Consider the following 57671-nt stretch of genomic DNA (forward strand, 5'->3'; position numbering starts at 1 on the left):
CACGCAGACCGTGCGTTTCGTGGATACCACCTGGTCGCAGGAACTGCGCCTGACTTCCGATGGTACGGGCCCGCTCAAGTGGAATGTGGGCTTCTATTATCAGGACGAGACCCGCGATTATCAAAGCCAGTATGGCAACGCCGGCAATCCGCCCGACTTCTTCTCGAAGACCGACACCACCCGCAAGTACGAAACCTTCGCCGGTTTCGGCCAGGTTTCCTATGCGCTTACCGATCGCCTCGAAGTGACGGGCGGCTTCCGGTACGACTGGGAGAACCAGAAGCTCATCGATCACGTCAACACGCTGCTTTACAAGCAGAAGTTCAGCGAGCCGCAGGGCAAGGCATCGGTTTCCTACAAGTGGAGCCCGGATCTGTTCACGTATGCCACGTATTCGCGAGGCTATCGCAAGGGCGGGTTCAACCCCGGCAGCGCCGATTCGCTGCTGACCTACAACCCGGAAACGGCGGACAACTACGAAGTCGGGTTCAAGAGCAACTTTGCCGGCAACATGGTGACGCTCAACGGCGCCTTGTTCTACACCAACTTCAAGGGCCAGCAGTTCTCCACCTCGCGCGTGATCGCGGGTGACGGCATCTACACGGCCATTTCCAACATCGGCAAGACGCAGGTGATGGGCGCCGAGGGTGAACTGTCGATCCGGCCGATGCGCGGGCTCAGCATCAATGCGTCGGTCGGGTACTCGGATGTCAAGATCAAGTCGTTCGTGCCTGAAGACCAGGACGCCTATCATGACAACGTGATCCCGCAGATCTATCGCTTCACCGCGCAACTGGGCGTCGATTACGAAGCGGACCTGTCGGATAGCGTGAAGCTGGTGGCGCATGGCGACGCGTCGCATCGCGGCAACGTCTACTGGGATGTCCAGAACACCCTGGAAACGGGGCCGAAGACTTTCTTCAACGCCAAAGTCGGCATAGAGTTCGGGCAGTTCTCGCTGGCGGCGATCGGCCGCAACCTCAGCAACGAGCGGACCCCGATGGCCGTGGGCCCCCACGCGCTTGGTAACGCCACGCTGGCCAGCTACAATGCGCCGCGCCAGTATGGCGTGGAATTCGGCGTGAAGTTCTGATTCGCCCAAAGGCCGGCGAGGTAACCGCCGCCGGCCTTTGCTTTTTCAAGCGAGTATGACGATTGCATCGCAGGGACACGTTGAAGTGGATAGCGGCCGCAGCTTTCGGCAGCCCGGCGATGGCGCAGGCCATGGCGGGCCACGCGGGTCACATGGCGATGGCGGCCCCTGCCGATGCATCCAACGCGGTTCCGCCGCCGCCGTCCTACACGCCGTTTCCCGCCCCGCGCCACGCTGCCCTCGATCAGCTGGTGGACATCATCATTCCCGCTGACGAGACGCCGGGGGCAAAGCAGGCCGGTGTCACAGGGTTCATTGAGATGATGTACCAGCACTGGATGGACGATGCGGAGAGGCAGCGCTGCGACGCGGAGCTGGACCTGGTCATGGCGGCGTTCAAAACCGGTGATCCGGCGGCCAACCTGCGGGATGGCGGCCGGTTCAGGGCGCCCACGCTGCGCAAGCTTACGATTTATGGCTACTACACCAGTGAGGTGGGGGCGAGCGAGGAGCTGGACTTGAACCTGGTGCCCGGTGCCTACGATGCCTGCGCAGTGATCGGCAGGAACGATCGCGCACCCTCGCTCAACACTTGGGGAATTTCCCTCAGTCTGACGCCTTCGGGAGCGGCGTGATGGACGCCGATGTCATCGTCGTCGGCTCCGGCATTTCGGGCGGCTGGGCAGCCAAGGAACTGACGGAGCGGGGTTTTTCCGTGCTGTTGCTGGAACGCGGGCGCAACGTGGTGGCTGGAACCGACTATACCACCGAACATCTGGCGCCGTTCCAGTTGCCGTATCGCGGGTTCGGCGATCGCCAGCGCTACGCGCGCGATTACAAGGTGCAATCCAAGGTTGCCGGCCTGTCCGACGCGATCGACCACTGGTTCGTGAACGACACCCAAAACCCGTATCAAACCAGCCCTGAAGCCGAATTTGCCTGGATTCGCGGGTATCACCTGGGTGGCCGCTCGATCACTTGGGGCCGCGCCTCGTTCCGCCTGGCCCCCCTCAACTTTGCCGAGGCCGGACAGGACGGGCACGGCATTCCCTGGCCGATCGGCTACGATGACCTGGCGCCGTGGTACGCCCACGTGGAGCGCTTCATCGGCGTGAACGGCGACAGGGACGGCATCCCTTCGCTGCCGGACGGAGAGTTCATGCCGCCGCATGGGATGAACTGCGTGGAGGAGCATATGCGCGATGCCGTGGCCCAGAAGATGAACGGGCGGCGCATCATCAACGAGCGCAGCGCCGTGTTGACCCGGCAATTGGGTGACCGCCTGCCGTGCCATTACTGCGGCCCGTGCATTCGCGGCTGTTCGACGGGATCCTATTTCAGCAGCGAAAGCTCCACGTTGCCGGCAGCGCAAGCCACCGGACGGCTGAAGGTGATGACTGATGTCGTGGTCGATTCGCTCGTGTACGATCCTTCCGGGCGGCGCGTTACCGCAGTTCGGGTCATCGATGCCAAGACCCGCAAGCGTTCCACGCTGGGCGCGAAAGTGGTGTTCCTGAACGCCTCCACGCTGGGCTCCACCCAGATCCTGCTCAATTCGATCGATGCGGGTAGCGGGCGCAGCTTCGCTAACCGGTCTGACGCGCTGGGCCGCTATTTGATGGACCATGTGATGGGGCCGTTCGGCATCGGCACGATTCCCGGCTTCGGCGATCGGCAGCCCTTGGGCAACCGCCCCAGCGGCATCTACATCCCGCGCTTCCAGAACGTGGCCACGCGCGACCGGCCTTTCGCGCGCGGTTATGGCTATCAGGGTAGCGCGTCTCGGCAGATGTGGACGCGCGGAGCCGATGGCGAGGATATCGGCGCCGGGCTGAAGCATCGCCTGCGCCAGCCCGGCCCGTGGCAGATCTTCATCGGCGGGATGGGCGAGTGCATGCCGTATGCCGACAACCGTGTGACCCTGGCGAAGGACACCGATCCGTGGGGCCGCCCGCAGTTGGACGTGGCGTTCACCTGGCATGCCAACGAGCTGGCGATGGCCAAGGACATGGCCGCCGAAGCGCAAGCGATGCTGCACGCGGCGGGCGCGACCGATTTCGCGGTGGGCGACACTCTGGGGCCGGGCGGCCTTGCGATCCACGAAATGGGCACCGCGCGGATGGGCGCGGATCCTGCCAAGGCCGTGCTCAACGCACACAACCAGTGCCATGATGCCGCCAACGTGTTTGTGACGGATGGTGCGTGCATGACCGCGTCGGCCGCGCAGAACCCGTCGTTGACGTACATGGCGCTGACCGCGCGCGCTGCGTCGTTCGCGGCGGACCAGATGAAGCAAGGGGTGCTGTAATGAACGATGTCGCGTCCGCACTTTCGCGCCGGACCCTGCTGGGCGGCGGCGCCCTGCTGACGGCAGGCGCGATGCTGGGCGGCGCCTCGGCGCTAGCCCGCCCGCCCCGCCGCCGGCTGGGGATTCAGCTATACACCCTGATGGCGCTGCTGGACGCGGACTTCGAAGGCACGATCGCGAAAGTTGCGGCGATGGGCTACAAGGAGGTGGAAACGCTGGGCAGTTTCGGCCGCGATCCGGCGTACGTGCGCACGGTGTTCGATCGCCACGGACTGGTGTCACCCTCGCAGCACATCATGCCGCCGGGCCTGTACGAGGTTTTCGACGCTGGCGTTGCGGGACGCATCGATCGCGCGACGTTCGAGCGCAAGTTTATCGAGGCATTCGATTTCGACCATGTCGAGGGTTTGATCGACAAGTGCGCGAAGCAGGCCAGAGCGCTGGGCCAGACCTACATTGTGTGGCAGATCAGCTGGCCATCGCAGCTTCAGTCAATCGCGCAGATCAAGCAGCTGATCGTCGCACTGAACCGGGCGGCGGATGCCGCGCACGCGCGCGGCTTCCAGCTGGCGTATCACAATCACGATCAGGAATTCAAAAAGGTGGGCACGGACGTGCCGTACGATCTGATCGTCGACGGCACCGATCCGGCCAAGCTCAAGCTGGAACTTGACCTTGCCTGGGCTACCAAGGCCGGGGTCGACCCGGTCAGCTATTTCAAGCGCTACCCCGGTCGTTTCAAGATGCTGCACATGAAGGATGTGGCCGCCGATGGCAGCGTGCGCGATCCGGGCACCGGGCTGGTCGATTTCCGCCGCATCATTCCTGCTGCCGAAAAGGCCGGCGTGGCGCACTTCTTCGTCGAATACGATGTTCCCACCGATCCGCTGCGCACCGCGGCCGATGCCCAGAAGTATCTTGCCCCCCTGATGTAGGCCAACTGTCAGGCCGCCTCGATGCGGCCGATCACCTCGAAGCGCGCGATCCGGCCGTTTTCGAAGCGGGCATGCGCCATGCACACTTCCGAGCCGCTCTTTCCGTCTGCGGTGTAGGTGCAGCGATAGTGCACGAAGCCCTGCGCGTCGTCACACAGGGAAGCCAGGGGGGGCACCACCAGCTCCACCGCCGTGCATGCGGCGCGAATGCCGGCGAAATGCGTGGCGATCTGCGCCGGCCCGGTGCCGCGCACGCCGCCATCGACGATGAACGGCGCGGTGTCGGTGAAATGTTGGGCAAAACCCTGCGCAGTGAAATCGTCAGCGCGGAACGCGGCATTCCACCACGTGAACATGCGGATGATCGGGTTATCGGTCATGAAAGCTCCGGCAATCAGGAATAGGCAGGGTGCTGGCGCGTTCGGCCTACGCGATCCGCCAGAAACAGGAACAGCATCGCGGCCAGCAGCGCGTCTACGGTGGGTGCGCGGGTAAGTTCGAACAGGCCCAGTCCGAAGTTGGCGCGCGGCAGCGTGGCAATGCCCACGAGAATGCCGAAAACCCAAGCGCCGAGCGGCGCCATGCGCACCGCCGCCAACGGCGCGTCGGCATCGGTATAGCGGGTGCGGTTGAGCAGGAAGTCGGCAACGTAAGCGCCGGACATCGGCGCGATCAGCAGCCCCATGAAGGTCAGCCAGACGATGAAATGGCCCAGGATGTCAGCCGCGGCAAGGCACGTGCCCAGCACGCCCGCCACCGCCGCCAGCAGCCATCGCTCCACCTTGGGGAACAGCGCCGAGAGGGCAAGGGCGGAGGCATAGAGGTTCTTGTCGTTGCTGGTCCAGGTGGCCAGGATGATGATGAGAGTGCCCGGCAGGGCAATGCCGGCGGCCAGCATCGTCGCCACCAGGTCCGCGCTGGCGTACAGCGTGCCCAGCGCCGCCGCCAGGATCAGCAGCAGCGGGAAAGCGATCGCATAGTTTATCGTCATCGCGGTGGCGTTGTCGCGCGCGGTGCGCAGGAAACGGCTGAGGTCGGGATTGATCGAACAGCCGAACACTTCCGCGCCCACGACTACGGAAACGATCATGCCAAGCCCCATCGGCTCGGCAAAGGTGCGCGCGGCGAAGAGGCTGTCCGGCCCATGTTGATAGAGCCCGATACCCAGCGGCACCAGGGTCGCCAGCAGCAGCAGCGGCACGCTGACGAGCGCCACCTTACCCATCGCTTTCACGCCGATAACAGCGGTCGAGGCGATCAGCGCGCCGACTAGGACGATGCCGATCCGTTCGTCCAGCCGGTAATTCAGCTGGGTCAGCAGGATCGCGGCAAGGCTTTTCACCAGGATCTGCGTCTGCAGGCCGAACCAGCAGAACGAGGTCAGCACCATCATCGCCACGATCGCCAGCGACCCGCGCCGCCCGAACGTGCGCTGGATGATCATCGCGGTGGGCAGCCGCGCCACCAGGCCGATATAGCCGGTCATCACCCCCCACAGGCCCAGCAGCACGCTGCCAAGGACCACGCCCAGCGCCACGGTGGTGAAATTCGCGTGCTGGCCCAGTTCGCCCCCGAACGCGAAGAACGGCACCGAGATCGACACACCCACCAGCACCATCGTCAGGAACGGCCAGCCGCGCATGTCGTCAGCGCCGGGCGGACGATCGGGATTGCGCTCGACCAGTTCTGCAATCTTGCGCAACAGCTTCATCAGATACGATCTCCGGGCGGGCGTGGCCCGATGCCAATTGCCGGCGATCGTGTCAGATATGGCCGGTGCGGCAAGGGTGCAGTGCCGGTGTTGCGCCCGGTGCAATGAATTCGGCGCGTCTTGAACCGTTTGCGCAATACTATCGCATCGCATCACCGGGGCACAAGTTGCGGGAATGCACTGAATGAAGAGATTTCGCGTCGCCGTCGATATCGGCGGGACATTCGTGGATTCGATCCTGTTCGATTCCGAAACAGGCACCACGCGCCTGGCAAAGGCATCCACCACGCCCGACGAGCCGGTGCGCGGCGTGCTGGCTGCGCTCGACCGGCTGGGGGTGTCCCTATCCGATACCGAATTGTTCGTTCACGGCACCACACTAGGGCTGAATGCCGTGATCGAGCGGCGGGGCGCGCAAACCGGGATCATCACCAACGCGGGCTTTCGCGACATTTTCGAGATCGGCCGGGCCGACGTGCCTGCCGCATCGATGTACGACTATCGCTACCAGCGCCAGCCCAGCATCGTGAAGCGGCGCCACCGCTTCGGGGTGGGCGGGCGCATCGATGCGCAGGGCAACGAAGTGGACCCGCTGGACGAGGCCGCCGTGCTTGACGCTGCCGGCCAGCTGGTCGCCGCCGGGATACGTTCGGTCGCGATCTGCTTCCTGCACAGCTATCGCAATCCGGTGCACGAGATGCGCGCCGCGCAGATCATCGCCGAGGCCTATCCGCAACTGGCAGTCTCCGCATCCAGCGCGATCACCCGCGAATACCGGGAATATGAACGCACCGCCACCGCCGTCGTCGATGCGTATATCAACCCCATCTTCAACGACTATATCGGCCGGCTGGAGAGCGGGCTCATCGAGGCAGGCTTTGACGGCAAGCTGCTGATCATGCGGTCCGCAGGCGGTGCAATGACAGCGCAGACCGCCCGCAAGGCGCCGATCTACACCGTGCTGTCGGGGCCGGCAGGGGGGCTGATCGGCGCGGGGCAACTGGCCAGGGCGATCGGGCGAGACCGGGTGCTGACCCTCGACTATGGCGGCACCAGCCTTGACGCCGCCGTGATCGAGGGCGGTGAGCCGCTGGTGATGCACGAGGCGCCGCTGGCGGACCTGCCGGCGCTGATCCCGATCTTCGACATCCGGTGCATCGGGGCCGGCGGTGGCTCGATCGCCTGGGTGCAGGAAGGCCTGCTTCAGGTCGGTCCGCAAAGCGCCGGCTCGCAGCCCGGTCCGATCGCCTATGGCCGGGGCGGATCGGAGCCGACCACGACGGACGCGGCACTGATTCTTGGCTTCCTGGACCCTTCCACGTTTCTGGGCGGCACGGTCGATCTGGACGTGCCCGCTGCCCGGCAAGGCATGCAGGAGTGCGTTGCCAGCCCGCTTGGCATCGATATAGACCGCGCCGCTGCGGGCATATTCGACGTGCTGGTGGCCCGCACCGCCGGTGCCATCCGCGAAATCACGGTGGAGCGCGGCCGTGACCCGCGCGATTTCTCGATGCTGGCATTCGGCGGTGCGGGCCCGCTGATCGCGCCGCTGATCGCGCGCGAAGTGATGAACGCGGAACTGATCGTGCCGCAATCGCCGGCGGTGTTCTCGGCATGGGGCATGCTGATGTCCGATATCGTGACCGACGTTGCGCAGACGCAGTTGCGCCTGCTGGAGCCGGGTGCGCAGGCCCCCGTCGACGTCGCGTTCGCCCAGCTGGTCGAGGATGCGCGCGCGCAGCTTGAGGGGCAAAGCGGCAAGGACGCGCAGCACACGTTCGTACGCCTGGTGGAATGCCGGTACGCCGGGCAGGAACATGCCCTGGAAATCGAACTGGCCGATGGGGAAGACCTGGCGATGCTGCGCGCGCGCTTCGATGACCTGCACCGCGAACGCTACGGCCACGCGATCGCAGCGCCGGTGCAGATCGTGACTTTGCGCGTGCGGGCCAGCGCGGTCATGCCAAAGCCCGCGCTGCCGATCGTCCCGCCCGCGCACGGCCCGGCTTCCCAGGCGCAAGTCGGCACGCGTGAGGCGTTCTGCTTTGCGCGCCGCAGCCGCACGCCGTTCGCCGTCTATGACCGGGCGCTACTGGGGGCGGGCCACGCCTTCGACGGTCCCGCGATCATCGAGGAAGGCACCACCACCACCGTGATCCATTCCGACCAGACCGTGCACGTTGACGATCACGGCCACCTCATCGTCCGCAGGAAACCAGCATGAGCACCCCAGCCACGCTTGACGGCGCGACCGTCGAAGTCATCCGCAGCTATCTGGTGTCGGCAGCGGAGGAGATGCGCCGCACGCTGATCCGCACCGCGTTCAACCCCGTGATCTACGAGGTGCTGGATTTCGGTATTTCGATCTACGACAGCGAACTGGAACTGATCGCAGACGCGCCGGGCCTGGCCTTCTTCCTGGGCGCGAACGACTATGCGATCCGCAAGGGGGTGGAATTTGCCGGCGCGGACACGATGCGTCCGGGCGATATCTTCATCATGAACTATCCGTACTGGAATTCGGCCCATGCGCTGGATGCCACGCTGTTCGCGCCCGTTTTCGCCGATGGGGAGGCCCAGCCTTTCGCGTACACCTGCATCCGGGCGCACTGGATGGACCTGGGCGCGAAGGATCCGGGCTATGTGCTCGATTCCACCGACATGCATCAGGAAGGCCTGATCTTTCCCGGCACGCGCATCTACAAGGACGGCGCGCCGGTGAAGGACATCATCGACATCATCAAGTTCAATTCACGCATGCCCGGTCCGGTCATGGGCGATCTGGATGCGCAGGTGGCCGCCACCCGCACCGGGGTCGAACGCCTCAACGCCATCCTGGGCAAGTTCGGGCGCGGCCCGTTTGACGAAGCGGTGGCACGCATCAAGCTGGCCAGCGATGCATTGGTTCGCCGTGCCCTGGCAGACCTGCCGCGCGGCACGTGGGAAGCGGGCGATGTGGTGGACGACGATGGCATCACCGACGATCCGGTGCCGATCCACGTCAAGGTCACGATCGACGAGGATGGGCTGACCTGCGATTTTTCCGGTTCCTCGCCAGCGGTGCGCGGTCCGATCAATATCCCGATCGGGCTGACCGAAACGATCTGCAAGTTCGTGCTGAAATCGCTCACCTCGCCGGCGCAGCGTAACAATGCGGGCTCGTTCCGCGCGCTCAAGGTGATTGCGCCCGAAGGCAACCTTTTCCACGCCGTTTATCCGGTCGCGACGTTCACCCAGTGGCCCGCACACCTGGCGCTGGAACTGGTCTACAAGGCGCTGGCGCAAGGTATGCCCGATCGGATCGCGGCGTGTTCGGGCGGTGATACGCTGGGCTTCATGATGATCGGCAACGACCCGGTGACCAAGGCCATATATGCGGTCTCGAACAACGAGCCGGTGGGTTGGGGCGGCAGTGCCGGCTTCGACGGCATCAACGCGACCAACCACATTTCGGGCAGTCTGGTGCGCAACACGCCCACCGAAGTCATCGAGATGAAAACCGGCATGATGATGGAACGCTTCGAGGTGAAGACCGACAGCGGCGGGGCGGGCAGGCGCCGTGGCGGCGCCGGGACCGAACGGGTGATCCGCTTCACGCAGGACGGCGAATTCCTGTCGATCACCAAGCGCTCCGAGGAAAAGCCTTGGTCGCTGGGCGGCGGCGCACAGCCGGATGCCAACGAGATGATCGTGCGCCTTGGTACGCCGGAGGAAAAGCGGGTGGGCACGTATCGCATGCCGGTCGCCGTGGGTGACCGCGCCGTTGCGCGCGGCGCAGGCGGTGCGGGCTATGGCCCTGCGCACGAGCGCGATCCTGCAGCGGTTCTGGACGATGTTCTGGACGGCTACGTGTCGCCCGCCGCCGCGCGCGACCTGTACAAGGTCGCCATCGTCGGCGACCGGGTCGATGAAGCGGCAACGCAGGCCCTGCGCGCAGGCTGACGGCGCGCGTTGCGATGACACGAAAAATGGCGCCCGGGCCGGAAAGGCTCAGGCGCCATTTTTTCAGCCGCGCGCCTCACAGACGGGTGCGGATTATTTGCCCAGCGACGTCAGGTACGTGACCAGAGCAGCGCGCTGGGCGGGATCCTTCACGCCGGCAAAGCCCATCCGGTTGCCCGGAACTACACTTGACGGGGCGGCCAGGAAGCCGTCCAGCGTCTTGGCATTCCAGGTGATGCCCGATTTCGCCATCGCCGGCGAATAGCGAAATCCGGCCACGCTGCCTGCTTTGCGCCCGGCAACGCCGGCAAGGTTCGGCCCCAGCTTGTTCGGGCCGCCCGCATTGACCGTGTGGCACATCGCGCAGCTGCGGGCGAACACCTGCGCGCCCGCCGCGGGCGGCGGGGCGGCCTGCGCGGTGGTGGCCGCAAGCATCCCAAAAGCGACGAGCGCGGCGTTCGAAAGAGAAAGGGTTTTCACAGTATCGTCCTCGTGTTTGATCGCAACCGTGGCCGGATCGCCGGCAGTCACGCGGCGCAGCGCGCCACGGGGTACAGCATGTGACGTTCGTCCCGGTAAGGTGAACGCAGGTAGAACCACTTCAACCGGGCAGCAGGATCGGCGGCGAACGCATTGTCGGCAGCAAGCTTGGCGTGAAACTCGGCGCGCAAGGCGGGGTCGCTCGCCAGCATGTCATCGGCCATCGGGGCGATGACGTAGGCCTCAAGATATTCCACCGGGTCCAGCATGCCCGAGACGTACCCTTGCGCGAACAGCGAATCCGCGCAGACCGGCTCCAGAAGCTGGATGGCCAGGTCGCCAAGGCGCTGGTCCGTAGTGACGAACGCGGATCCGGGCGGAAAACGCTCGTGGCGATGCTCCACGGCAACCACGTCGGCCTTGAGGACGATGCGCCGTTCGGACACGCCGCCGGCAACGTCCAGGTTACCCAGCCGCAGCATATCGACAGGGGCGTCGGTCCACTCGCGCGTGGTGGTCATGGCAACGCCGTGCGCCCGCAGCCGGTCTAATACCTCGAACTCGCTGGCCGGGATCCAGTACCCGCTGGGCCGTGGGATCACGGCGCCGGCAACCGAGCCCAGGACCGGCGTTTCAACCGTGGGGGCAGGGGTGCCCAGCCAGCGCACCTCACGCGTGCCGCTTGCGGGCGAATCGTAGAACTCGCTCTCGATGGGGTGGAACGCGATGGTGCGCGCGGGCATGTCGGCCATGGCCCAGGTCAACGTGGCGGTATCGGGCCTGCGGCTTCGGTCAGCCTGTGACGCGCTGCGCAGCGCATCGGCAAAGCGCGCGGCGGCCTGCAACGAGGCTTCCAGCAACGCATACGTACCCAGCACCCGCTGGCGCACTGGCTTCAGGGAATGGTTTTCCACCAGCACCGTGGCGATGTGGCGAATGTCCCCATAGCCATGCGAAAAACGCGGCGGAAAGGCGGGCAGCATCAGGCCCAGTCCGGGCTGGCGGTCGTCCACGGCCAGGATCAGCGGGCCGGGGCTATGGCCCAGCGCGGTCATGTGCGCGTCCACGAACGGGCGATAGGTGTGTTCAAGCCAGGCGCTCAGGTCCGGCGAGGCGGAATAGCGGCCCTCCTGGAATCCATACGTAATGTCGTACTGGTAATCGAGCCCGTCGGTGACATGCAGGTCGATGAACAGGTCGGGATCAATGGTGTTCAGCAGGGTCAGGACAGCCCGGGTTTCCGGCGCGTGTGCCTTCATGAAATCGCGGTTGAGATTGAGCCCTTGCGCTGATGCGCGCCATCCCTGTTCGCGGGGCCCCCGCTGGTTGGGGCGGCTGAAGGCGGAGCGGCGTTCGTGGCCATCGGGGTTGAGCACGGGCACGAAGAACCAGTCGCACGCCTCCAGCAGCGCGGCCTTGTCGCCAACTGCGATGTCGCGCAGCAGCATGAGACCAGCATCCTTGCCATCGATCTCGCCGGGATGGATGCCGCATTCCACATAGACGCGAACGGGGCCATCGTCCTGCCGGGCCGCCAGGGCGCGATCGTGATCCCTGCTGGCAACCACCAGGGTGAGCGGCAGGCCTTCGGCCGAAAAGCCGTAGTTCCGCAGGCGGATGAGCGGCGATGCCGCGCTCAGGCGCTCAAGATAGGCGATGGTGTCCGGATATGTCGGCGTGGTGTCGAAATCATCGATCTCGGCTGGCGTTACCCAGGGGTCGGACGCAGCGCGTATCAACGCCTCGCTGGCACCGGTCCAGTGCTGGACGGGCGGCAACGGCGCGCGCCGCTCCGGCGGCCAGTAAGCGGCATTCATGGCGGTCCTTTCCGTTCACCCGTGGCGGCAGACGAACGCGTGAGGTCTAGCGCCTGTTCGTTGCGTGTGCAGGACGGGCACGTTGCATGCCGTCAATGCGTCCAGCTGCGCATCTTCGCTTCCAGGGTGGTCAGCAGCTTGGCCGGCGCGCCTTCCAGCTGCCGGCCCAGCCGGGTGATCAGGTGGACGGACACCGGCTCGATCTGGGTTTCGGCGAAGGGAATCGCGACCAGCCTGCGGTTGGCAAGTTCGCCAAACGCGGCGATCTGGGGCAGCACAGTCACGAACCGGCCTTCCGAGGCCAGATCGCGCATCATCACGATCGAGGACGTGGTCTGGGCCGGATCCAGCCGGGCACCCGCCGCCGCTTCCATCTGGCTCAGGATCTGGCGGATGCGAAAGCCCTTGGGCGGCAGGCACAAGTCATGCTGCGCCAGTTCGGCCAGCGACACCTGGTTCTTGCGCGTCAGCGGATGCGAGGGATGGACCATGACCATGAGCGGCTGGGCGACGGAGAGGCGCACCCGCACTTTGGGTTCCGGGTCGATCTGGAGCACCAGCCCCATGTGCACTTCGTCGTCCTCGACCATGTGCACGATCTCGCTTGTCGATCCCACATGGGTGTCGATGCTGAGCCCGGGGTTCTTCTTGTGGAAGGCGTCGATGGTCTGGAAAAAGGCGCTGGTCAGGAACCCCTCGCCCACCGCAAGCCGGATGGAACCCTTGCGCACGCCGCGCAGATCCTGGATACGCGAGCGAAGGGCGTCCAGTTCCGCGATCTGCGTGCGATGGAAGTCGTACGTCAGCTGGCCCGCTTCCGTCAGCTTGACCGAACGCCGGCCTTTCTCGATCAGATTGACGCCCAGATACCCTTCCAGCTGCACGATCTGCCGGCTGATGGACGACACCGCCACCCCCAGCTTCTCGCTCGCCAGGCGCATCGAGCCCTGGCTTGCCGCCTCATAGAAATAGCGCATCGCCACGTCCATCAGCATGGATACAATCCTTCCACCGCCACGGTTAAAGAATGGGAAGGATACTAAAGTGCGCGGCCTTGGCAGCCCGGTCAGATGGACAGGATGCTGCATATTCGGCCAGGCGCGGCCATACTGGACCTTGCGCTGGCATGGCCGGGGTGGTTACCGTGCGGCCATGGCACCACGCGCGCAGACCCATGCGCTTATCGGCGAAGAGGCCCCGCCCGGCTGCTGCGGCCAGGCCCGCCTGATCGTGCCATGCGCTATCGGCTCGGTATCCCCGTCAGATGACGCGCCAAAGACAACGTGCCGGGCCGCGTGCGCATGACGATGACCGAAGGGGAGGTGCCGCCGCCCTTCCTGCCTGACGTGCGGCTGGCCCGTTTGGGACGGCATGTGGCGTTCGACGCTACCTGGCGTGTGCTGCAGGTGTACGGGCCGACCGGGCTGGGCAAGACCACACTGCTGTCTGCCGCAGCCCACGCCGCCAGCGCCGACGTGCAATACCGCTGGCTCGATGTCGAGCCGTCCCACATGGCCGACCCTGCCGTGTTTCTGGATGCACTGGCGGGCGCGATACTGGCGCGCGCTGGCGGCGATGCGCCTGCAGGCACCCGCGCCACCGGCGAACGGCTTGGCGCGGTTCGGGCCTGGGTCAATGCCGCGCCCCATCCGGTGATGCTGGTGGTGGACGCGGGAAACCTGGATCTGGGGTCGCACGGCAAGGTGCTTGGTCACCTGCTGCAATGCACCGGGGCCGGTCTGCGGCTGAGCCTGATCTCACGCACGCCATGCAGCCCGATGCTGGCGCAGCTGCGATCGCCGCATCTGGTGCGATCGATTCTGCCCGCGCAGCTGGCCTTCACGCCGGACGAGGGGACCGCGTATCGCCGGCAGGCCGGGCATGAGGCTGCATCATGCCTCCACGGCGTGACGCTAGGCTGGCCCATCGCCGAAGCGACGGCGGCCGGGATGGCGGACGCGGATCGTAACCCGGGCGGGTTGCTTGACGACGCGGGCGGACTGCTGGCTGCCGTGATCCACGACAACATCTGGCTCGGTTTGTCAGACGCTGTGCGGCGGGTGCTGGCGGACACCTCGATGCTCGATACGGTGGAAACCGGACTGCTTGCCCGCCTCGCTGGCCCGGAGCCGGTTCATGGCATCCTCCACGACATCGATCGCCTCGCCCCGCTTGGCCAGGTGCGCCACGGGCCGGACGGCGGGTTCACCCTCCACCCGCTGCTGCGCACCTTCGCCGCGCGCCAGTTGCTGAATGCGGAATCGGGGCGCCGGGCAGCGGCCTATCGCCACGCGCTGTTGCATCTGGCGCAAGCGGGTGCGCCGGAAGCCGCGATCGCGCTGGTGCAGAATGCAGGCGATCAGGCGCTGGCACGCATGGCCTTCGAAACTTTCACCAGCACCGATCTGCTGCGATCGTCGGGCTATGGCCGCCTGAAGCTGGCGATGGCGCAGATGGCGCCCCATGCGGTCGAACAGTCTGCGCAGATCTGCATCACCCAGGCGATCGTCGCCATGAAGGACGGGCGGTTTCGCGAAGCGCGACGATTGCTGCAGGCTGCCGGCGCGCGTTTGAGCGAAGACATGGCCTACCAGTCGCCAACGCTGTCGCGCGTCTATGCGGACTATGTGATCGCGCAGCACGTGCTCGCCTTTCACTCCCACACGGAACTCACGGACGCGCAAGTGGCGGAAGGCGCGTTCTGGTCCAGCTACACCAACGATCTCACCAATGCCGCATTCGTTCACGCGCTGCGCAGCCTGCATTATCTGCGACGTGGCGACACGGGTCAGGCACAGGAACAGATCGAAGCCGCCCGCAGCACGTACGAGCGCGCCGCAAGCTATTACGGCTTGGGTTCAGCCCTGCTGGTGGAGGCTATGATCGCTCTTGCCAGCGGGCGGCTGGAGCATGCCAGCAAACTTGCCGACGATGCGCGTCTGCTGATCGCGCAGGCGATGCCGGACGATGCCGGGCTTATCGCGGTAGCCGATTGCATCTTGTGCGAAGTCCAACTGGAGCGTGGGCACACACAGGGCCTGCCGGAGCGCATCAACGCCGCGCTGCGAGATCTTGAAGCGGGCGAGGGGTGGCCCGATGCTTTCGTCATCGGCTACCGGGTGGGTGCCCGCGCTGCTTTGACGCAAGACGATCCCGATGGCGCGCTGGCCTTGCTGGACCGCGGCATCCGGCTGATGCGCGGTCGTGGCTTGCGCGATATCGAGGGCTTTTGCCGTATGCTGCGCGCCGGCGTGGTGTCTTGCGGCTATCAGGGCGATGGTGAACACCCGCGTGCCCGTTGGCGCCAGCTCGATACCGAGGCGGATCACGCATCGGGGCTTGCGATCGGTTGGCGGGCCAGCGATGAGGCCTGTCTGCTCGACGCGCAAGAGGCGCTGGATCTTCGCGACCGTGACACGCTGGAGCATGTCGTCACGGGCCTGCTCGATGACGCCGAAACCGGTGGCCGCCGAAACGCGATCATCCGCGCCCTGGTTTTCAGGGCCCTGTGCGCCTTCGAGTTTGGTGCGCCGGACACGGCCATCCAGGCGCTCTATCGCGCCATCAGCCTGGCCGAGCCTGAAGGCGTGTTGCAGCCGTTCATCGAAGGCGGGGCGGCGCTGCTGCTCGTCATGGAAAAGATGAAGGCGGCATCGTTCTTCCGGGCAGCGCGGCGCAATACCCGCAGTTTTTGCGCGGCCGTGGTGAAAGCGATCGCCGGGCGGGCAAAGGCGGCATCGGGCGGGCTGGTGTTCGCGCCGCGCGAATTACAGGTTCTCCAGCTACTCGCCCAGCGTCAGGCCACCAAGACGATCGCCCGGGAACTGGACGTGTCCGCAAGTGCGGTGAAATTCCATCTGCAGAACATTTTCCAGAAGCTGGGGGTAAACAAGCGCGCCGAGGCCGTGCTTGAAGCGCAGCGCCTTGGGGTTGTCGCCGCCAGCCAGAAACTCCTGCCGCCGCAATAGGGTCACGAAAGGCTCGTGATGCCTGATGGGTGTTTGCCATCGGGGCACAAATGGCGTCTACTTTCGTTTCGTTGCCGTACCATCTTCTCAAAGGGCTCTGAATGTCGCTGATCGTAAACGGGACGGCAGTGCCTGCCCCCGCTGATGCCCGCGTATCGCTGCTTGATCACTTGCGCGAAACGCTACACCTTACCGGTACCAAGAAAGGCTGCAACCAGGGCGCGTGCGGCGCCTGTACGGTGCTGGTAGAAGGGGAGCGCATCCTTTCGTGCCTGGCGCTGGCGGTGCAGTACGACGGGCGGCAGGTCACCACCGTGGAGGGGCTGGCGCAGGACGGTGCACTGCATCCCCTGCAGGCGGCATTTGTGGAGCATGACGGGTTCCAGTGCGGCTATTGCACGCCGGGCCAGATCTGCTCGGCGATCGGCATGGCGGCAGAGGCGCAGCGCGGCGTGCCCAGCTACCTCAGCGACGATCTGTCCGCCGATACCACGCTGACGCGCGCGGAAATTCAGGAGCGGATGAGCGGCAACTTGTGCCGCTGCGGCGCGTACAACGGCATCATCGATGCCATTCAGGCTACTATCGCCCCGAAGGTGCCCGCATGACCCCGTTTGACTATGCACGGGCAGGCGAAGTCGCCGAGGCGTTGCGGCACGGCACGGCGCCCGGCGCGGCATATCTTGGTGGCGGCACCAATCTCGTCGATCTGATGCGCGAGGGTATCGCCCGTCCGGATCGGCTGATCGACGTCACCGGCCTGTCCACCACGATCGAGGAGCGCGCAGATGGCGGGTTGCTGATCGGCGCGGGGGTGCGCAACACCGCGCTGGCCGAGCATCCCGCGGTGCGCCAGCGCTATCCGATGCTGGCCCGTGCCATCCTGGCGGGCGCCTCCGCGCAGATCCGAAACATGGCGACCGTAGGCGGCAACCTGCTGCAGCGCACGCGGTGCTTCTATTTCTACGATGTCGATGGCGCGCGCTGCAACAAGCGTGAGCCGGGATCGGGTTGCGATGCACAAGATGGGTTCAACCGCATCCACGCGGTTCTCGGCGCGTCCGATGCATGCGTGGCTACCCACCCATCTGACATGTGCGTTGCGCTCGCCGCGCTGGACGCCACGGTGCATGTGGCAGGGCCGCAAGGCAGCCGCAGCTTGCCTTTCACCGACTTGCACCGTCTGCCCGGTGACCGCCCGGATCAGGACACGGTGCTGGCGGCGGGGGAACTGATCACCGCTGTTGAGCTGGCGCCGCTCTCGTTCGGGGCGAACGCCACGTATCGCAAGATGCGGGACCGGGCGAGCTATGCCTTCGCGCTGATTTCCGTAGCGGCGGCGGTGGAAATGGACGGGGACCGAATTGCCGATCTGCGCATCGCTTTTGGCGGGGTTGCTCACAAGCCCTGGCGCGCCACCAAGGCCGAAGCGGCGCTGCGCGGTGGACCGGCCACGCAGCAGGCGTTTCTCGATGCGGCAGCGGCGGAGTTCGCCGATGCCCGTCCGTTGCGCGATAACGCGTTCAAGCCGGCGCTGGCGGGCCGCGCTCTTGCCGCCGTGCTGGGCGCGCTGACGACAGGAGACGTTGCATGAGCATTGTCGATACAGCGAAGCAGGCGGCACAGGGACTGTTGCAATCCGCGATGGAAAAGCTGGTGCCGCTGGCGCCCGACAGCTGGATTCCGGGCGGGGTGCCCGATCCCCTGATCGCGCGCAAGCATGGCCTCATCGGCAAGCCCGTCTCGCGGCTGGACGGCGCGCTCAAGGTGTCTGGCGGGGCGCACTTTTCGGCCGAGCACCGGTTCGATGGCATGGTCTATGCGTCGCTCGCCTACTCCACCATCGCGCGCGGCCGGATCGTTGCCATCGACAGCGCAGAGGCGCAGGCGGCGCCCGGCGTCGTTCTGGTGATGACCCATCATAACGCGCCGCGCATGGCAGCGCCCGCGCTGTTCGGGTCTTCGCCCACTGCGGTCGGTGCGTCCGACCTGCCAATCCTGCAGGACGACCGCATCCACTGGAACGGACAGCCGGTGGCCTGCATCTTGGCAGAGACGCAGGAGCAGGCTGATCACGCAGTGTCCCTGCTGCGCGTGACGTATGCGCCCGAGCCGGCAACGACCACACTGGAAGGGGCCAAGGCGAACGGGATCGAACCGGGCGTGTTCATGGGCGGGCCCCTTGAAAACACTATCGGCGATGCCGAAGGCGCCTTCGCCAGTGCAGCGCACAAGGTCGATCACACCTATCGCACCCCGCGCCATAATCACAATCCGATCGAGCCACATGCCGCCACACTGGCATGGATCGGCGACGAACTGGTGATCCACGACGCCAGCCAGATGGTCAGCCAGCAGGCCCAGACCATCGGTGAGGTTTTCGGCCTGAAGCCCGAGCAGGTGCATCTTACCTCGCCGTATGTCGGCGGCGGGTTCGGCAGCAAGGGGCTGTGGGATCATCAGATCATCGCGGCGGCCGCGGCGCGCCTCTCAGGCCGCCCGGTGCGCATCGCCCTGTCGCGCGAGGGGGTGTACCGGATCGTCGGCGGCCGTACATTGACCGAACAGCGCGTGGCGATCGGGGCCTGCGCCGATGGCACGTTCCAGGCGTTGATCCACACCGGCCTTACGGTGATCACCCCGCACAACGCCATGCCCGAACCATTTATTCTGGGCACGCAAAGCGCCTATGCCGCGCCCAATCTGCTGTTGAAGGTGGAGGCGACGCGCATGGACTTGCTGACCAACACCTTCATGCGCGCGCCGGGCGAGGCGGTGGGTACGTTCGCACTGGAATCCGCCATTGACGAAATGGCGGTCGAGTTGGGCATCGACCCCGTCGAACTGCGCATCCGCAATGAGCCGGAGAAGGACCCCACCAGTGGGCTGCCGTTCTCCTCTCGCCACATCGTGGAGGCTTGGCGGCAGGGCGCAGCACGGTTCGGCTGGGATCAGCGCTCGCCGGTGCCGGGCGCGCGACAGGAGGGCGAGTGGCGCACCGGCATGGGCTGCGCGACCGGAACGTATCCCTATTACCGGATGCCGGGCGCCGAGGCGCGCATCACCCTTACCCGCGATGGCGACACCGTGCGCGCCAAGGTCGAAGTGGCGGCGGCGGAAATGGGCATGGGCACCGCCACCACCACCGCGATCGTGGCTGCCGAACGGCTTGGTCTGCCGATCGAGGCGATCGAGGTGGGATATGGCGATTCGGCGATACCGGGCGCGATCATGGCCGGCGGATCGCAGCAGACCGCCGCGATCGGGGCTGCGGTTATCGCGGCGCACACGGCGTTGGTAGACGAGCTGCTGGCGCTGGCCGGAAACGATTCGCCGTTGGCAGGCTTGTCCGCCGACGAGGTGGGCAGCGACGAAGGCGGCCTTGCCAAGCTGGACGAGCCGGGCCGGCGCGAAAGCTACGCCTCGATCCTTGCCCGCGCCCAGCGCGATAGCGTGACCGCTACCAAGGCGGGGTCCGCGCCGCTCGAACTCATGCACTGGTCGATGCATTCGTACAGCGCGGTGTTCTGCGAAGTGCGGGTCAACGCGGTAACCGGCGAAACGCGGGTCAGCCGCGTGCTGGGCGCGTTCGACTGCGGCCGGATCCTGAATCCCAAGACCGCGACCAGCCAGTTTCGCGGCGGCATCATCATGGGCCTGGGCATGGCGCTGATGGAAGAAACGATGGTGGACGACCGGTCGGGCCGGATCATGAACCCGAGCCTCGCCGAATATCACCTGCCGGTGCATCTGGACGTACCGGAAATCGACGTGATCTGGACGGATATCGCCGATCCGCACACCCCGATGGGGGCGCACGGAATCGGCGAAATCGGCATCACCGGCGTTGCCGCAGCTGTTGCCAACGCCGTCTACAATGCGACCGGAAAACGGGTACGCGATCTGCCGATCACCCTCGACCGCCTGATCTGATACACACGCAACGCAGCAGCACCGGCATGCGCCTTTCACCGGTGCTGCTGCGGGGCGCTGCGCAAAAGGCTAGTTTGCCCAGCGCCACAGGCAATTACAGTCGGCTCTCATAAAGGGGCTCCCCCAACTTGGGGGCAGCCGCATGATAACCGAGAGAGGCGTCTGACGACTGGAGCGACCGTGTCGCGATCTCCCCCGAGGTGGGCGTTTATGCCCAAGGTGTGAACCGTCGATAGTACCGGTCTCCAGCGCCGGCCCCAGATTACCGCGAAGCTAACATAAAGGTGGACGAGATGGCCCGATTGCAAGGCAAGGTTGCGGTAATTCTTGGCGCGTCGGATGAGCGCAGCATGGGTTATGCCACGGCCCGGCGCTTTGTGGAGGAAGGCGCCAAGGTCGTGCTGGCGGCGCGGCGGGGCGACCGCGCGGCGGCGCTGGCAGAGCAGCTGGGTGGGATCGGCATGGCCTGCGACATCACCCGCGAGGACGATCTTGCTAGGCTGGCCGCGACGGCACGCGACACGTTCGGAAAGCTGGATGTGGCGGTGAACTACTCGGGCATCGACGTGAGCGAGCCGATCCTCGAATCGACGGCTGAGGGTCTTCGCAAGTCGGCCGAGGTGCACTTCATCGGCACCACGCTGTTCATCAAGCATATGGGGCTGGCCATGACCGATGGCGGCTCCATCATCACCGCCTCGTCCCTGACCGTGCTGGCGCAGGCGCCCGGTTACGCGGCGTATGCGGGCGCCAAGGCCGGCGCCGATGCAGTGGTGCGGATTGCCGCCAACGAGCTTGGGGAGCGCGGCATCCGCGTCAACAGCATCGCGCCGGGTTTCACCAAGAGCGCGATGACCGAAGCCTACTTCGCGATGGAGGCGGTTACCGGCGCTTTCGCCAAGGAAATTCCGTTGGGCAAGTTTGTCGTCGTGGAGGACATCGCCGAAGCCGCGCTCTGGCTTGCCGCCGAGGCCGGGTCCACCACCGGGCAGCGGATCGACGTGACCGGCGGGCAATCGCTGCGCCGGGTGCCACTGCCGGCGGATTTCGGGTGATCGTGCTGCGGCAACCAAAGCACGGCCCTTACCCAACGGCATCGGCGACTAAACTCTAACAATTGCACCAAGGACAGAGCGATGACGGGAAGACTTGAGGGGAAAACGGCGCTCGTCATCGGCGCTGCGGGCCGGAACAACATGGGGCAGGTCATCGCGCGCCGCTTCGCAAAAGAAGGCGCCAGGGTCATCGTCGCCGGGCGGAAAATGGACGAGCTGGAGCGGCTGGCCAGTGAGATCGGTGGCCGTGCGGCCAAGGTGGATGTGACCAGCAAGAGCGATCTTGTTGCCGCGGCAGACTTTGCCAGGCAGGAATTCGGCTATCTCGATATCGCCCTCAACGCCACCGGCTGGGGTCTGCTGAAAGGTTTTCAGGAGACCACCGAAGAGGATTTCGACGCCATGAGCGCGCTCCAGTTCAAGGGGCCGTTTTTGTTCCTCCAGGCTATGGTTGCGGCGATGGATACCACGACCGGTGGCCGGGGTGGTTCGATCATCCAGATTTCCTCCGCAACCGCCAAGATCATGTTCCACGATCACGCAGCTTACATGGGCGCCAAGGCGGGCACCGACCATCTGGTGCGCGTGGTGGCCAACGAGTTCGGCGCGCACGGCATCCGCGCCAATACGATCTCCCCAGGGTTGACCGCATCGCCGATGACGCACGATGCAATGCAAGTGCCCGGACTGGAGAGCGCTTTTCTCAAAGGCTATCCGCTCGGACGCATCGGCACCGCCGAAGACATCGCCGCCGCCGCCGTTTTCCTGGCATCCGACGAATGTTTCATGACCGGCGAGGACCTTCAGGTCAGCGGCGGACTGACTTTGCGCCGCAACCCGACCCGCGACGAGATCGACGCTGCCGTCGCCGCAGCCACGGGCGCGAGCGGAGGGTAGCTAAGGGCGAAAGGCCGCCTGGGCGATCCTACGGGCATCAGCAGTTCTGTCTTTCAGATGGCCAACCACGGGTCAGGACGTTTCCGCCATGCCCATTCGGCGAAAGTCAGGCAGCGCAGCCGTATCTTCGCCAGCGAAGTCGTCGAAAGCGTGCTCTGTCACGCGGATGATGTGGCGATCGATAAATGGTGCGCCCTCCGCCGCGCCCTGACCGGGATGCTTGAGGGCGCATTCCCATTCGAGAACCGCCCAGCCCGCGAAATCGTACTGCGCCATCTTCGAGAATATGCCGGTGAAATCCACCTGGCCGTCACCCAGTGACCGGAAGCGACCCGGCCGCTCCGGCCAGCCAAGAAAGCCACCGTACACCCCGGCACGCGGCGACATGCGGAATTCCGCGTCCTTGACGTGGAAGCACTTCACGCGCTCGTGATAAATGTCGAGGAAGCCCAGATAGTCGAGATGTTGAAGCACGAAGTGGCTGGGATCGTACAGGATGTTGGCGCGCCGATGGTTACTCGTCGCGGCGAGAAAGCGCTCGAAGGTGACGCCGTCGTGCAGATCCTCTCCGGGATGAAGTTCGAACCCGACGTCGACGCCGGCCTCGTCGAAGCGGTCGAGGATCGGGCGCCAGCGGCGTGCCAGTTCGGCGAAAGCATCCGCTGCCAGCTGCGCAGGACGCGGCGGCCAGGCGTAGAAATACGGCCATGCCAACGCGCCCGAGAAGGTGGCGTGGGTGGTCAGCCCCAACCGTGCGCTGGCGCGCGCGGTAAGTTCCAGTTGGCGCACCGCCCACTGTTGGCGCGCCGCCGGATTGCCATGCACTTCGACGGGCGCGAAGGCGTCGAAGGCGGCATCATAGGCGGGATGCACCGCGACCAGCTGACCCTGCAGATGCGAGGACAGCTCCGTAAGCGCCAAGCCATGCCGTGACAGAGTATCCAGGACCTGGTCGCAGTAATCCTGGCTTTCCGCCGCTTTCGCAAGGTCGAACAGGCGCTTGTCCCAGCTGGGGATTTGTACGCCCTTGTAGCCAAGGCCCGACACCCAGCCGGCGATCGAATCCAGCGAATTGAACGGCGCTTCGTCACTTACGAACTGGGCAAGGAAAATGCCGGGCCCCTTGATCGTCTTCATCTGCGCTGTCCTTTCGTTCAAACCGTTAGATCGATCCAGCCCCGCGCGTCGCGGCTGGCCGCAACGGCGGTGGCCACAAGCGCCATGCCGCGCAGCCCGTCCTCGATACCGGGCACCAGCGAGCCGCCCTCGCCCTTCAAATCCGCCACAAAGTCGCGATAGAGATTGGCGAGTGCTTCCAGCAGGCCCTCGGGATGGCCGCCGGGGAGGCGGGTGCCACGCATGGCGAGCGGGGACAGTCCCGGATCGCCGGCCCGGATGATTTCCATGCCGCCATCGGCGCGCAGCCATTCGACACGGTTGGGATTTTCCTGCCTCCAGCGCATGCCACCGTCTTCCCCATAGACCCGGATCGCAAGGTCGTTACCTTCCCCGGTCATGACCTGGGATGCGAGGAGGAGGCCCCGGGCCCCGCCGTGGAAGCGCAGGAACATCTGGCAGTCGTCGTCAAGAACGCGGCCAGGAACGACGGTGCCAAGGTCGGCATTGATAAGAGCGACGCGCAGGCCGGTGACGAACTCGGCGAGGTGGAAGGCGTGCACGCCGATGTCGGCAATGCACCCGCCCTCGCCCGAGTGCGCCGGATCGAGACGCCACTCCGCCTGCTTGCCCGTGACTGCCCCAGCGAGCCAGCCTTGGTTGTACTCGACAACTACCTTGCGCACCGGGCCGATCGCACCGGCGGCTATCCGCTCGCGCATCTCGCGTACGAGCGGATAGCCCGAGTACGTGTAAGTCAGTCCGTAAGGCACCGGATTGGCCGCAAGCGCCGCCGCTAGGTCTCGCGCTTCGGCAAGCGTCGCGGTCATCGGCTTGTCGCTCATCACCGCGATGCCTGCCGCGATTGCAGCGCTGGCGGCGGGCAGGTGATGGACGTTGGGCGTGGCGATGGTAACGAACTGGATGCCATCCTCGCGCAGGGCCTCGGCTGCCAGCATGGCCTCAATCGAGGGATAGGCGCGCGCCGGATCGATCCCGTAGCTACGCCCGGCTTCGGCGCAACGTACCCGATCGCGGCTGAAGGCGCCGGCCACGAGTTCGATCTTCCCGTCCAGTTCGGCGGCAATGCGGTGAACGGGGCCGATGAACGAGCCCGGACCCCCGCCGACAAGACCCATGCGGATGCGACTGTTCATGACACTTCCCCTCACCCGCAGTTTCCGCTTACGCTCAGTTATGAAAACGTTACCATGTTCAACATAGCCGGAAATCCTGTGTATGCGCAAGACTACCCTTGTGTGTCTTGACAAAGCGCTGTGAGTGAGGCTTTCTTAAAAAGAAAAGCTTTACATTAATGGGTCGGGATCACAGCCGATCTCGCTCAAGCAGGAATTCTCGAAAAATGATGGCGTTTGGTGTCGATCTCATCACGTTCTTCCACCCCGGATTTTGGGGGCTGGCGGACGAGCAGGAGGTCGTCGCGTACGGCAACGCGCAGCCGCGCCCCTTCTGGGACCGGATGCTCGACACGCTTGAACAAAGCGGCGTCACCGGCATCGAACTGACATTCGATCCTTTCGGCGCAAGCGGCCTGATCGCCGCCTACGGATCGCACGGCGCCGCCGCGGCCGAACTTGACAGGCGGGGTCTTTCCCTCGCCAGCGGCTTTTTTGCCGATATCGCCATCGAGGGGGGTGTCGGCGATGCCGAGACCGAAACCCGCTGGCTCGCCAAGGCTGAGGAATACGCCCGCGCTCTAGCCGGCTGGGGCGCGAGCGTCATGGTCATCGGCATGCCGATGCGGACCAGTTGGGACGCCCAGCCGCCCGTATTCGTCGACTTCGACCTTGCCAGGAAAGCCGCGGACTTCGCAAACCGCCTCGGCGCGCTGACGCTGCGGCACGGCGTGCGGCTTGCGCTTCACACCGAGGCACACTCGATGTTCTGCCAGCCCCGCGACATCGACCTGCTGCTGCTTCTCACCGACCCCGTCTTCGTCGGCTTCTGCCCGGACAGCGCGCACATCCTGCTGTCGGGCGGTGACCCCGCCGCCATCGTTGCCCGCCATGCCGAGCGGATCGTCATTGCCCATTGGAAGGACGCAACAGGTCCGATGCCGACCCACATCCCCATCGACGCACACATCCATCACGCCCATCGCGCCTACTTCTGCGCCCTTGGCGAGGGCAACGTGGACTTCGAGGCCTGGGGCTCGGTGATGGCCTTGAGAACCGCCCAGAAGTGGGCCATCCTGGAGATCGACGCCGTGCCCGATCCCCTCTCTGAAACCCGCAAGTCGCTCGCCTTTGCCCGCAAAGTGCTGGCAGGCATGGCGCCCATCGGCATCCCTGCATGAGCGGCGCAGGCGGGTTGAACGGCGCGGCACTCTCCTGGCGTGAAAAGCTCAGCTACGCGCTGGGCAACTTCGGCATCAATCTGCCGTTCGGCATGACCAACGCCTACCTGCTGTACTTCTACACCGACATCTACGGGGTCGGTGCCGGCACCGTCGCCTCGCTGTTCCTGATCGCGCGCTGCGTCGATGCGGTGTTCGACCCGCTCATGGGCCTGCTGATTGATCGCACCGACACCCGATGGGGCAAGCACCGGCCTTTCCTGCTGTGGCTGGCTTTGCCTTTTGCGATATGCGGCGCCATCGTGTTCTGGGCGCCGCCGCTGGACGGCTGGGAAAAGATCGCCTTTATTTTCGCCAGTTACACCCTGATGGGCATCCTCTATTCGGCGGTCAGCTTGCCGCTGAACTCGATGCTGCCCACACTGACGCGCGACCCGCGGCAGCGCAACACCGTCAACGCCCTTCGCGAAGTGATCGGCTCGTCGGCCACGGTGGGCATCGGCTACGCGGCGCTGCCGCTGATCAAGACGTTCAGCAACGGCGATGAGGCGCACGGGTTCCTCGTGCTTGCCGCGATCACCGGGGTCATAACCCTGGTGTGCATGCTCAACGCCTTCGCCAACACGCGCGAGCGGGTGGAAGTGGATGCCAGCGTTGCCAGGCTGACCACCGCACAGTCGCTCAAGGCCACCAAAGGCAACTGGCCCTGGATCGCGACGATGCTGGTCAATTTCTTCTTCTGGATCGGGTTCACCGGCCACATCCAGTCCTTCGTCTACTTCGCCGGCAACGTGCTGGGCAAGGCCGAGTTCACCTCCACGCTGATGCTGACGATGCTGGCCGTGCTGGTCGGCACTGGCTTCGCGGGCCTTTGCGCGAACGCTATCGGCAAGCGCACAACGGGCGTTATCGGGGCGGCCATCGCCGCGATTTTCACCGGGCTGATCCCGCTGTCGAACGACCATGCCTGGCTGATTGCCACCAACGTCGTCGCGTACATGGGACAGGGCCTGATCGGGGGGCTGCTGTTCTCGCTGATGGCGGACGCGGTGGACTATGGCGCATGGCGCTCAGGCTACCGGGCGCAGGGATTTCTGTTCGCCGCCTCCAGCTTCGGCGTCAAGCTGGGCATGAGTGTGGGCGGCGGAGCGGGGGCATGGTTCCTGAGCCTTGCCGCCTACGATGCCAAGGCCGCCCCTACGCCGGACGTGATCGCGGCGGTCATCGCCGGCCACGTCTGGCTGCCTGCCTCGAGCTACGCCGCGATGGGCGTCGCCCTGCTGCTGTTCCGCTTCCCGCCCGCCTACGTTAACCGCAAGATCGAGCCCTGAAATGCGTGACCACTTCGATTACATCATCGTTGGCGCCGGTTCGGCCGGCTGCGTCCTCGCCGACCGGCTGAGCGCAGATGGCTCGAAGCAGGTGCTCCTGCTGGAAGCGGGCGGGCGCAACGAAGAACTGATGGTCCGCATGCCGCGCGGCATGATCAAGATCTGGACCAAGCCGACATGGTACTGGCCCTTCCCGGCCGAGCAGCAGGGCGAGCGGCCTGCCGGCGAGACCTGGTACTACGGCCGGGGGCTGGGCGGATCGAGCGCGGTCAACGGCACCTGGTACTTCCGGGGTCAGCCGCGCGACTTCGACGCGTGGGAAGCGCAGGGCAACACCGGCTGGAATTGGGCCGAGATCGAGCGCTGCTACCGCGAACTGGAGGACTACCGTGGCGCGGGATACGCCCAACGCGGCCGGGGCGGCCCGCTGCAGGTTACGAACGTGCCGCAGGGCGATGCCGTGATGACCCGCGCGATCCTCGATGCGGCGCGCGAGGCCGGCATTCCCGTGCTCGCGGACGTGAATACACCCAGCACACAAGTCGCCGGGCCGACCCAGCAGACGGTGGATGCGCGCGGCGCCCGCGTTACGGCCTACACGGCGTTTCTCGCAAACGCCGGCAAACGCGCGAACCTCACGATCCGCACCGGCGCGCTGGTACGCCGCGTCACTTTCGCGGCCACCCGGGCGACTGGCGTTCTGGTCGAACTGGACGGCAAGGAAATCACCTTCACCGCCGCACGCACGATCCTGACGGCAGGCGTGCTCCAGACACCCAAGCTTCTCCAGCTGTCCGGCATCGGCCCCGCCGACGTGCTGGCGCGGCACGGCATCGAGGTGGTCCACGAAAATTCCCATGTCGGGCGCCACATGAACGAGCATATGATGGTCTCGCTCTCGTGGCGACTGCGGCAACGGCGCGGGCTCAACCACCACTTCCGGGGCTGGCGCGCTTATATGCACGGGCTGCGCTATCTTCTGGGCGGCAAGGGGCTGATGGCCACGCTGTTGCCCGAAGTGTCCGTCATGGCTTCTATCGAGGCCGACCCGGACTGGCCGGACCTGCAGATCGGCATCTCCCCGTACTCCATGGCAGCCTCCGAGGACGACAAGCCCGAGGCCGGACGTGGTCGGACCGAACCCGAGCCTGGCATTACCGCAACCGCATTCTGCCTGCGCCCCAAAAGCCACGGCTACGTCGAGCTTGCGTCGATCGATCCCGCCGCTCCGCCGCGCCTGGTGCCGCAGTGGTTCTCCGCCCCGGAAGACCGCGTGACGATCCAGCGCGCGATCCGCAAGGTGCGCGCAATAATGGCCCAGCCCGCGCTCGCCCGGTACCTTGGCCCGGAAGCCGTCCCCGGTCCCTCGGTCGAGAGCGACGAGGAAATCCAGAAGGCGGCCAACTGGATGGTCTCCACCGGCCTGCACGGCACCGGCACGTGTCGCATGGGCCCTGTCGGAGAGGGTGTCGTCGATGCGGGCCTGCGGGTCCACGGCGTATCGGGCCTTTACGTGGCGGACTGCTCGGCGATGCCGACGGGGATCTCGGGCAACACCAATGGCCCGGCGATGGCCTTCGCCTGGCGCGCGGCAGAGGTGATTGCGGCGCAATAAGCCGGCCTGGGCTGGCGAAATGCGAACCTTGCAACGCTGGCGCTTGCCGCGGGGCAATCGCAAATGTAACGTTTACATCGAATGGCGAACATCAAGGACATTGCCCGGGTAGCGGGCGTTTCGGTGGCGACGGTGTCGCGTGCGTTGAGCCAGCCGTCGCTGGTGCGCCCCGCCACCATTGAGCGGATCGAAGTGGCGATCGCCGACCTCAACTACGAGCCCAATCACCTCGCTGCGGGCCTGCGCCGGCAACGGAGCGACAATGTCATCGTCGCGGTGCCAAGCATCTACAACCCGTTCACCTCCGCTTTCGTGGAGGGGATCGAGAACGTGGCGCGCGCCCACAAGATGCGCGTCCTGCTCGGGATCACCGAAGGCGACAGCGATACGCTCAACAAATATGTCGCGATGATCGCGGGCAAGCAGGCCGATGGCATGATCCTGCTGGAGCGGAACTTGCCCGACATCGTCCGCAAGCCCCCTGCGAAAGGCAAGATGCCGCCGTTGGTGGCCGCCTGCGAGTATCCGCCTGACATTACCTTGCCCCGCGTGCGGATCGACAACCATGAGGCGAGCGCGCTCATCGTCGGTCACCTCGCCGAACTCGGCCACCAGCGCATCGCCGCGATCACCGGGCCTCTCGACCAGTTCATGTCGAAGGATCGGCTCTCGGGCTACAAACTTGGCCTGCTGCGCGCGCGGCTTGAGTATGACGAAGCGCTGGTCGCCAATGGCGACTTCTCGCTCCAGTCGGGTTTCGACGCGATGGTGCGCCTGCTGGACGGCGGCGCGGAATTCACGGCCGTCGCCTGCGCCAACGACGAAATGGCGCTGGGCGCCCTCAGCGCCCTTCAGCAACGCGGCTTCGGCGTGCCTGACGAGATGTCGGTTGCGGGTTTCGACGACTTGCGTTTCGGCGCCTTCGCCAGCCCGCCGCTCACCACCATCCACATCCCGACCGTTGAAATCGGCGAGGCGGCGATGCGCCTGATGCTGGACGTGCTGCTGCAGCCGGATGACGTCCAGCCCTCTCGTGAAGTCATTCTTCCGCACCGCCTGATCGTGCGCCAGTCTACCGCGGCACCGCGCAGGCGCAAGCGCAAGTAGCGGGGGTCAGGCCGCAGGGCGCGCCAGCCGCGCCTCCACTTCGCGCGCCACGGCGAGCAACCGCCGATCGCCGTACCGAGGCGCCACGAGTGAGACGCCGATTGGCATGCCGCCCTCTCCACGTGCCAGTGGCAGGTTGACCACGGGCGCGTGCAGCAAGGTCCAGGGCTGGTTGAATTTCGGCTCCCCGGGCGATCTGCCCAGCGGCGCGATGCCCGGCGCGCTGGGCGCCAGCACCGCATCCAGGCCAACAATAGCCCGCTCGAACCCGGTTCGTGCTACCGCTGCGCGGTCGTGCGCCTCGCGCAGACGCGCGTTGGGGTAAGTGGCAAGGGCATCGACCCGCAGGTGAAAATCGGGGTGCAGCAGGTCAGGGCGTGTGCGCGCAAGGCTGAGGAAAGCGGCGGCGCCTTCGCGGAACAGGATCGCGCGGTGGTCGTCGTTCAGGTGCGCAAATTCAGGGAGTTGCGAAACTTCGGCCGTGACGATGCCGGCTTTGGCAATGGCAGCGACAACGTTCTCGAAGGCGGCCTGGCCGCCGGGCGTCATCTCGTCCCACCAGGGCGTGCGAAACACGCCGACGCGCAAAGGGCCGGCGCCAAGCGGCTGCGCGTCTGCGAACCCGTAGACTTCGCAGACGCGGTCGCACAGGTCGAGGTCGCGCGCGTACCAGCCTACGGTGTCGAGGCTGTTGGCATAAACCTTCACCCCTTCCCTGCTGACGAGGCCCCAGGTCGGCTTGAAGGCGTGAATCCCGCAGAAACTGGCGGGCCGGATGGTCGATCCGCCGGTCTGCGTCGCCAGCGCGAGGGGCACATGACCGTCCGCCACCGCTGCCGCCGACCCGGCTGACGAACCGCCGGGCGTGCGCGCGAAGTCATAAGGATTGGCGGTGGCCGCATTGCGCCCGGCGGCGGCGAATTCGGTGGTATCGGTCTTGCCGATGATGACGGCGCCGGCCGCCCGCAGGGTCGCGACGCACGGCGCATCTTCGGTGGCGACGTTGCCAGAATATAGCGGCGAGTTGTGGGTCAGGGGCATTTTGGCGACGGATATGACGTCCTTTACCCCCACGCAGATGCCACCCAGCGGGGCATCGTGGGCACTTGGCGCGTCCTGGGCTGCGGCTGCCGCGATAGCGCCGGCGTCATCGACATGGAGCCAGGCCCTCACTTGCGCATCGCGCTCACCAATGCGCTGCAATGCAGCATGGACATGCGCGAAGGCGGAGGCGTAAGGGGGTCCGGGCATGAAACAGCAGTTCCCTTGTCTAAATGCGGGCGCGTCCCGCGCGCTGCCATTTGTGACTACCGGCTTGGTTTGTGTAAAGCATTACATTATGCAGCGCATCCGATGAGTCAGCCTGCCTATACCTCCGCCCCCACCCCCACCATCGCGCCCTCGATCGCCGGAGCGCTGGCGACGACGACGACGATCCAGATCCTCTCCACCGTCACGGCGCTCGCGCTTACCGGCATCGCCCCGCTGGTGGCGGCCGATTTCGGCCTGGCGCCCCATTATGTCGGCTATCAGATCAGCATCATCTACGCGGCCGGCACCCTTGCCTCGGCTGTGGCGGGCACCCTGATCCAGCATCGCGGGCCAGTGCAGGTGGAACAACTAGCACTGGCCTGCTTCGGCCTTGCGCTGCTGCTGTTGACCGCAGCGACCCCACGCGTGGGGCTGCTGGCCTCGATCATCATCGGCATCGGCTATGGCGTGCAGAACCCGGCCTCTGCGCAGATACTGGGCGCTGTAACGCCGCCGCACCGACGCTCGCTGATCTTCTCGATCAAGCAGGCCGGCGTTCCCCTGGGCGGCGTGCTGGCCAGCCTGTTGCTGCCCGCCATGGCCCCGATGCTGGGCTGGAAGCTCGCGCTCGCCGTGCTCGCCGTGCCGTGTTTCGCGATGATTGGCGTGCTCGCGCTGAAAGGCGGGCCGCCGCGTCCCGAACGCCCGGCCACCATCGCGCTCTGGCCCAATTTCCTTTACGAACAGCGCCTTGTGTGGGGAAGCGGACCGCTGCGCGCGCTGGCACTCATCGGCTTCTTCTACTCCTCGCTGCAGCTGTCGCTTTCCGCCTTCACCGTCGTTATGCTGGTAGACCACGGCTGGTCGCTGGTGCACGCCGGCCTCGTCGCGGCCTCGGTGCAGGCCTGCGGCGCGCTGGGCCGCGTCTCCTGGGGATGGCTGGGCGATCGCTTCGGCGGCTTTCAGGTCCTTGCGCTGATCGGCGCCGTGTCTACAGGCTGCATGATCGCGCTGTGGCAACTCGACGCGCTGCCTGTGATCGTGCAGGCGAGCGTGCTTTGCCTGTTCGGCTTCTGCATGAGCGGCTGGAACGGCGTGGTTCTTGCCGAATGCACCCGACATTGCGCGCCTGCGGATGCGGGGCGCGTGATCGGCGGGTCGCTGGTCTACACGTTCATCGGCGTAATGATCGGTCCGGCGACGATGGCGACGATCTACACGGCCTGCGGCGATTATGGGACGAGCTTCCTGCTGGTCAGCTGGGTCGCGGCAGCGGGCGCGCTGATCGCTGCGCGCGCCGCGGCGCGCGGCTAGACTGCCCCGTTCCGGGCCGACTTTGGCCGCCGGTTCCGCCGTCGCGCTTCACGCGGCCAATGGGCCCCGTTTCATCCGCCAGCGAAAGGGCCAGCCGCGCCAACTGCGCGACTGGCCCGAAGTCATGGTGGCCCGGTGGAGAGAGTCTTGGGACCGTCAGGCCGGAGGGCTCAAACCGCGGCCATATGATCGGCCCGGCAGGCCATCAGCGGTTGAATCTTCTGGCCGAAGTCCTCGATACCCTGCTCGAAGTCGTCGAACGTCAGCATGATGCCCTTGGTGCCGGGGATGGCGGCGGCTTCGTCAAGGAGCTTCGCAACGGTTGCAAACGACCCGACGAAAGTGCCTATGTTAAGGTTCACCGCGCCTTCGGGAAGGTTGATATGGCGCGCGGTCGAGCCCGCGCCGGCGGTGGTGTCGGCGCTGCCCTGGTCGCTCATCCAGGCGAGCGCGTCGACGTCGGCGCCCTCACGGTAGCTCTCCCATTTTGCCAGGGCAATTTCGTCAGTCTCGGCCGCTATCACCATGCACAGGATGTAGGCGCCGACATCGCGGCCGGTCTTCGCCGCCGCCTCGACCAGCGCTTCCACCTGCGCGCGGTGCTGGGTGGGTTTGTTGATGCCGCCGGCAGTGATGAAGTTGTAGTCGCCGTAGTTGGCGACGAACTCCATGCCGCGCGCGGACTGGCCGGCCCCGACGATCTCGATCCGGCCCTCCGGCTTGGGAAGGAGCTGGCAGTCCTCCATCGTGAAATGCCTGCCCTTGAGGTCGGAGCGACCTTCGCCCCACAGGTCCTTCATGACCTGCACGTACTCGCTGGCATAGTCGTAGCGGTAACCGAAGTAGGCGTCGCCCGGCCACATGCCCATCTGGTCGTACTCGCCCTTGGCCCACCCGGTGACGATGTTGACACCGAAGCGGCCAGGCGCGACGGAATCGATGGTGACGGCCATGCGCGCGACCATTGCGGGCGGCAGGGTCAGGATCGCAGTGGAGGCGAACAGCTTGATCTTGCTGGTAACAGCGGCGAGCGCGCTCATCAGCGTGAAGCTTTCCAGGTTGTAGTCCCAGAACTCGGTCTTGCCCCCGAAACCGCGCAGCTTGATCATCGACAGCGCAAAGTCGAAGCCATAGCCTTCAGCGGCCTGCACCAGCTTTTTGTTCATGGCGAAGCTGGGCTTGTACTGCGGCGCGCTGGCGGAAATCAGCCAGCCGTTGTTGCCGATGGGAATGAACAGACCGATATCCATGGGCTTACTCCTGGGTTGGAAGGATCAGGCAAGTGGGGAAGGCGGGGAGGGTATGCGCGCCAGCCACGGCGTCGCCTGTTCGTAGGCGAAACCCGCCCGCAGCAGGGACTGCTCGGCGTTGGGCGGGCCGATCAGCTGAAGCGCCAGCGGCAATCCGCGCGTGTCGAACCCCATCGGCGTGACCAGTGCGGGAAAGCCCAGCATGGAGACCGTGCGGGTCAGCGCAGAAAGCTCGGCCACCATCGCCTGCATCGCCGCGCCGCCGTTCGCGCCGACGTCATCAGCCAGCGGCACCGGCATCCGCGCGGCGGGCGTGAGCAACAGGTCGACCTTGCCGAATGGCCCGGCCAGCATGTCGCACTGCGCCACCTTGCGCGCGCTGAGCGCCGCCAGGTACTGTGCCCGGCTGATGACGGCCCCGGCTTCAAGCCGGTTGCGCACCTGCTCTCCAAAGTCCTGCGGCCGTTCCGCCAGGTTGCGGGCGTGAAAGGCGGCGGCTTCGGGCGCCCAGATCTGGGCAGCGATCTCGGGATACCCGGCGTGATCGGGAATGGCGACGTCGATTACCTGCGCGCCGAGTTCGGCGAAAATCTGGCGCGCAGCGCTAAAAGGGGCGGCAACTTGGGGGTGCAGGTCTTCGGTAAGGTAATGCGCGGGAACCCCGATAGTCAGGCCCGCGCAGTCCAGCGTAAGGCCGGCCTCATAGTCGTGGCCCGACCCCGTCAGCACCGTCATCAGCCGAGCGAGCGCGCGGCTCGACGTCGCCAGCGGACCGGCAGTGTCGAGCGTGTGTGACAGCGGCATCATCGCCTCGTCCGGGAGCAGGCCGTTGGTTGGCTTGAGACCCGCAACGCCGCAGAACGCTGCAGGCAAGCGCACCGAGCCGCCGGTGTCCGAACCGAGCGCGCCGGTGATGATCCGTGCGCCGACGGCAGCGCCGGAACCAGACGACGATCCGCCGGAGATTGCCGCCGCGTTCCAGGGATTGGCGCAGCGACCGAGGTGGGCATTGTGGCCGGTCGGCCCCATCGCGAACTCGGCCATGTGGAGTCGCCCGATGGTGATCGCGCCCGCCGCCTCAAGCCGCGCGATCAGCGGCGAAGTAGCCTGCGGCACGTGGCCGCGCCAGATCAGCGAGCCGGCCTCAGTCGGTATTCCGGCGCGGAAGAACATGTCCTTGTGGGCGAGCGGCACGCCGTGCAGCGGACCGCGAAGCGTACCTTGCGCGCGCTCCTGGTCGCATGCCCGGGCCTGTGCGAGCGCGGCTTGCGCTTCCAGAGCGACAAAGGCGTTGAGGCCGCTCCATTGCTGCGCGCGGTGGAGCGCATTTGACACCACCGCCTCGGCGCTCAGGCTGCCTTGCGCGATGGCTTCGGCGATCTGGACGAGATCGTTCATGGCCATCGACCCTCATGTGCCATGGCCATGGGCAGGATGTCCCCGCCCCTCGCGCTTGCGGGGGGCGGGGTGGCAGGCGCCGAGGCATCGGGAGGAGAGATCGATGCCACGCGCCTGTCCTTAGAACGCGTAGGATAGCCGCGCGCCGTATGTACGCGGCGGCGCGAACTGGACGAGGTACGCGCCCGCGTAGCCGGCCTCCGCATTGGCGGTCAGTATCGTGTTGTTCTCGATGTTGCGCACATAGGCGGTGATCGAGAACGGTCCGTTGTCAGGCACGTAGGTGATCTGGGCGTCGCTCTTCCAGTAGGCGCCCTGCTGCTCGGCGGGCGTGTTGTAGAACGTGAAGTAGGTCTTGGTCTGGTAGCGGGTCTGCACGCGCGGAGTTAAAGTGCCACCCAGCAGGTGGAAGTCATGCTGGATGCCGCCGGAAAGCGTCCACTCCGGCGCCTGTGTCAGGCGGTTGCCGGACAGGTCCGCGGCGGCAGGGCAGCTTGCGGCGGTGACGGTGCAGAAATCGGTATACTTCGCATCGAGCCAGGCCACATTGGCATCGATGCGCGTGTCAGGGGTGACCAGCCAAACCGTTTCGAGTTCCGCGCCCAATACCCGGGCCTTGCCTGCGTTCAGCGTGTAGACCAGCGCCGTGGCAGGATCTTCCTGCTGCGTCTGCAGGTCCGAGTAGTCGTAGTAGAAGCCGGTCAGGTTGACCTGCAGCGCGTCGTTCAGGAAGCGGTTCTTGGCGCCGATCTCGTAGGAGACGATGGTTTCCGGGCCAAATGACGAGTTAGTGGTATAGCCGCCCGCCTTGTATCCCTTGTCGACCTTGGCGTAGAGCAGGTTATCCGGCGTCACCTGGTAGTTGAGGCCAAGGTGCCAGGTGACCTGATCGCCCGAGTAGTGGTTGTCGAGAACGGAATAAGCGCCGGCGATGTCATTGAAGCCGACCTGGTACTTGTTGTCCTTGGTGTAGCGGATGCCTGCCTCGGCCTTGAGCTGGTCGGTCAGGTCGTAGCCGACTTGCGCAAAGACGGCCTTGGATTTGCTGCCTACGTCATAGTCGAAGGTGTAGAAGTTGAACGGATCGGTCGCCAGGCCATGCACCTGGAAAAAGGTGTCTAGCGCGTCCGTCTCCTTGAAGAAGTAGCCACCCAGCTGCCAGGTGAAACCGGTCTTGTTGTTCGAGCTGAGGCGCAGTTCGTAGTTCTGGTCCTTGACGTCCTCGTTCTGCTGGAAGCCGTAGTTGTATTCGGTCCCGCCATCCTGGTCGTTGTCACGGTTGAGCGTGGACTTCTGATAGCCACCGAAGAAGCTTAGCGTCGCAAAGTCCATGTCGTAGGAGATCGCCGCGCGCACGGCCTTGGTGCGAATGCGGGTGTAGCCCTGATGGTTGAGCGCGAAGGTCTTTGCGGAGCCGATGTCGAGCGAACCGTCGTCACGCACGTCAGAATAGGGGATGCCCTTGATGACCGAACCGACACCGTCGACCCGCGTCATTTCGCCGGTTAGCAGGATCGAGAGCCGCTCGGTGGGGGTCCAAAGGGCATGTAGGCGACCACCGGTGACGTTGCCATCGTCACCATCCTTGAGGCCGGGGTTGTTGCGATAGCCTTCGTGGGTCTTGCGCGTGCCTGCGACACGGAACGACAGCGTGTCGCTGACCGGGATCGTCGCACCGAGATCGAAGTTGAGCGTGCCGTAGTTTCCGATCTCGGCGGCGGCGTCCAGCTTCCAGTCATCGGTCGGCTTGACCGACGCGATGTTGACAGCGCCCGCCGTGGCGTTGCGGCCATAGAGCGTGCCTTGCGGCCCACGCAGTACTTCGATGCGATCGATGTCGAACAGCGCCGCATTGAGTGCAAAGGCACGCTGAAGATAGAAGTTGTCGACGCTGACGGCGACGGCAGGATCACCGGTTTCCGAGTAATCGCGGCTGGATACGCCGCGGATGGTGATCAGGGTATTCGCATTGTTCTGGGCAATGTTGACGGTTGGCGCGATGTTGGACAGCGCGTTCACGTCGGCAACACCGTTCCTTGCCAGCTCCTCGCCGGTCGCTACGGTCATCGCGATGGGAGTGCTTTGTACATTCGTTGGCCGTTTCTCAGCCGTAACGACGATGTCGCCCAGTCCTTCAGAGGACGACGCAGAGGGGGGCACGTCCTGTGCGAGCGCAGGATGGGCCATGGCAACGGCGAGCATGGACACGCCGACAGCTAGCGGAAAACGCTTGAGCAACACAAATACTCCCTGAATGACGTGAATGATTGTCGTTTTCATTACAATGACCGATTCGCGAGCGATTGCAAGTGGGTCATCGGTCAGGAAGTTGCGTGAGACCCCCGTGGTATTGATTTATCGAAACATTTTTGCGAATTCGCGTGCATAACGATTTCATTGAGCGCCGATCTTGTGCCGCCACTGCGGGCCAAAGAACGCGCCAACGTTGGTGATTTCAGGACGGCGCGCGAGAGGCTTTAGACAGGCGGCATGACCTGGGAGAATTTTCCGCCACTTTGGGAATGAGAGCATCCGCTTGAGCCAGCGCAACCAAAGGGTCTTCATGCTCTCGCCAGTTTTTGTAAACGTTATCATTAAGCAAGGGCGTTGACTGGAATAGCGCCATGCGGAGATGCGAGGCCACGCGCGCGCAGCAGCAGGGTCAAGCTCAGTGTCAAATCGTGTAAGCCTGCGCTGCCCTACTTCCCACTGACGAGGTCTTGAGGACATGCCCGGCAAATCCATTTTGGCCGTCCAACTCGCCATCACCGCAGGCGTGCTGGTACAGCTGGTACCCACCGCGAGGGCGGACGAGGGCACGGCGGTGCAGGCTCCCTCTCCCACCCGCATCCTGGATCGCAAGGCCGCGCAGCGCCTGCGCGCGAACAAGGGCCTGACGCTGCAGTGGATCGACTGGGGTAATTCGCGCGGCAGCGCTTACGTGCGAACCGAAGGCGGGGCTTGGACGCTGCGCGGCGCAGAGGCGGAGGCAGACGGGCCGGGCCGCCTGCTGCTCGATGGCACGATCACCGAGATCGGCGCGGACTACTTCACTTTCACCGGCCGCATCCGCATCCGCGATACGCCCGACGCGGGGCGCGTGTGCGACAAGAACAAGACCTGGCACTTCGCGATCACCCAGAAGCGTTCCTACTACCGCCTGCGCGAGTTCGAATGGTGCGACGGCCTGACTGACTACATCGACATCCACTTCTGAGCGCGGACCGGCGGCGCGGGCACGTTCAATGCGCCGTTCTGGATGTCCAAAGCGCGCGTCCTTATGGTCAATGACCTTCAGGACGGCGCGAAGCTGGCTACCCTCTCCCGTGATCGTCCCATCAAAAGCGTGTAGCTGACCAGCGCCAGCGTGAAGCCCACGAACCAGGCGTAGACATAGATACCGGACCAGAAGCCGCCGACGAACCCGAAGCTGTGCGGCGCGGCGGCTTTCAGAAAGCCGGGCAGGTTGGGCAGCACGCCCAGGGCAAAGGCAAACAGGGCCGCCGGGTTCCAGCCGCCCCGATAGCTGTAGGCGCCGTGCTCGCGATAGAGGTCCGCCACATCGAGATGCCTGCCGCGAACCAGCCAGTAGTCGGCGATCAGGATGCCGGCGATGGGCCCCAGCAGCGCGCCATAGCCGGTCAGCCATGTGAAGATGTAGCCATCGGTCGTCGCCAGCAGCTTCCACGGCATCATCGCCAGCCCGATGGTCGCGGTAATGAGCGCGCCGGTGCGGTATGAAATCTTGGAGGGCGAGAGCGAGGCGAAATCGTATGCGGAACACACCAGATTGGCCGCGATGTTGCACGACACGGTATCGACCGCGATGACGATGAGGCCGAGCAGCACGAACGGCCCCGCCATGGTGCCCGCCAGCGCGACCGGATCCCAGATCGCATGGCCGTAGATGACGACGGTGGCGGACGTGGTCATCACGCTGATGAGGGCGATCAGCCCCATGGTCGGCGGCAGGCCCAGCGTCTGGCCGATCACCTGATCGCGCTGGCTGCGCGCGAAGCGGGTGAAGTCCGGGATGTTGAGCGCCAGCGTGCCCCAGAAGCCCACCATTGCGGTGAGGGTGGGCAGGAAGACGGTCCAGAACTGCCCTGCTTTCGCACCGCCCGGCGCAAAGGCCGAAGGCGCGGCAAATATGGGGCCAAGGCCACCCGCCTTGTCCAGGGCCCACCAAAGCAGGGCGAGGCAGGCGACAATCTTGAGCGGGGCGGTCCACGTCTCCAGCCGGCGGATGGTGTCCAGCCCCTTGCGCACGAAGAAAAGCTGCACCCCCCAGAACGCGAGGAACGCGATCAACTGGCCCGCGCCAATATCGACGAAGGGCAGCATCGTGCCGCGCAGGTCGGCGCCGGCGAAGATGCCCAGCAGGGTCAGCAATGCCTCTCCGCCGATCCATGTCTGGATGCCGTACCACCCGCAAGCGACGAGGGCGCGGGCCATAGCTGGCAGCCGCGCACCATGCGTGCCGAAGGAAGAGCGGACGAGAACCGCGAAGGGCACGCCATAGCGCGCGCCGGGGTGCGCGATCAGCAGCATCGGGATGAGGATGATGACATTGCCGAGGAGCACCGTGGCCGTGGCCTGCAGCGCCGACATACCCTGCTCGATCAGGCTGGAGGCCAGCATCCAGGTCGGCACCGCGACGATCATGCCCACCCACAGCGCCGCGAAATGATACCAGGCCCAGGTACGCTGGCTATCGCTGGTCGGGGCGAGATCCGCATTCCAGAGCGTGACGTCGTTCGTGTTCACCAGATACGCTCCCCAATGCTTCGTGATGACGGTGTGACGGCGTGAAATTGTATGATCGCGACCGCGAAAAATCCGGTTTGGGGCTACCCCGCTCACGGCTTATGCGGCCCGATTGCCCCCGACGTGCTGGCGGCTTTTCATCAGCGGCTGGATCTTCGTGCCGAATTTTTCGATGCCCTCCAGAAAGTCGTCGAAGGTGACAAGCACGCCCCCCGTGCCTGGGACGGCTGCCATTTCGTCCAGCATTGCCGCCACGTTCTCATACGATCCTACCAGAGTTCCCATGTTCAGGTTCACGGCTGATGTTTCATTGCTCATCTGGCGGGTATTCGTGGTGGCGGAGACATTGTTCGCGGCGCTCTGGTCGGTAAGCCACGCCAGCGCATCGAGGTCGGCGCCCCGGCGATAATGGTCCCACTTGGCCATCGCCGCGTCATCCGTTTCTTCGGCGATGATCATGATGAGTACGAAGACATCGACCGAACGCCCGGTCTTTTCAGTGGCGGCGGCAAGCCGGACATTGTTGCTGGCGAACGCCGTCGGCGTATTAACGCCTTTGCCGAAACAGAAGGCGTAGTCCGCCCATTTCGCGGAGAAGGCGAGCCCTTCGTCGGATGAGCCGGCGCAGATGATCTTCATGTCGCCGCGCGGGATGGGGGAGACCCGGCAGTCCTCCATCTGGTAATAGTCACCTTTGAAGTTCGACACGCCTGTTGCCCACAGGTCGCGCAGGATGGCGGCATATTCGTCCAGCATGTCATAGCGATTGCTGAAATGCCGGTCGCCCGGCCAAAGGCCCATCTGGTCGTATTCCGCCTTCTGCCAGCCGGTCACCAGGTTGATGCCGAACCGGCCGTGGCTGATCGAATCGATGGTAGAGGCCATGCGCGCGACGATCGCGGGCGGCAGGGTCAGCGTCGCGGCGGTCGCGTATATCTTTATGCGCTGCGTCACGGCGGCCAGACCGGCCATCAACGTGAAGCTCTCCAGATTATGTTCCCAGAACTGGGTCTTGCCGCCAAAGCCGCGCAGTTTGATCATCGACAGGATGAAATCGAACCCGTGGTGTTCGGCCCGGATCGCGATCTCCTTGTTGAGCTCGAACGTCGGCATATATTGCGGCGCCGTCTCGGAGATGAGCCAGCCATTGTTGCCGATGGGAGTGAACACGCCGATCTGCATTTCTAGTCTCCTCGCGCGGCCATGCCCGACAGCCAGTCGCGCACGATCGTGTTGAACTGGTCGGGACACGTGACGTTGCAGCCGTGGCCACCGGTGGGCATGCGGGCGATGCCGGAACCTGCAATTCCCGCATGCAGCCGGTCCGAACACAGGGCGGGAACCAGCACGTCGTCGTCAGCGACGATGACGAGCGTTGGGGTCATGATCTCGCCAAGGCGGTCGTCGATGTCGAAAGCCATCAGTGCCTGTGCCCGCGCGCGAAGCGTGGCGGCGCCCTGGAATGTCTCCACCTGTTCGGCCAGTTGCGCCTGGAGCCGGGCATCGTTGCGCGTGACCCAGTTTGCCGGAAAGAGAAACACCGGCTGGGCGCGGAAATAGGCTTGCGGACCGCCCTGTTCGAGGACGGCCAGCCGCATCTCGATGCAGCGGCGGAAATGGGGATTGGGCCGTGACCAGCCGTTGACCAGTATCAGGCCGCCCAGCTGTCCGGGCGACCGCAGGGCCAGGGCGAGGCCGGCGAGCGCGCCTGCGGCATGTCCGATGATGACGGGCCGCTCCAGCCGCAAGGCGTCGATCAAAAGAGCCAGATCATCAGCCAGAAAGTCCGCATCCACCGTGTCCGGCATTGCCCGGTCGCTGCGCGCCGTGCCGCGATGATCGTAGATGTGGACGCAAAAGGCGTGGGCCAAAGCATCGATGTTGGGATGCCAATAGTCTCCCGCGCCGCCCAGCCCTGCCGAAAGGATCAGCGCGGGCAGGGCGGGATCGCCATGACGCTCCCAGTATATGCCGGCGGTACGCGGCATTCAGGCGGCCGCCGAGCCGATACAGGCGACGCTCGCCACCTCGACCAGGCATTCGGGCCGCACCAGTCCGACCTGCACGCAAAAGCGTGCCGGCTTGTCACCGGGGAAATACGCACCATACACCGCGTTGATCGCGGGATAATCTGCCCAGTCCTTGAGGAACACATGGTTGAAGGTGACGTCGGCCATGGTCGCGCCGGCAGCCTCCAGCGTGATGCGCACGGACTCCAAGACATGCCGGGTCTGCGCCGCCGCGTCGCCGACGTGCAACACGGTGCCGTCCTCACCAAGCGCCAGCATGCCGGCCACGAAAACCATGCCGTTCGCCTTGGTGCCACAGGAATACGGCGCGATCGGGGTTGGGAACTGCGGCGGATTGATGGCTTCAAATGGCATGCGTGTGTCCTTCCGGGCTTGGTGTTTCAATGGCGTTGGCCTGGTGCGCCCAGCTGCAGAAGGCATCAACGGTGGACACCCATCCGAAGAACGTCTCGACATTGTAGAGCGTCGCCTCCTGCAGGAAGGCCGGGCCAAGATGATGCGTCGCATCGCCCAGCAGCACTCCGAAATATTCGAGGTGAAAGCCATCGCGCAGCGTGCTTTCGACGCAGACGTTGGTCGCGATGCCCACGAACACGAGGTTGCGGATGCTGCGCGAGCGCAGGACGCTGTCGAGCTGGGAGTTGAAGAAGGCGCTGTACCGGGTTTTAGCTACGCAGATGTCGCCTGGCTGGGGCGCCAGCGCATCGACGATCGCATAGTCCCAGCCCCCGCGTGCAAGCAGCTTGCCCGACAATTCGGGACGCCGGCGCATGGTCTTCAAGGCATTGGATTTGTGCCAGTTCGGAGAGCCGGGTCCGCCCGCCTCCACATAGTCCCGATCCCACCCGTTCTGCAAGTAGACGATCTGGATGCCGCCCGCGCGGGCCGCGTTCAGCACGCGGTCGATATGTCCTATGGTTGCCGCAGCGCCCGATATGTCGAAGCCGGCCAGATCGACATAGCCGCCCGGCGAGGCATAGGCATTCTGCATGTCGATCACGATCACGGCGGTCTCGGCATGCCTGATATCGAGGGGCTCCGGTCGGGCGGGCAGAACTGATTGCACAGACATGGGCACGCTCCTTTGAATCCCAAAAGCACTGCCGCCGGGCGGAAATGACGATGGGTTCGATCCTGGCCAACGTAGTGTGGACCAGAGGATATCGCCCACCCGCAAGGCGTTGCCTTCAAGGTCGAGCGGGACTGACTGGAGCAAGGTGCCCCATTTGCAGGGCGAGGATCAAGCTGGCGTGCAAGAAAAAGCCGCAGCGCTCTTTTGCAACCCGCGTAATGAAACCGCGCCACCCGGATTGGCGCCATAGCATGCGGCATCAGCGACCGGGATGTGGCGATCAAAGCCTGGTGCCTGCCGGGTCGCACCATGACGGCCGTCCGTCAGCGCCCCACACAACGGCTCTGCCGTGCCTGGATCGGCGCGGCGAGGAGGCGAGCAGCTGCCTGCCATGCCCCGACCACGGCACGACTTGGCGGAGTGCAGCCGTTTGGACCTTATCCGAAGCGAGGCGTTATCATCCCCGAACCCTGATCCGGCCATGGCAGGGTGAGCGGAAACGGGTCAGCGCCTGCCGGCTCCACGCGGTGATGTGGACTTATCATCATGAAAGGCCGGAACCTTCGTCGCGCCCGAAACAACGGCATCCGCTGCCTGCCTCTATGCCGGCTGGGCGCGCGCTTCGTTCTGCCTCACGCGTGATTCCTTGACGGTGAGGTCGGGACGGCGTTCCGCCGCCATTGCCGTCTCGATGCCGTGGAAACAAACTTTCCGCGCCAGTGCGGCGAACCGGTTGGGGAAACGAGCCACGTATCATCCGCAACCCAGCACGCATTGCCTTGGGTTTCAGGACAGGGAGATCGACGGCCAGTTGGCGAAAACGCCCCCGATTCGACCCTCCAAATCACCCGGACCAAGCTGGACGGGGGGTGTCACCGCAAAGCCGATGTTTGCTATGTTATGCATGATTTTCGGGGTTTTTCGAGCGCGCTATCGCTTGGAAACGAAGTGCCCTGGTGCCGCTTACAGGACTCGAACCTGTGACCCCCGCATTACGAATGCGATGCTCTACCAACTGAGCTAAAGCGGCGCGCCTTGTGGGCAGGGGCGGCGTTTACATGGGGGAGGGGCGGGACGCAATTGCCTTTTTCAAGCTTCGTCCGCGGTAGAGAGATCAGACGGTCAGGGCCGCCGGATAGTCTCCGACGGCCCCTCCCTGCTCGCACCTTCAGGGGGGCGCGGTGCGATCAGGGCATCAGCACGGCGTTGATCACGTGGATCACGCCGTTGGACTGCATGACGTTGGGGATGGTGATGCGGGCCTTGCCGCCCTTGGCATCGGTCAGCCACCAGCCGCCGGCCTTGTCCTTCCAGGCCGTCAGCGTTTCGCCTTCCACCGTGGTCAGCTCGGCCTTGCCGCCGTGCGCCTTGGCGTTGGCCGCGATGTCGGCGGCGGTGAGGCGGCCCGGGACGACGTGATAGGTCAGGATCTTGGTCAGCTGATCCTTGTTCTCAGGCTTCAGCAGTGTGTCGACGGTGCCGGCGGGCAGCTTCTTGAACGCCTCGTTGGTGGGCGCAAATACGGTGAACGGACCGGGGCCCTTGAGCGTGTCGACCAGGCCTGCCGCTTTTACGGCTGCGACCAGCGTGGTGTGATCCTTCGAATTGACCGCGTTATCGACGATGTCCTTGGTCGGGTACATCGCAGCGCCGCCCACCATGGGGTTCTTGGCCTGCGCGGCAGTGCCGCCGGCGAACAGCGCGGTGGTCATCAGGGCAACGGCAAATGTGCGTGATAGGGTTTTCATGTCGGCATCCTCGTCTCGCACCCCGATTTGTGGAATGCACCGGAAGATACGCACGAGAAGCCTGTCTGGATGCAGCCCGGATCAGATGCTGGCAATTATTCCCGTCAGCACCGGCTTGCCGCTTGGGCCGGGATGCGGCGCACTGGCGGGATCTTCCATCGTGATGGCAAGCGTGGCGCCATCGTGCAGGAAAGGGCGCAGCGCCGGACGGACGGTTAGAGGCACTCCCGCACCGGCCAGCAGGCCTAGCGAGCGAGGAACGCCGTCCTCGGGGATCACCCATAGTTCAGGGCTTTTCCCATGCGCCGCCAGCGCCTGCGGGCCAACCCGCAACAGCCCGGCCTTGGGATCGTAGGCCACCGCGATCCGCGCCGCATCGCTTGCTCCGGCCAACTGGGCGACGGCGACCGGAGCTGCGGCCGATATGGCAGGCGGGGCGGGCCGTGGCAGTTGGACGGGGTTGAACGCGATGACCAGGGCAAGGCACGCGGCCACGGCGCTGGCCGCCAGTGCGCCGGCCCGCCAGGCCTTGAGACGCGCGGCGATGTTCGTGACCGGCGCCGGGGCGGCCACGCCGATCCGGGCTTCCACCGCGTTCCAGACACGGAGCGATGGCTCGGCATAAGGAATCGCGTCGAGCAGCGGCGCAAGGCGCAGGCTCCACGCTTCCACGGCGGCGGCGAAAGCCGGGTCGGACAGGCACAGCCGCAGGGCCTGGGCCCGCTCCGTCCCGTCGAGCAGATTGAGCGCGAGTTCGGCGGCAAGCGCCTCGCGGTCAGCGTCCGGGCTTTCGGGCGGCACGTCAACCATCGCCCAGGCAGCCTTTGAGCTTCATCATCCCGCGCCGGATCCAGCTTTTCACCGTGCTCAGCGGGCTCTCCACCCGGTCGGCCAGTTGCTGATACGTCAGCCCGTCCAGGAACGTGCGGCGGATCGCGTCCGCCTCGTGCGTGTTCAGACCGTCCAGACAGGCATGCAGGCGCAGGCGGAACTGGTCGTCCTCCAGCAGGCGATCGGCCAGCGGCGCGTCATCGGCGATCAGCGCCAGGCTGGCATCGCCAGTGGGCGGGGCATGGCGTTCGTGCGCGCGCTTCCAGTCCACCGCCGCGTTGCGCGCAATGGCGGCAAGCCAGCTTATCGGGCTGGCCCGCACTTCGTCGAACGCGCCGGCGCGCCGCCACACTTTGACATAGACATCCTGCAAGACGTCCTCCGCAGCCTGGGTATCTCCACAGATACGAAGGCAGATGCCAAACAGTTTCGCGGACGTCATGTCATAGACCTGGCGCAGCGCCGATGCGTCGCCAGACGCGGTCTGGCGAAGGGCCGTACTCAGCCTCTCTCGCCGCTCTGCCTGATCTGCCCCACCCCGTTCGCCCATGCTTCAGTCGTGCCCGTTTCGGGGCTCTGGATCAATCCCGAACACGCCAACGCAGGCGACAAATTGCGCCTGGGCGTGCGGGAGTCGCAGCAGCCTAGCGGCGGGCGATGATGGTGTAGATCGGGCGCACCCGGTCGCCATATTTGAAGGTGTTCCAAGTCACGGTGCTGTTCTTGAAGCCCAGGATTCCCAGGTATTCCTGCACCAGAAGGGGCGGCAGGCGAAACCAGCCATCGTTGATGCCACCGGGCTTCGCGGCGCGCGGCATGAACCGCGGCGTGCGCCTGAACCGGCTGGCGATCCGTCCGTAAGGGGAGGTGTCGGACACGATCACCGCTTCGCGTGCCAGCCTTGCGCCGTTCTGCAGCGCCAGAAACGGGTCGCGCACATGCAGCAGGATGCTGCCGAAAACGGCTATATCCACCGGCCCGATTGAGCGCGGAATGTCGTAGACCACGCCGTTCACCATTCTTGCGCTGGATTGAAACGCTTCGTGGCAAAGCCAGTAGCCGTTGTTGATCCGGCGCAAATGCTGCCGCCGCTCGGCGCGGGTGGCGTCGTGGTCATTCTCGGCAAACGGCACGATGTCCCAGTCGTAGTCGTCCGACAGATCGAAGGACACGACCTCGGCCCCGGCCTGTTCGATATGGAAGCTGAGGATTCCCGATGCCGCGCCCACGTCCAGCACCCGCTTTCCAGCAAAATCGCAATGGCCCAGATAATCGTCGATCAAGCCGCGAAGGTCCCATTCGCCCTGCACGGTGCCGTGAGCGGGGATGTCCATCGTATGATAGAAGTAGCACTCATCGAGGGACGCGATCTTGCACGGGGCGGCGTAAGGCGATGCGATCGTAGATGTCTGGTCGACAATCGTAGTGGCATTCATGATCTTTTTCGCCTTAAAAGCATCGTTACGGGATCTGTCGGATAAAGGCCTAGCGCCTACCCGCATGGATGGCTGGCAGCCTATTCATCATTGCTGCGACACCTGCGTGACAAGGATCCGCGCGCATCGTGCCGGCGGTACGCCGCCATCTGCGGTCAGACCGGCGGGGCGGGCATCAGGCCCTCGATCGCACGGGCCACGGTGGCGATGTGTTCGCTCCAGGTCGGGTTGTGCCACGTGGGCAGGCGCGCCATCTGGGCGGCGTAGGCGGGGCCTCGCGCGGCATAGTCCAGAATGGCTGCTTTCCACCCCGGGCCGTCCAGCGGGTCGATATAGTCCGGCACGTCCTCGCCCACTTCGCGCAAGGCGGGAATGTCGCTGCACAAGGCCGGGGTGCCGACCGACAGCGCTTCGGCCACCGGCATCCCGTAGCCTTCCGCGAACGAGGGCATCAGCAGCGCGCGCGCGCCGCGCAGCAGGGCGGAAAGGCGCGCATCGGAACAGCCGCTCAACTCGTCCACATGGCCGCTAAGGGCCGGGCAGCGTTCCAGCATGTCGACGATCTGCTCGTTCTCCCAGCCCCGGCGACCGATCACGACCAGGCGCGGCACCTCTTCGGGCGGTAGGGTTTCGGCCAGATGCCGCCACAAGTGCAGCAGCAGGAGGTGGTTCTTGCGCGGCTCGATCGTGCCCAGACACACGAAGTAGGGGCGCGCATCCGGGCCGCGTTCGGGCGCGGCGGGGGGCAGCGCCTCAGTGCCCAGCAGCGCCACATGCACCCGCGCGTCGGGCTTGAGCCACGGTTGCAGCGAGCGGCCGGTGGCGGCGGAATTGACGATCACCGCGTTGGCAGTGGCGGCCACCGTCTCGATCCGGTGGCGGTGCAGCGCCGCGCCGGAGGGGCGGGCGTATTCGGGAAACTCTATCGGGATGAGATCGTGCACCAGGCACACGAACCTGGCCCTCTCGCGCGCCAAGATGCGGCGCACCGTGTCCATCTTCGTCAGGTGATGGGGCGATGCCTGGACGTAGACCTTGCCGGTACCCACCCCGCGCCGGGTCGGCCACAGCGCGATCAGATGCGGCAGGGCGGACAGCACCGAACGCTGGTGCGGGTTATCGTCCTGGCTGGACCAGCGGCGCTCCATCTCGTCCAGAAACTGCAGCGCGGCGCGCCGGTTCAGCCGTCCGTAGCGGCCGATGGGATGCACCGCAGCGAACGTCAGGCGATCGCCGTACAGCCCCAGCAGACCGCGCGCGTAAGCCATCTCCACCCGGTCCACCCCCGAAGGCGTGGAATAGCGCCCCCGTGAAATCAGGCGCGAAATGTCGAGGATGACGTCGGCCATGCGCGCTAACCCCTCCTTAACGCGGTCATAAGGCGTCCTTGCCAGCGCCGCAGCGGCGCCACCCAGCCCAGACGGTTGACGGCGGTGGCATTCGCCATGCGGCCCACCAGCACCTCGGGCGGGCAGGGCAAACCGCTCACCGGATCGAGATAGCGCGGGTAGAGGATCAACACCCCGGCCACCAGCGCGTCCAGCGAAAGCGCCCTGCCGCGCCGCTCCGGCACCGCGCCCAGATCGCGGGTCAGCCCCCAGCCGGCGTAGAAGGGGGTGCCGTGGCAGGTGACATCGCGCCCGCGCAAAAGCGCCTCGAAGCCGGTGAGCGAGGTGAGCACGTGCACGCCGTCCACCGCATCGAGCAGTGGCGCCATCCCGCCGCCGCGCATGATCTTGTCAGCAAATTCAAGGACCTGGCTGTCCGGAACTGCACCCTTGCGGTGTCCTGCATCCACGTCCGGGTGGGGTCGGAACCAGATTTCGGCGTCCGGCTCCAGCGCGCGAGCACGGCGCAGGAGGTCGAGGTTGGAAAGCCCCCCGCCCGCCGCCAGCATCGACATGTCGTCTTCTACCTGTGCCGGCACCAGGATGCGGCGGTGTCCGGCGTTGCGCGCAGGGATCGCCTTTGCCGCAGCATCCCCGGCCGCATATTTGCTGATGCCCGCCGCCACGATGGTTTCGCGCAACGCCCGCGCACGCGCCAGCAGGGCGGGGGCGAAATCGGTGGTGGACAGGATATGCTCCAGATCGCTGGGGCCTGAGGGGTCGAAGTGGATGCCGCTGGCGTCCACCACCACGGAAGATGGCGGCACCAGGTCCACCCCCAGCCCCGCTGAACGCACGAAGCCGTCCTCCACGCGCACCAGCGGCACGCTGCGCGCCTGTGCACCCGCGATCAACGCCGGCGAGACGCGCGAGGGCCAGATGGCGACGGCACCCCCGGCCTTTTGCGCGACCGCCAGGGCGCGGGTGGGGCTGCGGACCATGCGCAGGCGGCGCTGGGGATGCCATAAAAAGCGCTGTATCTCCGAGCGTTTCCACCAAGCCATGCCGCAGGCGACCGCGATCGGGCGGTTGGCGTCCAGCATGGCGCGCCAGCCGGCCAGTACGTCGATCGTCTCGTTCAGGCCAGCCGGTTCGCCAGTGAACGGGTTGCGATAGACCACGCCGGACACCGCCCGATACGCGAGGCAGTCGAGCATCGCGGAATCGCCGCCGCCGAATCGTCCTGGGGAGAGGATCCGCACCGGCACCCCGGCGATGCGCGCCAGGGCCACCCATTCATCGTCACCATGCGCCGCAAGGCAGCGCGCCTTGTCCAGCACCGACCACGGATCGACATCGCCGCGCCAGGCGCCGCCCTCCTTCGCCACCAGGCCCGCGAGCGCGCGCGCCATGTGCCGGTCCGTCGCGATCCACACCGCCGAGCGGCGATCAGATGCGTTCAATGCTTCAAGGTGGGCGGCAAGATCGCGCACCCGGCGCGGACGCAGCACAGTGCCGACGGGCTGGTCAAGCGCTGCGGGTTCGGCCCAGAACCGGCCACCAACCGTCGCCGCCCGAATGCGGGCGAACACGGCCAGCATTTCATCAGCCTCACCGTTGCCGGCAGGGCACTCGTTGGCGCAGGACACGCTGCCGTGCGCTTTTGGAAAGGGCGGGCTGCGCAGCAGGGGCAGGATTGCGCTCAAGGCCGCGTGCCCCATACCGGCACCGCCAGCGTGCCATCAGGTTGGCGTGTGATGAGCCCATAGCCGCCGGTCGGCAGCTTCAGGCTTGCAAGCGAAGCCATCGCCGTCGACAGTGCGGGATCCGCCAGCAGGGCGAAGCGCGCTGCGCCGTTGCTGGTGACCAGCAGCACGGGGCAGTCTGCCTGGTGAGCGGCAAACAGGGCGCGCCATCCGGCAAGGCGGCCAGGCGCATCGACCGTCCAACCCGGCGGCGCGATTCCGTGTGCATCCCACGCCGCCAGCGCGTCGGCACCGATGCGCCGGATCACGGCATCCTCGGGCTGGTTCTCATCCACCCCGTGATCGATCTCGCGCAGCCATTCACACGGCTCGGGCATGACAGGCGTGGGCTGCCGGTTGATGATCGCCTGCGCGGTGGCACGGGTGCGTAGCAGGGGCGATGCCAGCACTTTGGTAAAGTGCCATCCCACCTGGGAAAAGTGCCGGCCGAGGGCCTGCGCCTGGGCCTCGCCCGCAGGGGTGAGCGGCAGGTCCGTACGCGCGCCGATGCGGCGCGGCGTTTCGCCGGAAGCAAACGTGTTGCCATGGCGCACGATAACGAAAGCGGGAACGGGGGCAGCGGCGGTCATGGCAAACGCGCAGGTATCAGCCCGCGAACGGATCGCCTAGTCGTGCGATGGCATCCTCGGCGGCGGCAATGTCTGCCGGGGTATCTATTCCGGAAAGTGCATGGGCCGGCATCTCGACCTCTACCGTGGCAATCGTTCGACCGTTTTCCAGGAACCGCAGCTGCTCAAGTCCTTCCAGCGCTTCGTAAACGCCCGGTGGGGCTGCCGCGAACCATTCCAGCGCGGCCATGCGATAGCCATAGAGCCCCAGATGTTGCCACACCGGAGACATCGGTCCGGCGTCGCGCAAGGCCGCTTCATTGCGGATTGCTGGCAGGATGGATTTGGAAAACCACAAGGCGCGACTGTCCGCACCGCGAATGCAGGTGGTGCCGCTGAAGGGCGCGGTCTGCTTGTGCGCGCGCAGCCGGTCCAGGCGTGCCCAGTCCAGCTGATAGACCGGTGTTGCGACGTCCGCATTGCCATCGCGCAGCGTTTTGATCAGCCCTGACACCACGGCCGGCGGCACGAATGGCGCATCGCCCTGCAGGTTGATGACGATGTCCGGGCGGTGCGGGCACGCATGGGCCGCAGCGCAGGCGCGCGAGGAGCCGGAATCAAGGCTCGCGTCGGTCATCACTACATCGGCGCCAAGACCCTGGGCGTGATCGGCGATGCGGGGATCGTCGGTAGCAACGACAACGTTACAATCACCTGCACGTCGCGCAGCGGCCTGCGCGATCGCGACCACCCGTTCGAGGAGCGTGCGTCCAGCAATCGGTAACAATGGCTTGCCGGGCAGGCGCGTGGACCCATACCGGGCCGGGACCACTATCAAGGCAGTTGGGGTATCCGGCGCGTGCCTTTGTGGCACCGCGGGATCAGGCAACGCTGGCCCTGACCAGATCATGCATGTGCACGATGCCCACCAGCTTTTCGCCATCGACGACGAACAAGACCGACACGGCATTTTCGTTCAGGATCGCCAGCGCTTCGGACACCAGCATGTCCGCCTCCACCGTTACGGGGCGTGGTGACATGTGGAGGCCGATATTGTCGTTGAGATCGTGCACCGCAATGCAGCGGCGCAGATCGCCATCGGTGAATGCGCCGACAAGCTTGTCATCGTCGTCCACCACGGCGGTGCAACCATAGCGCTTGCGGCTCATCTCCAGCGTGGCGCTGGTGAGCGACGCGTCACGGCTGACGCGCGGCACGGCATCGCCCGTGCCCATGACCTGACCGACCCGGGCAAGCTGGGCGCCCAGCTTGCCGCCAGGGTGGAAAACGTGAAAATCGGACGGCGAAAAACCACGCGCCTCGATCAGTGCCACCGCCAGCGCATCGCCCAGAACGAGTTGCACCGTGGTGGACGAGGTGGGCGCGAGTTCGTTTGGGCAGGCTTCGCGCACCGGGGGCATCGACAGGCAGATGTCCGCAGCCCGACCAGCCGTGCTTTCCGGGTGGGAGGTGGCGACGATCAGCTTCACGCCGAAGCGGTTGCAGTAATAAAATATGTCGTTGAGTTCTGAGGTTTCACCTGACCATGTGATGGCCAGCACCACGTCGTCCTTCGTGATGACTCCAAGGTCACCATGGCTGGCCTCACCGGGGTGTAGATACAATGCCGACGTGCCCGTAGACCGCATCGTGGCAGCGATCTTGCGCGCGATGTGGCCGCTTTTCCCCATGCCCGTCACGATGACTCGACCGCGGGTTGCCGCGAGCGTCTGAATAGCGCGATCAACGGCATCACGCATCTCCGGCCCTTTTAGCGCTGTCTTCAACGCCTGAAGGGCTTCCAGCTCGATATCCAGCGTCTTCAACGCCGAAGCCGAATGCCGCCTTTGGAGAAAAACCGTTTTCATATCAGTAAAACCACTTAAATTCAACGGTTTGTAAAACCGGGGTCGCCGTTGCGGCGTTAGGACACGCTGATTTGTATATCAACCTTTGTGGCGCTCCATTCGCTACAAGGTATTGCCAGCCAATTCGTTCCCCGCCTAAGGAGATGCCCCCTCGAGCCGATGCGATTAATGGCAGCACTTGCGGTAAGCCAGCGGATTTCAAGAATTTAACCGAAAGGTTCACCATGCTTCTCTGTGGCCGCGAGATCGACGCAGGCAGTCCTCTATTCGCAATTGCAGGACCGTGTGTCATCGAAAGCGAGGAGATGACGCTTTTCATAGCCGAAGCGATTGCTGCGGTTGCGAAGCGGCTGGGTATGCTGGTGATTTTCAAGGCATCTTTCGACAAAGCGAATCGCAGTTCAGATCGTTCGTATCGGGGAACAGGGATCGACGAAGGCTTGCGCATTCTTGAAAAGGTGCGGATGGAAACCGGCTTGCCGGTGCTTACGGATGTGCATGAGGCGGCGCAGGTTTCAGCCGTCGCGCACGCGGTTGACGTGCTGCAGACACCAGCATTCCTGGCGCGCCAGACCGACTTCATTGCAGCCGTTGCAGCCTCGGGAAAGCCGGTCAACATCAAGAAGGCGCAGTTCATGGCGCCCGCTGACATGACGCAGGTGATCGCCAAAGCGCGCAATGCGGCGACGGCAGCCGGGCACGACGCAGACGCGTTCATGCTGTGTGAGCGCGGGACCTCGTTCGGCTACAATACGCTGGTATCGGACATGCGCGGCCTGGCGATCATGGCGCAGACCGGTTGTCCGGTGGTGTTCGATGCCACGCATTCCGTGCAACAGCCCGGCGGCCTTGGCGAGCGTTCGGGCGGCCAGCGCGAATATGTGCCCTTGCTGGCGCGCGCAGCGGTGGCGGCGGGCGTTTCCGGCGTGTTCATGGAAACGCACCCGGATCCTGACAAGGCGCTGTCCGATGGCCCCAACGCGCTGCAGCTGGATCAACTGGAGCCTTTGCTGGCCAAGCTGCAGGCGATCGACGCCTTGGTCAAAGGCGGCTGAGGAGCCAGGTCAGCGCTGCCTCACGCCTGACCGCCGGCGCTTCAATCCTCATCCAGCAGGGCGTCGATCATAAAGCGCCAGGTGTTTGCCGCATCGCTGAGATGCGCGGCGTCGGATTCGTCCGGTCCGATTTTGCGGATGATTTCGGCCCCGGCCTCGGTCATGCGGACGTCCGGCTGGCGAACCGCTTTGATGACGGCGTGCACGCAATCGCGCAACGTCTGTTGCTCCGCGCCATTCAGGACGGCCCATTGGCTCCCTTGCACCTTCGCCATCGCCTGCGCCGCTAGATCGATGAGGGTCATGGCTTTCAGCCTCCAGCAACAAGGGCGTCGAAAACGCGGGATTGGGAACCGTTAAGGGATATGCTTTTTAGCGGCTTAACGGCTCACTAGCACTTTTCGGTATGCGGCATGTAATCCAAACTTTCCATGGTGCGTGGAAGAAGATCGGACAGATTTTTTTCAAGTTCTTTTTCACGCAACCAACCTGTGTCCGTGACGCAGGCGGCAAGGGATACATCACATGTCGAGCCCCGAACTATCGGACGCACAGGTACTTGCCTATATCGCCTCTCACCCCGACCTCATCCGTGCCTATGGCTCCGATATCGAAGCGGGCCGAAATCACTATGTCCAGTTTGGCCAATCTGAAGGGCGCACGATCACCTTTGACCCGCTGCAGTACCTTGCGACACACCCCGACCTCATAGCCGCGTACCAATCGGACGTCGCCGCAGCGACACGGCACTACATCGAATTTGGTCTGAATGAAGGACGGGCGATCAACGGCTTCGACGCGGTTGGGTATCTGGCATCCAACCCCGACCTGATCCGAGCCTATGGTGCCGACCCGGTCGCCGCAACCCGGCATTACGTGGAACACGGCTTCAGCGAGGGGCGCCAGACGGACAGCTTCGATGCGATCGGCTATCTGGCATCCAACGCAGATCTGATCCGCGGGTATGGCGCCGATACGGACGCCGCCGAGCGTCATTACGTGGAGCATGGGCTCGTCGAACAGCGGGCTACCAACAGCTTCGATGCCCTTGATTCCACAGCGTCCAATCCAGACCTGATCGTCGCCTTCGGTACCGATACCCAAAGCGCGAGCCGGCACTACGTCGAGCACGGGCTGACCGAGGGACGGTCAACCACGGCATTCGACGAGGTCGCCTATCTCCTGTCGCAAAGGGATCTGGGCGAAGCCGGACTTGGTGTCCGGGGTGCGCTGCGGCACTGGGTTGCGAACGGATACGCGGAAGGGCGGTCAGGCGATGCAACGTACGGACGCGAGCAACTGGATCACCAATTGTCTTCAGGGACGAGCGTCACATCGAAGATCGATACCCTGGCAGACCAGGACTGGTTTCAGATTGATCTTGCCGCCGGCCAACGCGTTTCGCTGGGTCTTGAATTCAGCGGCCTGCGTGCCGGCACGTTGCAGGTCTTCGATGCGGCTGGCCATGCTTTGTCATCCGCAGGAGTGGGAGCGGGAGCAGCCACGATCACGGCATCGTCAGCCGGCACATATTACGTTTCGGTTGCGGGAACGGGCTTGGTCGGCGGCGTGCTGTCGCTGCTTCAGGCGGGCAGCTACAAACTCACCGCGACGGACCTGACCCCGCTGATCCAAGGCACCGCCAGCGGCGATCTGTTGGTAGGCACCGGCGCCGATGATCACCTGCGCGGGTTGGGTGGCGACGATACGATGTATGGCGGCAACGGCAACGACATACTGGAAGGTGGCGCCGGTGCCGACACCTTGAGCGGCGGACTAGGTCACGACCTCTTTTACGGTCATACGCAGGACGGCCTGTTCGACGATGGCGCCAGTGACAGCTTGTATGATTCCGATGGCGGCAACGACACCATGTTCGGCCAAGGCGGCGATGACGTATTGCAAGTATCGCGCACGGGGCTCACACCGGCAAGCGGCGTGCTGCTCGATGGCGGCGATGGCAACGATGGCATCTACTTCTCCGGTGCTACCGGTCGGGCGATCGACACGGTCACGATTCAGGGCGGCGCGGGCAACGACAACGTCGGCGTCACCAATGCGCTGTCCGCCACGATCAACGGCGGGGACGGCGATGACTTCATCGCGGTTTCCGGTGTGATCCACACCACGATCACGGCAGGTGCAGGCAACGACATCGTGCTGATCGATGTGTCCACGCCCGATCAGCTCATCTCGCTGGGCGCCGGCGCGGACACGCTGGCTCTTACCGGGGTTAAGGGGCTACTGAGTTCGGTGTTACCGGGCGGCGTAATCCACGTCTCCGACTTCAAGGTCGGGACCGACACCGTCGATCTCAACGGCACGTACAGCAACTTCCTGGCCGACAACCTGACGAACTGGAACCCGGGCACCAACCCGTTCTCGACCGGGCATCTGCGGCTGGTTCAGTCAGGGTCCGACACGCTGCTGCAGATGGACAAGGATGGCCCCGGCCTACTGGCGCTGTCGCCCTGGACGACAGTCGTGGAATTCGACAGCACCAACGCCAGGAGCTTTACTGCCGCGGATTTCGGCTACGCCCCGTTCGTAGTCTGATTTTGAAACCTACCGTCTGCTGCGCCGTGCCAGATCGCGCAGCGGACGGGCAGGGTTGCCCATCACCGTTTGCCCGGCAGGAACCGACTTGGTCACGACCGCCCCTGCCGCGACAGTTGCGCCGGCGCCTACGACGAGAGGGCGCGCGGCCGTGCCGTTTACGATGACGGCGCCTGCTCCCAGGAACGCACCTTCCTCGATAACCACCGATCCTGATATCGTGGCGGTGGGGCAGATGGTGCAGAAATCGGCTATCGTTACGTCATGCCCGATCGACGAATTTGTCATGATCGACACATGCTCGCCGATGCGGCAGCCCGGCCCGACGTAAGTGCCGTAAGCGATGTAGCTTCCCAAACCCATCTCGACGCCGCTCAAGACGCCGGCAGTCTGGTCGATGATAGGCTCTACGAACCGGGCGCCGGCGGCCAGGACTTTGGCCGCGAGGTGGCGCTTGCCTGCCACTGAACCAACGCCCAGCAATATGGACGCGTTTCGGTGTTTGGCCAGCCATTGCCTGGGGCCAATGATCGAAATGCCGTCAAAATCGCCAGCGTCCGCATCTTCGTCGATGAAATCGTCGATCAACGCTACGACGCGCAAGTGGTCGAACTTGCGCTGCCGGGTGATGATTTCGCATACCGATCGCGCCTGGCCCGAGGCGCCGTAGATCGCGACGTCGATCATTGCTTGCCGGATGCGTAGTTCATGAAATCATCGCGCCGGACCATGCCATAATCTGGAAAATCGAAGAAGTTGAACAAGGAAAGATGCCGGTGGACCACCGCGCCGGTAATGCCCGTGCGCCATCCGTTCGTCAGCAGATGATCGTGCATGGGGGCATCACGCAGGACTGGCACATCCTTGATCGCAGCTTTGCGCAAAGCCAGCAGCCGCCCCGGCGGGTTGAATGGCGAGGCGATCTCGTCCGGTCCGATGGGCGGTATTGCCCGCTCCGGCGAAAACCACTTGATCGCATCAAGCTCCGCCTTGGTCGCTTCTCGGCCCAGCTTCGCTTCCAGGTGTTCGCGCGGCACGAAGTCGCTGGTGTCGACCAGCGATCCCAGCATGGCAAGGCGCGGATCGCGATCGAAAAAATCGAGCATCCGGTCCGTCCAGCAGCGGGGTTGCCGATCCACCACCACGTCATTTTCGATGTAGAAGAACACATCGCTCAACTGCGGGTAACGATCGTTGAGAAGCTTCTCCATCGCGAAGGGGTCGTTTTTGTCGTTGCGGATGACGGTAGCGATCAGCCCGCGTGCGACGAATCCGTCGATCACCTCGGACACGAGCGGATCAGTGCTGCCCTGATCCACAAGGATATAGTCAACCTCGGAACGCGTCGCCTTGTAGAGGGCGTCCAGTGTGTTCCACAGGTAGATGGGCCGCTCGTAGCTCAGGATGATGGCGGTCTTGCGCATGTTCAGGCTTTCGGATGGGCCATAGACGCAGCGGGCGTGACCGGCGCGCCCGCGTCCTGCTCGTGAGCCAGCAGCCGCGCCACCCGTGTGGCCTGGGCCATCGACAGCGAACACGCCACCGGCAGGCCCAGCAAGGTGGCGGCAAGGCGGTCACTGGTGTCCAGCGTATCGGCGGCCACGGTGCGCAAGATGTCGTGCCCCTTCAAGCCCTGGCCGTACCATTGGCGCGTCTCGATCCCGGCGCGTGCCAGTCCGGCGCTGAGGCCAGCGACGGGCACGTGCTGTTCACCGAGCCGGTACAGCACGTAATTCGAGGCGATGTCCGGTGCGGTGATCAGCGTATCGAGAGGCAGCCCGGCCGCCGTGAAGGCTTTGCGATACGCAGCAGCACACCCCGCCAAAGC

General features: G+C 65.0%; 49 protein-coding genes and 1 tRNA gene (2 of these 50 cut by a window edge). 20 read left to right on the forward strand and 30 right to left on the reverse strand.

All coding sequences use genetic code 11. The features are described 5' to 3' along the window. The 4 genes from ASE49_RS11910 to ASE49_RS11925 form a co-directional block, all read left to right on the forward strand. Nucleotides 1-1093: the 3' portion of a TonB-dependent receptor gene (locus ASE49_RS11910; protein ID WP_162234246.1), read on the forward strand. It extends 1001 nt beyond the left edge of the window; the window shows 1093 of its 2094 coding nt (coding positions 1002-2094); its start codon lies off the left edge, out of view; the stop codon is at nt 1091-1093. A gap of 80 nt (nt 1094-1173) precedes the next feature. Then, a complete protein-coding gene (locus ASE49_RS11915; protein ID WP_056772546.1) occupies nt 1174-1728 on the forward strand; it encodes a gluconate 2-dehydrogenase subunit 3 family protein in 555 nt (184 codons plus the stop codon). After that, nucleotides 1728-3401 carry an FAD-dependent oxidoreductase gene (locus ASE49_RS11920; RefSeq protein WP_056772549.1) on the forward strand — a complete coding sequence of 558 codons (1674 nt, stop codon included), beginning with the start codon at nt 1728-1730 and terminating at the stop codon, nt 3399-3401. The genes ASE49_RS11915 and ASE49_RS11920 overlap by 1 nt, the downstream gene beginning before the upstream one ends. Next, complete coding sequence (locus ASE49_RS11925) at nt 3401-4336, forward strand: sugar phosphate isomerase/epimerase family protein (protein WP_056772551.1); 936 nt, start codon at nt 3401-3403, stop codon at nt 4334-4336. The genes ASE49_RS11920 and ASE49_RS11925 overlap by 1 nt, the downstream gene beginning before the upstream one ends. Nucleotides 4337-4344: 8 nt before the next feature. On the opposite strand, the gene ASE49_RS11930 is transcribed toward ASE49_RS11925, so the two are convergent. Together ASE49_RS11930 and ASE49_RS11935 are read right to left on the reverse strand one after the other, a co-directional pair. Next, nucleotides 4345-4716: a nuclear transport factor 2 family protein gene (locus ASE49_RS11930; RefSeq protein ID WP_056772554.1), complete on the reverse strand. Its 372-nt coding sequence runs from the start codon at nt 4714-4716 to the stop codon at nt 4345-4347. Between the two features lie 14 nt (nt 4717-4730). Beyond that, nucleotides 4731-6047, reverse strand: coding sequence for a purine-cytosine permease family protein (locus ASE49_RS11935; RefSeq protein WP_056772558.1), 1317 nt, complete (start codon nt 6045-6047; stop codon nt 4731-4733). A 184-nt stretch (nt 6048-6231) separates the two neighbouring features. Between ASE49_RS11935 and ASE49_RS11940 the strand changes: the two genes are divergently transcribed. Together ASE49_RS11940 and ASE49_RS11945 are read left to right on the forward strand one after the other, a co-directional pair. Beyond that, complete coding sequence (locus tag ASE49_RS11940; protein WP_056772561.1) at nt 6232-8271, forward strand: hydantoinase/oxoprolinase family protein; 2040 nt, start codon at nt 6232-6234, stop codon at nt 8269-8271. Further along, entirely contained in the window at nt 8268-9989 is a 1722-nt protein-coding gene (locus tag ASE49_RS11945; protein WP_056772566.1) for a hydantoinase B/oxoprolinase family protein, read from the forward strand. Before ASE49_RS11940 ends, ASE49_RS11945 begins: the two co-directional genes overlap by 4 nt. Nucleotides 9990-10082: 93 nt before the next feature. Here ASE49_RS11945 and ASE49_RS11950 read toward each other — a convergent pair whose 3' ends face one another. The 3 genes from ASE49_RS11950 to ASE49_RS11960 form a co-directional block, all read right to left on the reverse strand. After that, a complete protein-coding gene (locus ASE49_RS11950; protein ID WP_442945993.1) occupies nt 10083-10469 on the reverse strand; it encodes a c-type cytochrome in 387 nt (128 codons plus the stop codon). 47 nt (nt 10470-10516) lie between these two features. Beyond that, the gene (locus tag ASE49_RS11955; RefSeq protein ID WP_056772570.1) at nt 10517-12286 is read right to left on the reverse strand and encodes a M14 family metallopeptidase; all 1770 of its coding nucleotides are present in this window, start codon (nt 12284-12286) and stop codon (nt 10517-10519) included. 92 nt (nt 12287-12378) lie between these two features. Continuing rightward, the gene (locus tag ASE49_RS11960; protein WP_235522967.1) at nt 12379-13281 is read right to left on the reverse strand and encodes a LysR family transcriptional regulator; all 903 of its coding nucleotides are present in this window, start codon (nt 13279-13281) and stop codon (nt 12379-12381) included. A gap of 306 nt (nt 13282-13587) precedes the next feature. Here ASE49_RS11960 and ASE49_RS11965 point away from each other — a divergent pair, with 306 nt between their 5' ends. From ASE49_RS11965 to ASE49_RS11990, 6 genes are all read left to right on the forward strand, one after another. Next, nucleotides 13588-16254: a LuxR C-terminal-related transcriptional regulator gene (locus ASE49_RS11965; RefSeq protein WP_056772572.1), complete on the forward strand. Its 2667-nt coding sequence runs from the start codon at nt 13588-13590 to the stop codon at nt 16252-16254. Nucleotides 16255-16355: 101 nt separating this feature from the next. After that, nucleotides 16356-16862, forward strand: coding sequence for a 2Fe-2S iron-sulfur cluster-binding protein (locus tag ASE49_RS11970; protein ID WP_056772575.1), 507 nt, complete (start codon nt 16356-16358; stop codon nt 16860-16862). Then, nucleotides 16859-17848 carry an FAD binding domain-containing protein gene (locus ASE49_RS11975; RefSeq protein WP_056772577.1) on the forward strand — a complete coding sequence of 330 codons (990 nt, stop codon included), beginning with the start codon at nt 16859-16861 and terminating at the stop codon, nt 17846-17848. Before ASE49_RS11970 ends, ASE49_RS11975 begins: the two co-directional genes overlap by 4 nt. Continuing rightward, nucleotides 17845-20187, forward strand: coding sequence for a xanthine dehydrogenase family protein molybdopterin-binding subunit (locus tag ASE49_RS11980; protein WP_056772580.1), 2343 nt, complete (start codon nt 17845-17847; stop codon nt 20185-20187). Before ASE49_RS11975 ends, ASE49_RS11980 begins: the two co-directional genes overlap by 4 nt. A 293-nt stretch (nt 20188-20480) precedes the next feature. Then, nucleotides 20481-21242, forward strand: a complete 762-nt coding sequence (locus ASE49_RS11985) for an SDR family NAD(P)-dependent oxidoreductase (protein ID WP_056772583.1) — start codon at nt 20481-20483, stop codon at nt 21240-21242. An 81-nt stretch (nt 21243-21323) separates the two neighbouring features. Continuing rightward, a complete protein-coding gene (locus tag ASE49_RS11990; RefSeq protein ID WP_056772587.1) occupies nt 21324-22139 on the forward strand; it encodes an SDR family NAD(P)-dependent oxidoreductase in 816 nt (271 codons plus the stop codon). 72 nt (nt 22140-22211) lie between these two features. On the opposite strand, the gene ASE49_RS11995 is transcribed toward ASE49_RS11990, so the two are convergent. Next, nucleotides 22212-23276 carry a sugar phosphate isomerase/epimerase family protein gene (locus ASE49_RS11995; protein WP_056772590.1) on the reverse strand — a complete coding sequence of 355 codons (1065 nt, stop codon included), beginning with the start codon at nt 23274-23276 and terminating at the stop codon, nt 22212-22214. A gap of 17 nt (nt 23277-23293) precedes the next feature. Further along, nucleotides 23294-24412: a Gfo/Idh/MocA family protein gene (locus tag ASE49_RS12000; protein WP_056772593.1), complete on the reverse strand. Its 1119-nt coding sequence runs from the start codon at nt 24410-24412 to the stop codon at nt 23294-23296. 158 nt (nt 24413-24570) lie between these two features. Here ASE49_RS12000 and ASE49_RS12005 point away from each other — a divergent pair, with 158 nt between their 5' ends. The 4 genes from ASE49_RS12005 to ASE49_RS12020 all read left to right on the forward strand — a co-directional run bounded on the left by ASE49_RS12005 (nt 24571) and on the right by ASE49_RS12020 (nt 29625). After that, the gene (locus tag ASE49_RS12005) at nt 24571-25572 is read left to right on the forward strand and encodes a sugar phosphate isomerase/epimerase family protein (RefSeq protein ID WP_235522968.1); all 1002 of its coding nucleotides are present in this window, start codon (nt 24571-24573) and stop codon (nt 25570-25572) included. Then, nucleotides 25569-26903, forward strand: coding sequence for an MFS transporter (locus ASE49_RS12010; protein ID WP_082456447.1), 1335 nt, complete (start codon nt 25569-25571; stop codon nt 26901-26903). Before ASE49_RS12005 ends, ASE49_RS12010 begins: the two co-directional genes overlap by 4 nt. Before the next feature lies 1 nt (nt 26904). Then, nucleotides 26905-28518, forward strand: coding sequence for a GMC family oxidoreductase (locus ASE49_RS12015; RefSeq protein WP_056772599.1), 1614 nt, complete (start codon nt 26905-26907; stop codon nt 28516-28518). 81 nt (nt 28519-28599) lie between these two features. Then, nucleotides 28600-29625, forward strand: a complete 1026-nt coding sequence (locus ASE49_RS12020) for a LacI family DNA-binding transcriptional regulator (RefSeq protein WP_056772603.1) — start codon at nt 28600-28602, stop codon at nt 29623-29625. 6 nt (nt 29626-29631) lie between these two features. Here ASE49_RS12020 and ASE49_RS12025 read toward each other — a convergent pair whose 3' ends face one another. Then, nucleotides 29632-30876 carry an amidase gene (locus tag ASE49_RS12025; protein WP_056772606.1) on the reverse strand — a complete coding sequence of 415 codons (1245 nt, stop codon included), beginning with the start codon at nt 30874-30876 and terminating at the stop codon, nt 29632-29634. A gap of 102 nt (nt 30877-30978) precedes the next feature. On the opposite strand from ASE49_RS12025, the gene ASE49_RS12030 reads away from it, so the two are divergent. Beyond that, nucleotides 30979-32190, forward strand: a complete 1212-nt coding sequence (locus ASE49_RS12030) for an MFS transporter (protein WP_056772610.1) — start codon at nt 30979-30981, stop codon at nt 32188-32190. Nucleotides 32191-32360: 170 nt separating this feature from the next. On the opposite strand, the gene rutA (ASE49_RS12035) is transcribed toward ASE49_RS12030, so the two are convergent. From rutA (ASE49_RS12035) to ASE49_RS12045, 3 genes are all read right to left on the reverse strand, one after another. Beyond that, the gene (rutA, locus tag ASE49_RS12035) at nt 32361-33440 is read right to left on the reverse strand and encodes a pyrimidine utilization protein A (protein ID WP_056772613.1); all 1080 of its coding nucleotides are present in this window, start codon (nt 33438-33440) and stop codon (nt 32361-32363) included. 24 nt (nt 33441-33464) lie between these two features. Beyond that, on the reverse strand, nt 33465-34838 hold the full coding sequence (locus ASE49_RS12040; protein ID WP_056773208.1) for an amidase: 1374 nt from the start codon (nt 34836-34838) through the stop codon (nt 33465-33467). Between the two features lie 120 nt (nt 34839-34958). Then, nucleotides 34959-37076: a TonB-dependent receptor gene (locus ASE49_RS12045; protein ID WP_235522969.1), complete on the reverse strand. Its 2118-nt coding sequence runs from the start codon at nt 37074-37076 to the stop codon at nt 34959-34961. Nucleotides 37077-37566: 490 nt separating this feature from the next. Between ASE49_RS12045 and ASE49_RS12050 the strand changes: the two genes are divergently transcribed. Next, nucleotides 37567-38055: a hypothetical protein gene (locus ASE49_RS12050; protein WP_056772620.1), complete on the forward strand. Its 489-nt coding sequence runs from the start codon at nt 37567-37569 to the stop codon at nt 38053-38055. A gap of 77 nt (nt 38056-38132) precedes the next feature. Here ASE49_RS12050 and ASE49_RS12055 read toward each other — a convergent pair whose 3' ends face one another. The 15 genes from ASE49_RS12055 to ASE49_RS12125 form a co-directional block, all read right to left on the reverse strand. Then, nucleotides 38133-39605, reverse strand: a complete 1473-nt coding sequence (locus ASE49_RS12055; RefSeq protein ID WP_056772622.1) for an NCS1 family nucleobase:cation symporter-1 — start codon at nt 39603-39605, stop codon at nt 38133-38135. A 99-nt stretch (nt 39606-39704) separates the two neighbouring features. After that, nucleotides 39705-40787, reverse strand: a complete 1083-nt coding sequence (gene rutA / locus ASE49_RS12060) for a pyrimidine utilization protein A (protein ID WP_056772627.1) — start codon at nt 40785-40787, stop codon at nt 39705-39707. A gap of 2 nt (nt 40788-40789) precedes the next feature. Further along, a complete protein-coding gene (gene rutD / locus ASE49_RS12065; protein ID WP_056772630.1) occupies nt 40790-41593 on the reverse strand; it encodes a pyrimidine utilization protein D in 804 nt (267 codons plus the stop codon). Further along, a complete protein-coding gene (gene rutC / locus ASE49_RS12070) occupies nt 41594-41989 on the reverse strand; it encodes a pyrimidine utilization protein C (RefSeq protein ID WP_056772634.1) in 396 nt (131 codons plus the stop codon). Beyond that, the gene (gene rutB, locus ASE49_RS12075; protein WP_056772637.1) at nt 41979-42707 is read right to left on the reverse strand and encodes a pyrimidine utilization protein B; all 729 of its coding nucleotides are present in this window, start codon (nt 42705-42707) and stop codon (nt 41979-41981) included. Before rutB ends, rutC begins: the two co-directional genes overlap by 11 nt. 954 nt (nt 42708-43661) lie before the next feature. After that, nucleotides 43662-43737, reverse strand: a tRNA-Thr gene (locus ASE49_RS12080). A 157-nt stretch (nt 43738-43894) separates the two neighbouring features. Further along, a complete protein-coding gene (locus tag ASE49_RS12085) occupies nt 43895-44455 on the reverse strand; it encodes a fasciclin domain-containing protein (protein ID WP_056772640.1) in 561 nt (186 codons plus the stop codon). Nucleotides 44456-44536: 81 nt separating this feature from the next. After that, complete coding sequence (locus tag ASE49_RS12090) at nt 44537-45265, reverse strand: anti-sigma factor (RefSeq protein WP_056772645.1); 729 nt, start codon at nt 45263-45265, stop codon at nt 44537-44539. Continuing rightward, nucleotides 45258-45836 (reverse strand): sigma-70 family RNA polymerase sigma factor, encoded by a 579-nt coding sequence (locus tag ASE49_RS12095; protein WP_056772648.1) that lies wholly within the window; start codon nt 45834-45836, stop codon nt 45258-45260. Before ASE49_RS12095 ends, ASE49_RS12090 begins: the two co-directional genes overlap by 8 nt. 94 nt (nt 45837-45930) lie before the next feature. Beyond that, nucleotides 45931-46722, reverse strand: a complete 792-nt coding sequence (locus ASE49_RS12100) for a class I SAM-dependent methyltransferase (RefSeq protein ID WP_056772651.1) — start codon at nt 46720-46722, stop codon at nt 45931-45933. A 155-nt stretch (nt 46723-46877) separates the two neighbouring features. Continuing rightward, nucleotides 46878-48071, reverse strand: a complete 1194-nt coding sequence (locus tag ASE49_RS12105) for a glycosyltransferase family 4 protein (RefSeq protein WP_056772653.1) — start codon at nt 48069-48071, stop codon at nt 46878-46880. 5 nt (nt 48072-48076) lie between these two features. Further along, complete coding sequence (locus ASE49_RS12110; protein ID WP_327195761.1) at nt 48077-49756, reverse strand: capsular polysaccharide export protein, LipB/KpsS family; 1680 nt, start codon at nt 49754-49756, stop codon at nt 48077-48079. Next, nucleotides 49753-50385 carry a histidine phosphatase family protein gene (locus ASE49_RS12115; protein ID WP_056772662.1) on the reverse strand — a complete coding sequence of 211 codons (633 nt, stop codon included), beginning with the start codon at nt 50383-50385 and terminating at the stop codon, nt 49753-49755. The genes ASE49_RS12110 and ASE49_RS12115 overlap by 4 nt, the downstream gene beginning before the upstream one ends. Before the next feature lie 16 nt (nt 50386-50401). Then, entirely contained in the window at nt 50402-51199 is a 798-nt protein-coding gene (locus ASE49_RS12120; RefSeq protein ID WP_056773210.1) for a 3-deoxy-manno-octulosonate cytidylyltransferase, read from the reverse strand. Nucleotides 51200-51245: 46 nt separating this feature from the next. Further along, complete coding sequence (locus tag ASE49_RS12125) at nt 51246-52232, reverse strand: KpsF/GutQ family sugar-phosphate isomerase (RefSeq protein WP_056772664.1); 987 nt, start codon at nt 52230-52232, stop codon at nt 51246-51248. 224 nt (nt 52233-52456) lie between these two features. Between ASE49_RS12125 and kdsA the strand changes: the two genes are divergently transcribed. Continuing rightward, the gene (gene kdsA / locus ASE49_RS12130; RefSeq protein ID WP_056772667.1) at nt 52457-53287 is read left to right on the forward strand and encodes a 3-deoxy-8-phosphooctulonate synthase; all 831 of its coding nucleotides are present in this window, start codon (nt 52457-52459) and stop codon (nt 53285-53287) included. Nucleotides 53288-53328: 41 nt separating this feature from the next. Here kdsA and ASE49_RS12135 read toward each other — a convergent pair whose 3' ends face one another. Beyond that, the gene (locus ASE49_RS12135) at nt 53329-53592 is read right to left on the reverse strand and encodes a hypothetical protein (RefSeq protein ID WP_056772670.1); all 264 of its coding nucleotides are present in this window, start codon (nt 53590-53592) and stop codon (nt 53329-53331) included. Nucleotides 53593-53812: 220 nt separating this feature from the next. Between ASE49_RS12135 and ASE49_RS12140 the strand changes: the two genes are divergently transcribed. Continuing rightward, nucleotides 53813-55843: a calcium-binding protein gene (locus tag ASE49_RS12140; protein WP_056772674.1), complete on the forward strand. Its 2031-nt coding sequence runs from the start codon at nt 53813-53815 to the stop codon at nt 55841-55843. A gap of 9 nt (nt 55844-55852) precedes the next feature. Here ASE49_RS12140 and ASE49_RS12145 read toward each other — a convergent pair whose 3' ends face one another. The 3 genes in view from ASE49_RS12145 to ASE49_RS12155 are tightly spaced (at most 2 nt apart) and all read right to left on the reverse strand, a layout consistent with a single transcriptional unit that may run on beyond the window. Next, nucleotides 55853-56530 carry a PglD-related sugar-binding protein gene (locus ASE49_RS12145; RefSeq protein WP_056772678.1) on the reverse strand — a complete coding sequence of 226 codons (678 nt, stop codon included), beginning with the start codon at nt 56528-56530 and terminating at the stop codon, nt 55853-55855. Then, nucleotides 56527-57267 (reverse strand): glycosyltransferase, encoded by a 741-nt coding sequence (locus tag ASE49_RS12150; protein ID WP_056772681.1) that lies wholly within the window; start codon nt 57265-57267, stop codon nt 56527-56529. The genes ASE49_RS12145 and ASE49_RS12150 overlap by 4 nt, the downstream gene beginning before the upstream one ends. Before the next feature lie 2 nt (nt 57268-57269). Beyond that, a protein-coding gene (locus ASE49_RS12155; RefSeq protein WP_056772685.1) for a DegT/DnrJ/EryC1/StrS family aminotransferase crosses the window boundary here: on the reverse strand, nt 57270-57671 show its 3' end. Its footprint extends 834 nt past the window's final position; the window shows 402 of its 1236 coding nt (coding positions 835-1236); the start codon falls outside the window, past its right edge; it ends in the stop codon at nt 57270-57272.

Origin of the sequence: Novosphingobium sp. Leaf2, from assembly GCF_001421325.1 — a bacterium.
Taxonomy (GTDB): domain Bacteria; phylum Pseudomonadota; class Alphaproteobacteria; order Sphingomonadales; family Sphingomonadaceae; genus Novosphingobium.

Bases quoted from the DNA above. Each gene is read 5' to 3' on its own strand.
- ASE49_RS11920 (WP_056772549.1), top strand. From the start codon at position 1,728: ATGGACGCCGATGTCATCGTCGTCGGCTCCGGCATTTCGGGCGGCTGG.
- ASE49_RS11925 (WP_056772551.1), top strand. From the start codon at position 3,401: ATGAACGATGTCGCGTCCGCACTTTCGCGCCGGACCCTGCTGGGCGGC.
- ASE49_RS11930 (WP_056772554.1), bottom strand. From the start codon at position 4,716: ATGACCGATAACCCGATCATCCGCATGTTCACGTGGTGGAATGCCGCG.
- ASE49_RS11935 (WP_056772558.1), bottom strand. From the start codon at position 6,047: ATGAAGCTGTTGCGCAAGATTGCAGAACTGGTCGAGCGCAATCCCGAT.
- ASE49_RS11940 (WP_056772561.1), top strand. From the start codon at position 6,232: ATGAAGAGATTTCGCGTCGCCGTCGATATCGGCGGGACATTCGTGGAT.
- ASE49_RS11945 (WP_056772566.1), top strand. From the start codon at position 8,268: ATGAGCACCCCAGCCACGCTTGACGGCGCGACCGTCGAAGTCATCCGC.
- ASE49_RS11955 (WP_056772570.1), bottom strand. From the start codon at position 12,286: ATGAATGCCGCTTACTGGCCGCCGGAGCGGCGCGCGCCGTTGCCGCCC.
- ASE49_RS11960 (WP_235522967.1), bottom strand. From the start codon at position 13,281: ATGCTGATGGACGTGGCGATGCGCTATTTCTATGAGGCGGCAAGCCAG.
- ASE49_RS11965 (WP_056772572.1), top strand. From the start codon at position 13,588: ATGACGATGACCGAAGGGGAGGTGCCGCCGCCCTTCCTGCCTGACGTG.
- ASE49_RS11970 (WP_056772575.1), top strand. From the start codon at position 16,356: ATGTCGCTGATCGTAAACGGGACGGCAGTGCCTGCCCCCGCTGATGCC.
- ASE49_RS11975 (WP_056772577.1), top strand. From the start codon at position 16,859: ATGACCCCGTTTGACTATGCACGGGCAGGCGAAGTCGCCGAGGCGTTG.
- ASE49_RS11980 (WP_056772580.1), top strand. From the start codon at position 17,845: ATGAGCATTGTCGATACAGCGAAGCAGGCGGCACAGGGACTGTTGCAA.
- ASE49_RS11985 (WP_056772583.1), top strand. From the start codon at position 20,481: ATGGCCCGATTGCAAGGCAAGGTTGCGGTAATTCTTGGCGCGTCGGAT.
- ASE49_RS11990 (WP_056772587.1), top strand. From the start codon at position 21,324: ATGACGGGAAGACTTGAGGGGAAAACGGCGCTCGTCATCGGCGCTGCG.
- ASE49_RS11995 (WP_056772590.1), bottom strand. From the start codon at position 23,276: ATGAAGACGATCAAGGGGCCCGGCATTTTCCTTGCCCAGTTCGTAAGT.
- ASE49_RS12000 (WP_056772593.1), bottom strand. From the start codon at position 24,412: ATGAACAGTCGCATCCGCATGGGTCTTGTCGGCGGGGGTCCGGGCTCG.
- ASE49_RS12005 (WP_235522968.1), top strand. From the start codon at position 24,571: ATGGGTCGGGATCACAGCCGATCTCGCTCAAGCAGGAATTCTCGAAAA.
- ASE49_RS12010 (WP_082456447.1), top strand. From the start codon at position 25,569: ATGAGCGGCGCAGGCGGGTTGAACGGCGCGGCACTCTCCTGGCGTGAA.
- ASE49_RS12015 (WP_056772599.1), top strand. From the start codon at position 26,905: ATGCGTGACCACTTCGATTACATCATCGTTGGCGCCGGTTCGGCCGGC.
- ASE49_RS12020 (WP_056772603.1), top strand. From the start codon at position 28,600: ATGGCGAACATCAAGGACATTGCCCGGGTAGCGGGCGTTTCGGTGGCG.
- ASE49_RS12025 (WP_056772606.1), bottom strand. From the start codon at position 30,876: ATGCCCGGACCCCCTTACGCCTCCGCCTTCGCGCATGTCCATGCTGCA.
- ASE49_RS12030 (WP_056772610.1), top strand. From the start codon at position 30,979: ATGAGTCAGCCTGCCTATACCTCCGCCCCCACCCCCACCATCGCGCCC.
- rutA (WP_056772613.1), bottom strand. From the start codon at position 33,440: ATGGATATCGGTCTGTTCATTCCCATCGGCAACAACGGCTGGCTGATT.
- ASE49_RS12040 (WP_056773208.1), bottom strand. From the start codon at position 34,838: ATGAACGATCTCGTCCAGATCGCCGAAGCCATCGCGCAAGGCAGCCTG.
- ASE49_RS12050 (WP_056772620.1), top strand. From the start codon at position 37,567: ATGCCCGGCAAATCCATTTTGGCCGTCCAACTCGCCATCACCGCAGGC.
- rutA (WP_056772627.1), bottom strand. From the start codon at position 40,787: ATGCAGATCGGCGTGTTCACTCCCATCGGCAACAATGGCTGGCTCATC.
- rutD (WP_056772630.1), bottom strand. From the start codon at position 41,593: ATGCCGCGTACCGCCGGCATATACTGGGAGCGTCATGGCGATCCCGCC.
- rutC (WP_056772634.1), bottom strand. From the start codon at position 41,989: ATGCCATTTGAAGCCATCAATCCGCCGCAGTTCCCAACCCCGATCGCG.
- rutB (WP_056772637.1), bottom strand. From the start codon at position 42,707: ATGTCTGTGCAATCAGTTCTGCCCGCCCGACCGGAGCCCCTCGATATC.
- ASE49_RS12085 (WP_056772640.1), bottom strand. From the start codon at position 44,455: ATGAAAACCCTATCACGCACATTTGCCGTTGCCCTGATGACCACCGCG.
- ASE49_RS12090 (WP_056772645.1), bottom strand. From the start codon at position 45,265: ATGGTTGACGTGCCGCCCGAAAGCCCGGACGCTGACCGCGAGGCGCTT.
- ASE49_RS12095 (WP_056772648.1), bottom strand. From the start codon at position 45,836: ATGGGCGAACGGGGTGGGGCAGATCAGGCAGAGCGGCGAGAGAGGCTG.
- ASE49_RS12100 (WP_056772651.1), bottom strand. From the start codon at position 46,722: ATGAATGCCACTACGATTGTCGACCAGACATCTACGATCGCATCGCCT.
- ASE49_RS12105 (WP_056772653.1), bottom strand. From the start codon at position 48,071: ATGGCCGACGTCATCCTCGACATTTCGCGCCTGATTTCACGGGGGCGC.
- ASE49_RS12115 (WP_056772662.1), bottom strand. From the start codon at position 50,385: ATGACCGCCGCTGCCCCCGTTCCCGCTTTCGTTATCGTGCGCCATGGC.
- ASE49_RS12125 (WP_056772664.1), bottom strand. From the start codon at position 52,232: ATGAAAACGGTTTTTCTCCAAAGGCGGCATTCGGCTTCGGCGTTGAAG.
- kdsA (WP_056772667.1), top strand. From the start codon at position 52,457: ATGCTTCTCTGTGGCCGCGAGATCGACGCAGGCAGTCCTCTATTCGCA.
- ASE49_RS12135 (WP_056772670.1), bottom strand. From the start codon at position 53,592: ATGACCCTCATCGATCTAGCGGCGCAGGCGATGGCGAAGGTGCAAGGG.
- ASE49_RS12140 (WP_056772674.1), top strand. From the start codon at position 53,813: ATGTCGAGCCCCGAACTATCGGACGCACAGGTACTTGCCTATATCGCC.
- ASE49_RS12145 (WP_056772678.1), bottom strand. From the start codon at position 56,530: ATGATCGACGTCGCGATCTACGGCGCCTCGGGCCAGGCGCGATCGGTA.
- ASE49_RS12150 (WP_056772681.1), bottom strand. From the start codon at position 57,267: ATGCGCAAGACCGCCATCATCCTGAGCTACGAGCGGCCCATCTACCTG.